Genomic DNA, 52,194 nt, shown 5'->3' with positions numbered 1-52,194 from the left:
GGTACACTCTTTTTTGCGTTAGTTCAGAAATGATTGCATGTAATCGTTCTAGAGGAATTAAAATTCAGAAACATCGATTTCGGAATACTGCGAATTAAAGCTTTTAGGCAGACGGATTTCTAATGTACCGTCTTTATATTGTGCAGCAGCACCTTTTTTCTTAACGAGAGCAGGCAATGTAATCACATGTCGATCCGATGCTTCTGGTATACCTTCAACGATTGATTGATTAGAAGTATGTTTCAGTTTCATTTGTTTGAGCCAGGCTTCATCCTCGATGGGTATTCTTATGAAGACAAATGAATGCGTTTCGAAAACTTCTGAATGTAAGGGGTGTTCTGAAGGCTTATTATCCTTTTGGAAAGGATTATTAGCTTGGTTCGTCATTCCTTGCATATTTTCTGGTATGACTTGTGTAAATACCTTTTCAATAAAGGTCTGTACATCACTTTGCTGCATATTCTTTAAGAAGTCTTTTTGATTTGAGTTTTTCTGGAAAGAAAAAAGTGAATTCCAAGGAAACATATTGAATTCCTTTCTCCTGCATTTCTGGTGACAGGGTTATTTTTGTTATTTTATGCAGGCTCAAACCCATGGGTTCATTTTTCCGGTATGTTAATTTTTAGGAAAATAACCCATGCCTATGTATAATATAAAATAAAAATCATTTGGTAAAGAGGGATGCCTGTGGATGAAAAAGTAGCTGTTATTACGGGAGGAGCAAAGGGAATCGGTAGAAGGACTGCCTATTCCCTAGCAAGTATGGGGGCGTCAATAGTCATCACCTATCGGAAAAGTCAAAAGGAAGCAAAAGCATTGGTACAAGAATTGAGGGAAATTTACTCAGTAAAAGCATTGGCAATTGAAGGCGATGCTTCAGTTGAGAAAGATTGCAAGAGCCTGGTGGAAGTGGTTATGGATACTTTTGGAAGAATCGATTTCTTCATCCATAATGCAGGACCTTATTTGCATGAACGAAAATCCATGACCGAGTATAGCAGTGAAGAATGGAATTACATGATGAACGGTAATCTAAATGGTTTTTTCTTTATGACAAAGGAAATCATCCCTCATATGCGAAAGCGAAGATGGGGTAGGATCATCACGCTCGGTTTTGACCGTTGTGAGACGGCACCCGGCTGGATTTACCGCTCGGCGTTTGCTGCTGCAAAAAGCGGGTTGACCTCTTTAACAAGAACATTGGCATTAGAAGAAGCAACCAATGGAATCACGGTCAATATGGTCTGTCCAGGGGATATCGTAGGTGCATGGAAGGAAGCCGAGATTTTTATGGCCAAGGGGGAGAAGGATGAGTTGGTCCCGGTAGGAAGACCCGGAACAGGAGAAGACGTTGCACGAGTCATCACCTTTTTGTGCGAAAATCAATCTGATTTCATTACCGGAAGCGTCATTCCAATCACAGGCGGAAGTGATATTCTAGGTAAAATCAATAAGAAGTAATAGGATAGATAAAGATAAGAAAAGGTGAAGAAAGGATAAATCCTTTTTTCACCTTTTTAAGCGGTTTTATTGAATTTTATTTGCTGAATGTATCGTAAACGAGCGGCCAGACCTATTGCTCCTAGTGCCAAACCGGAGATTAAACCGACCCAATATCCGAAAGCTCCCATTTCCGTAAACTTAGCAAATAGATAGCCTATAGGCAGTCCGAGTGCCCAATAGGAGACAAGTGACATAGCGAAAGTGACATTGACATCTTTGTATCCACGTAGTACTCCCTGAATGGGTGCCTGCAGGGCATCGGATATCTGAAAGAAGATGGCATAGATCAAAAAATGGGAAGTTAGTGCAACTACAGCGTGATCTTTTGTGTAGAGAGCAGCTACAGGTTCCCGGAAGAAAAATAGGATAGCTGAACTGACGAGGGCCATCGACAGAGCCATGATTATTCCTATCTTGCTGTATTCACGGGCGTCATTATATCGTTTAGCACCAATTTCATATCCTATGACAATGGTTAGGGCCATAGATATACTAAGCGGCATCATATAAAGCAATGACGCGAAATTCATCGCAATTTGATGTGAAGCAATAGTGATTGTATCATATTTACTCATGAACAGGGTAACGGCTGAGAAAATGCTTGTTTCGAAAAAGATGGCCAATCCGATAGGGACGCCTATCTTTAATAGGGACCGCCATTCAATCCAAGATACCCTGAAAAATTCATGGAAAACGAGATAGGAAGAGAACGGATTCATTTTCACCACGACTAAGATGGCAATGATAGCGATTAACCAATAGGTAATCGCGGTGGCATAACCAGAACCGACCCCTCCAAGTTTCGGAAAACCAAATTTTCCGTATATGAGAAGGTAATTGAACACAACATTTATCGGAAGTGCGATCAACGTAATAACCATCGAAATTCTTGTTTGACCCAGTGCATCAATGAAGGATCTTAAGGCATTGTATATGAATAATGGAACAATCCCGATTGATAGGGCAACCAGATAGTCATGCGCGACCCGGTGGACAGTTGAATCCAAATCCATGGCATTCAAAATAGGGTTTAAAACAAATGACCCGACGACTAAAACTATGACGGCTAAGGATATGGCCAAGTATATGGCCTGCATCACTGAAAAGGATACCAATTTTGTACGTCTTGATCCGATTAGCTGTGAGACGACCGGAGTCAAGGCAATCAAAATGCCACTCAATCCCGTATAGACTGGAGTCCAGAGCGAACTTCCTATCGAGACGCCGGCAACATCTTCGGTACTGTATTGGCCCGACATCATCACATCAAAAAAAGTCATGGCATAGAGACTGATTTGGGTGATGAGGATAGGTATCAAAATATAAAATAACAAACGGATCTTTTCTGACTTTTTATAAGTTTGATTCATCGATGTACCTCGGTGTATGAAATTTTTTCACAATGAAAGAATTATATCATAAAATCCCATGAACATTTTGATTTTATTTAAGGCAAGATATAAAAAGGGACTGCCGGTATTTAGGCAGTCCCTTTTGTCAGTCATGCATGGATTGAAAATCGTTCATGTCTGCTGTATGCGAATCGGTTTGTAGGATGAATGCCTGAGAAGGGATGGCAATCTGGACATCTTCTTCTTCGAGGATATCCAAAATCTTAAAGTTGATATCTTCTTTGATGGCTAAATACTCCCCATAGTTGGTTTCGTTTGAGAAGAAATACAAATAGATGTTGAAACCCGTATGGCTGAACTCATCAAATTTCACCAGTATGGTTTCGGGATGGACTTCCGGATGGTCAGTAAGCATTTTTTCAACTCTCTTAATGACATTTTCCAACTTGTCCTTTGGCGTTGTGACATTCACGCCTAAATGAAAAGCAATCTGCCTTTTGCCCATCTTGGACCAGTTGATGATTGGTTCATTCGAAAGGGTGGCATTCGGAACCGTAACGAGAGCCTGCGCAAATGTACGAACCTTCGTACTACGAAACGTAATGTCCTCGATCGTCCCTTCGACACTTGGTGTTTTAATCCAGTCGCCGATAGTAAAAGGTTTTTCGGTAACGATAACGATTCCACCGAAGAAGTTACTGACAGTATCCTTTGCAGCAAGGGCAAAGGCTAGACCTCCTAGTCCAAGACCTGCAACAAATCCATTGACGTTAAATCCCCATTCTTCCGCAATAATTGATGCTCCCAGTGCCAAGATAATCAATTTAATGATTTTCGTTAAGAACGGCATCACTATTTGATCGACTTCAAGTCCGAATTTACTAACTAACTTAGGGAACAAGATGGTTAAAATCGAGCTGATATTGAAAATCGTCCAAAAGAACAAGAAGACAAAGACCGAACGGTATATCTTCGACCTCATAATTTCTGATGGGATGTCAATTGGAAAGTAGTGCATCGAAATGATGATCCCTATCAAAACGATGAGCCATCTTACTGGTTGCTCAATGGCTAGCATTAGGTTGGCGGCAAATTCAATTTTTCTTTTTTTTGCGATTTTAAGGAAAAATTTGAAAATATAAGTAGTGAATGCTTTCCTTAACAAAAGGACCAGAAGGAAAATAATGATAGAAATTCCTAGTTGTGTCCATGCATCAATTCCTTCAAATTGATTAAGAGATTCAGAAACTTCTTGCAATGTAATGTTCCTCCAATGTATTCTGTAGAATTGTAGAATACTAAGATTATAATATATTCAGAGTGAAAATGAAAAAATAATCGCTCATTGCATTTATTACGTTATTCTATATCATTGTTTGCATTTTCGAGTAAATATACCCTTGAAATGTGGTACTATGGATGGAAAGTGATTTTTTAAGTTTGGAAGGTGGAAATTTTGACTAAGAAAGTAGTGTTTACCGGTGGAGGTTCAGCCGGTCATGTGTCAGTTAATGCAGCAATCATCCCGGAATTTTTAAAACACGAGTGGGATGTTACTTATATCGGTTCTAAAAAAGGGATTGAAAAAGATATCATTGAAAAGGAATTTCCTGAAATTCGATATGAAACGATTTCAGTTGGTAAATTCCGGCGGTACCTTTCTGTAGAAAATGCAAAAGATCCTTTCCGTGTAATAAAGGGGATTTTTGACGCAAGAAAGATTTTAAAACGAACTAAGCCTGACTTCATTTTCTCAAAAGGTGGATTTGTTTCGGTTCCGGTCGTATTGGCAGCAAGGATGTTGAAAATCCCCATAGCGATTCATGAATCTGACTATACACCAGGGCTAGCCAATAAAATTGCCATGCCGCTTGCTTCTAAAATATTCACGACATTTGAAGAGACGGAAAAGGACTTGCCAAAAGATAAGGCCATGTACCTTGGGGCGGTACTACGTGATGGGATATTCACAGGTAAACCTTCAAAAGGCAAGGCCATTTGTGATTTCACGAATAGCAGGCCCGTATTATTGGTCATGGGCGGCAGTCTTGGAGCGGTTAAAATAAATAACTTGATAACGGATAACTTGGATCAATTATTAAAGGATTATCAAATTATTCATATTTGTGGAAAAGGTAATGTCAAGTCGGAACTTAAGCAAAGAGGGTATGCCCCATTTGAATACGTACATGAAGAACTATTCGATTTGCTAGCGTGTGCTGATGTTGTTGTATCAAGAGCAGGTTCGAATTCAATTTTTGAATTCCTCGGCCTACAAAAGCCAATGCTACTTATTCCGCTTAGTGCGGCCGCATCCCGTGGGGATCAGATTTTAAATGCTGCAAGCTTTGAAAAGCAAGGCTTCTGTAAGGTGATTCAGGAAGAGGAATTATCAGATCAAGTCTTTAACCAGGCACTTCTTGATCTAGTCAATAATTCCGACGCATACCAAACGAAAATGCGTCAAAAGCGTCCGTTCAAAACTGCGGCGGAAATGTATGAATTGTTGACGAATGTAATGAAAAGTAAAAAGTAGGTTATTATTTCCCTTCCTCAAGCATATCTTTTTTCGAAAAGAGGAGGGGGAAGGATGGCTCACCAATACTCGAAAGGATGGTTCATTCAGCAGTTAAAAACTGCAGGAATCAGTTATCATCCTATTGAACGAAGAAAGTTAGAATTGTATAAAACCTATGAGTTAAGACATTTATATGAACTCACTAAAAAAGAAAAAACATAAGGGAGCCGCAACGTATTCTACGTTGCGGCTCCCTTATGTTTTTTCTTGAAGTGTCTTTTAGAAATAGACCCTATAACTTTTCTTTTTGGATATATTCCTATTACACTGCAAATGCTATTTATTATTCCAAAACAATGAATGCTTTATAGTTATGGATAAAACTTTTCCCTTATGGAGTTTAAAATATGACAAAGATTAATTTTAATTCTTCACTACCGATAGTCATCCTTTCGGTAGGATTGCTGAACCACGTTATGATCATTCCTTTGGTATTGGATGTGGCAGGAAGAGATGCTTGGATATTTGCTGTTCTCACAGGTGTTTTATCTATTGGTTGGGCGTTCCTTCTGTATTGGATTTTAAAGAAGAAAAAAACGGAGCATCTTTTTCCCTGGTTGGCAAATCGAATGGGAAAACGGTTTACAAAGGTAATATGTTTTGTGCTTTCAGTATATTTGATCACGATCATCTTGACGACGGCTAAAGATATGGTTGACTGGGTCCGTACCACGTCCTTGCCAGAAACACCTTCAATCGCCATTATTATACCTTTTGCGTGTATATGTGCCGTGCTTGCGTATTCTAACCTTAAGACCATTGCCATTAATTCAGCGATTTTATTACCCATTGTGATTGTTTTAGGTTTCTTTGTAGCTACTGGTAATATACCCGAAAAAAACTATGATTTTCTCTTTCCACTATTTGAGCAGGGTTATTTTTTTGGGATTAAATCAATGTACTACATTGCAAATGGATATCTGGAGTTGATTATCGTTATATTATTTCAGCATCATCTTTCAAATGGAGAGGCCATTAAACTGAAAACGGTATTGGGGATGATGGCCATCATCACGGTATTAATCCTTGGCCCGCTTACCGGTGCCATTATTGAGTTCGGCCCAATTCTTTCTAGCGAAATGCGATATCCGGCTTATGAACAATGGCGCTTGTTGACTATCGGGAAGTACATTGCCCATACAGACTTTTTTTCCATATATCAATGGATTGCTGGCGCCTTTATTCGGGTATCAATGGCGATGTTTTTACTTCCGGATTTATTAAGAGTAAAAACAGCGAATATGAAGAAAGGGATCCTGTTAGTCCTGGCAATAATGATGATTATTATCAATGTAATTCCCTTAAGCGATATTCATTTTTATACATTCTTAAAGAACTATTATTTTCTGGGTACTTTCTTTTTGCTCATTATTCTTATTCTTTTATTTACAGTGGCAGCCAAGATGAAACCTAAACGAAAGGTGGTTCCTGATGAAACGATTCAAAAGCGCCCATGATAAACCATACTATTATACGGAAGAAGTTTTTCGAGAACTTTTCAAGAATAGTTCGGATATTTTATTTAGGGTAATGGAAAGTGAACAGAATAAAAAAGCGAACATCCTCTTATTTTATTACCCTGGAATGGTAGATACAATTGAATTGAATAATAATGTATTGCAATACATTCACGTTATGCTGGAGCAAAAGGATGATCATGAAAAGCTCGAGCCTCCATTTCATCCTTCTTTGACTTTGACAGAGCTTTCTTGCGGTCCGATTGATAAAGAGGACATAAGTAGACGGGTATTCAGCGGGGAAATCCTTATTTTTTTCCAAGTAACACAGCAGCTTTTTGCATTACCTTTACCAGACATTCCAAACAGGAGTCCGGAGGAATCTTCATTTGAAATTTCTCTTCGGGGCCCACGGGATGGGTTTGTGGAAGATCTTGCAACGAATGTGGCTCTCATACGTAAAAGGATGCGAACAGCTTCGCTATCCTATGAAGAGTTTACCATTGGGAAGAGCACCCAAACAAAAGTCGCCCTAATGTATATAGAGAACATAATAAATCCTGAACTTGTTAAGCTGGTAAGGAAAAGACTGAATGAAATTGATATTGATGTATTGATTAGTAATCAACAGCTTGAGGAGTTGATCTCAAAGGCAAATTTCAGGCTGTTCCCACTGACTCATTATACGAGTAGACCCGATTTTTGCGTGGGATCATTAAACCAAGGCAGGTTCATTGTACTTATGAATGGTTCACCCACCGTCATCATAGCACCGACAACATTATTGCTTCAGATTAAAGCGGCCGAAGATTCAAGCCTTCCTTTCATATTCGTTTCTTTAGAAAGGCTTCTACGAGTCTTTGGATTGGTGTGTTCTATATTGCTTCCAGGTTTTTGGGTGGCATTATCGGCGTATAACATAGACCAATTGCCTTTTCCTTTACTTGCAACAGTCAGTATCTCCAGATTGGGACTACCTGTCTCTGTTGCGCTTGAAATGTTTCTCATGCTAGGGTTATTCGAGTTGTTCCGTGAATCGGGAGTACGGTTACCTCAAGCAGTTGGCCAGACTGTTGCAGTCGTTGGTGGTTTGATCGTCGGTGACGCAGCAATTCGTGCCGGATTGACATCTCCAACAATGCTTGTCATCGCTGCAGTCACGTCAGTGGCTTCCTACACCTTGGTTAATCAATCTTTGACAGGGGTCGTATCAATCATCCGTTTATTAATCTTAATACTTAGTTCTATTCTGGGTATTTATGGTTTACTTATTGGATTTATATTCGTCACTTTTTGGGTTTCCTCTCTCGAGTCGTTTGGAGTACCTTATATGAATGAACTTTCACCTCCAAGTCTTTCGAAAGTTTCAGATGCTTTTATAAAAATCCCATGGAATGTTAAGAAAAGAACTAAAGGCGCTCTAGACCAAACGGAAAAGGGGGAGTAAACAGTGACACGACGATTGTCGAAGCTTTTTCTCATCTTATCGGCCTTTACACTTTTAACGGGATGTTGGGATTATAAGGATATTCAGGATATCCATTACGTGACTACTTTAGGAGTGGATTATCTTGATGGCAAGTATGAGGTATATGTACAGTTGGTTGACTTATCTGGTGTAGCCAAGCAAGAAAACAAGAGTACAGAACCGGGAAAGGTGTATGTCGGGAAACATTCAGGGAAATCCATTGCCGAGGCAATAAACCATTTGTATCAGTCGGCACAACAACGATTATACCTTGGTCAAGTTTCGACCTTTGTGTTGACGGATAGGGCGTTAAAGCACAATATAAATGATATAATTGATGCCGCATTCAGATATAATTTGATTCGGTATTCAAGTAATATTTTTGCGACGAACAAGCCATTGGAGGAATTGTTTGCTATTAAAGGTTTTTTCAATTTAACGCCTTTATATTCAGAGCTGCATTTTCCAAAAGCGGTTTATGAAAACATTTCCTATATTAAACCGATTTCATTGAGAACCTTTATTTCCACTTACAGGGACGTTTCGATAACTACGATCCTTCCGACGATTTCTTTTAGTGAAAAGGATTGGACCGAGGACAAGAAAAAGCGCAGGACTTTCATGATTGACGGAGCTTTTGTCCTGTATTATAAAAAATCGTTAAATTGGTATTCCATTGATGATTTAAAAGGATTGCGCTGGGTAACGGAAGACACGAATAGAACACCACTTGAATTTAAAAAAGGTGACGGCACAAATTACATCTCATTATCCCACCCTAAAGTGAAAATCAAACCGTTCATTAAAGATAATGAAGCTAAATACAACCTGGATATACATATTAATGGGAGTATCTTGGAAATGTCAAATACAGAACCTTTAAAGAACTTTGAAAATGTAGTTCAAGACTATATAAGAAAAGAAATTGAAAAGACATATAAAATAGGCTTAAAACGGAATGGAGATCCACTGGGTCTGGGGAGAACTCTATACCGTAAAGAATTGAAATTTTGGCAAGCTAAAGGCTTTAAGGAACCAAATGATTATTTGAAGGGAAATTCAATTGACCAAATTAACATAACAGTTAACCTGACCAACGCTGGTACACTTGATTACCATCCGTTTAAAAGTTCAAAATTGCCTGGGAATGATGGGCAATAGGAGGTCCTCAGTCAGAATCTTTTCATAAAAAATCCACATCGGCAAATGACGATGTGGATTTTTTATCATGCTAGAGAAAATGATTAATTAGTGGAAATAAGCATGAAATGATGATGCCGGAAAGGGCCATTGCCGCACCTGCGACCGCTCCTGTAAATTCACTTTCCTGTGTTGCTTGGGCAGTCCCAAGTCCGTGTGCAATTGTGCCATAAGCAATGCCACGGGCGAAAGGCATCGTGACGTTCAGTTTATCCATCAATTTAGGTGCGATCATCGTGCCTAAAACACCGGTCAAAATGACGAAAGCTGCAGAAATATTAGGGTTTCCGCCATAAATTTTGGTGATTTCCACGGCAATAGGAACTGTAATGGACTTAACCGCCAATCCCTGAAGGATATAAAGCGGAAGTGTTAAGGCTTTGGCGATGGTTAAGGCAAGGGTTAATGTCACGGCAAGACCCAGAACCATGCCGCTGATTGCTGGTATCGCATATTTTGCGATTATGGCTCTATTTTTATAAAGAGGAACGGCCAACGCAACAGTAGCCGGTCCTAAGAAATACGTGATGATGTCTTTGCCTGGGGTATAGTCATTGAAATCCAACCCACTTATTAGCAACGCGAGAATAATAGTGACTGTTCCAAAAAAAACAGGCGTTGTAAAAGGTGAAGGATGTGTACTGTATATTTTCCTACCGATAGCATAGGCTATGATCGTAATCATTATACTATAAAGTGTGATGAATGTTGTCACGCTGTTTAACCTCTTCTCTACGGGAGAACTTTTGGACGACCAGGGATGATACGATGAACCCGATAATCAAACTGATTAGCAGTGTTAGGGCTAAGGGAAGTCCGTATTTTAGAAAGAGCCACCCCATGGTCATTAAGCTTACAGAAATCGGAATGAAGAAAAAGGCCAGATGTTTGACTAAAAAGGTTGATGTAATATCAACCCACTCCACTTTTAAAATTTTAGTTTGTAATAAAATGAATAATATAAGCATGCCAATTACGCTTCCTGGAATGGGCAAACTGAAGAAATTGGATAAATAAATCCCTAGTTCACAAATGATAACCAACAGGAAAAGCTGGATGATAAAAAGAATGATTTTTTTCATAATTAGATCCTTTCCATGACTATTTGAATGTATTTAGTAATTGGTCAATTGTATTTATTATAGAAAAAGATTGAGTAAATTAATAGGGTATATGCTTATTCGGCCCAGAAAAGTTGTACTCCATATGGCTAAAAGAGGGGGAAATGTAAATAAACATAAAAAAACGTCCCAAATCCGGGACGCTTCCGTTTTCTGTATATAAATGATAGGGTACCTTTTCTTTCGTAAGAAAGAGTTGGCATGCCTTTATTAAGATTAAGCTTCAAGTAATTGCTGGTCTTCATCATTATCCTGTCTAAGGATATGCAAGGTGTATAAATCCTTGGGAATTTCAAATAAATCATAAATGTCTTCCTCTTGATTTATTTGATTATAGAGAGCTTTTCTGGTTTCATTTGCCTTGACCGCATAAGGAAGCTTTTCGGCTGCTTTAATGGAACGGATATTTATTTTGCGAATCCTCATAAAAACCGTTTCCATGCCGAGCTCAAAAAATAATTCCTTGAAGAAGGCGTCTTTGGCAACGACATTATACCCTTTACCATGAAAAGGTTTTCCAAGCCATGTACCTAGGAACCCAGCTCCGTTTTCAATATCGTATAAAGAAATACAACCAACGGGATTTTCCCATTCATCTAAGATTGTTCGTGAAATGAGCTCACCTTTTTCTTCAGCCTCAATCGTTTGCTTAGTAATGAATACATATTCTTCATATGAATCTACTTTATGGCGCACGAAAGGGAAGACATCTGGATGAGTCATGTGTTCATAAAGAGAAAAACAATCTGCAAAATCTCTCTTTTTTAACATTTCCGTCCCTCCGTTTGAGGGCAGTCCTTATGCGTAGCCGCTGCCCACCCTCGAAATTTTTTAAGTCGTTCATCAAAAAATTTCGGGGTGGGAATCGAACCCACTAGAACCGGAAACCGGTGGCGCACCATTTGCCTTCCCTATTTTTATTTTCAGAAAGTATTTAAATCTAAAGAACCTTACGAAGGTATAATACTAAAAAATAAACGGTTTGGGAATAGGTTTTTTGCCTTTTTTTTTCGTCAATTTCCAACTTTTTTTTGAAGGTGGAAATTGGGAAGGTTTTGGTTGGTATTCAACTTGATTTTGAGCCCGATTGTCAGCATTTCACTAAGAAAAGTTGCTTTTTTATTTTGTTAAAATCGTCCAGTGAATTGCATGAATAAAATTATCGTACCGAGTGCCCAGACGTACATGGAAAACATCTTCAAAGATCGTTTCTTTAAGAAATCAATCATCCAGACTACGGCTATATATCCAAAGATTGCGGCAGCGAGGGTACCTATCAAAAGAGCCATGAAAGGGATCCTTTCAACCTCTCCCGTGAAAATGGGTTTCATCTGAAAGACGATTCCTCCGGCAATGGCAGGGATGGAAAGTAAAAAAGAAAAATAGGCGGCTGTTGCCCGGTCAAGCCTGCAAAAAAGACCAGCTGCGATGGTCAATCCGGAACGTGATAAGGCAGGCATGATTGCAGCCGCCTGAAAGGTACCGATGATAAAGGAATCTTTTATGGAGATATCATCTAGTTTCTTATTCCCTTTATTGACTCCATCGGCCCACCATAGAATCATTCCGGTTACGAGGAATTCCCAACCAATCGTCAACCCTGTTTTTGAAAGGCTGTCAAACCAGTCACTTAAAAGGAGACCGGCAATAACCGCCGGAAGCGTTCCTACTACCAGAAGAAGCGTCAATTTTGAGAATGGATTTTTCAATAAGAATATGATTTCCTCTTTGTAAACGACCAATAAAGCAAGTAAAGTTCCAATGTGTAGCATAGTATCTAGAAAGATGCCCGCTTCGTCAAGATGGAAAATATGCCTCCCCAGATATAAATGGCCTGTACTTGAAATCGGTAAAAACTCAGTTAAGCCCTGGATGATTCCAAGGATGAAGGCCTGGAATTCATTTAGCAAATATATCCCTCCATTCTTACGTGGACAATCCACTATTTAATCTGTATGCGTGGGAAGGGCCAACTTATTCGGTTTTTTATCCGTTAACGTTTTAAGATGGGGGAAAAAAGACTTACTTTTATTAAAAAAACATGTAAGAAATGAAACTAATTGCTTTTTGAATCGTATTATTTCATATAAGAAAGGAGGGACAGAACACATGCCCACTAAAGATGAAAGAGTGTTTGCTGCCCTAATATATGTAATTAGCTTTTTTACCGCCTTTGTCGGTCCTTTAGTCATATGGTTAGTTAAGAAGGATTCATCCCAATTTGTAGATTATCACGGAAGGGAATATTTGAACTTCTTTATCTCTTATACGGTATATTCCATCGTCGCTGGTCTACTTGTAATCATATTGATTGGTGCAGTACTATTACCGGTCATAGGTATAGCTTTAGTTGTATTTACAATCATAGCTGCAGTCAGAGCTTATGAAGGGGTCGACTATCGCATTCCCTTCATATTTAGGATTTTATAAGTTTTATACCGGGGATTCTGCTTAGGCGGATCCTTTTTTTTATGATGGAACAAGGGTCATTTACTAGCCGAGTATAATAAAAAGGAGGGGTTATCAATAAAGTATCGGCCATGAACCGAAGAGGCGAACTCATTGGTTATTATGAAGAAAACGGTACAAAGTCCCTCGTGAAGATCAATAGAATGATTTATAATTATGACAAGAATGAATGGATATCCATACAAACTTCAGCAGGGTTCTTATTCTTTTGAAATTATGAGTGGCACCGGAAAGAAGGTGGCTATCAAGTATGGTGCTCTCGAAGGATTGGGAAACGATATTCAAGGCCAATACACCTCTTCTTAGTTTCCCTTTGCGTATGGAGGAGGATTGCAAACTTGCGATCTGGGGATTGTGTAGCCGTACATCATCATCGTTCCTTTTAGCATCAGGTTAGCATTAGGCAATTTTTTTGGCTAATAGTCTAAAGATTTGATATAATCAAATAGTAATACATAATAGAATACATAGAAAAAGGGTGAAGGTATGAGTTTACTTAATGAAATTCTAGATTATAATGAGCAATTTGTTGAAAAAGAGGAATATGTTAAGTACAAAACAGACAAATTCCCTGAAAAGAAAATGGTTATCGTCAGTTGTATGGACACTCGCCTTGTTGAGCTGTTACCAAAATCAATGAATGTCAAAAATGGTGATGTGAAAATATTGAAAACGGCCGGAGCGATTGTTTCTCATCCGTTTGGTAGCGTCATGCGTAGTATCTTGATTGCTATATATGAATTGAAGGCGGATGAAGTGTTCGTCATCCCTCATCATGATTGCGGCATGGCTTCTGTCAATGCTGATGTTACGGTAGAAAAAATGGTAGAACGTGGCATTCAAAAGGAAACAATCGATACAATCGGAGCTTCAGGCATCGATATCAAGAGTTGGCTTCGTGGATTTGATGATGTTTATGAAAGTTTAAAAAATAGTGTAGAGGTTATTAAAAGCCATCCTCTGATTCCAAAGAATGTTCCTGTCCATGGACTTATCATTTCTCCGGATAAAGGCAAATTGGAACTGGTCGTTAACGGTTATGACCACATAGAAAAATAATAAAAACAATGTACCAAAAGCTGATGGAATCATCCCATCAGCTTTTTCATTTTTAAGAGTTTCTATTTATTTTTAAATGAATATTTGTTAAAATCACGAAGTGCAGTTTGTCACTTATACAAGCGGGTGGGCGAGGGACAACATAGTAAGGATACTACATGAAGAAAACAAATTTAGAAACGTTTTTTCATTTTTCCCAATATGGAACAAATGGAAAACGTGAAATTCTTGCCGGTGTGGTTGGTTATTTCACAATCGTATATATTCTCGTCGTGAATTCCCTGATTTTATCTGAAGCAGGTATACCTATTAATGGAGCGGTGATTGCAACCATTATCCTTTCCGCAGTGAGTTGTATCTTGATTGGGTTGTGGGCTAATGTACCAATAATCATCGTCCCCGGTATGGGCGTCAATGCCCTGTTTGCGTACACAATGGTTCAAGGAATGGGCTTATCCTTCCAATCGGCTCTGGGTGCTGTTTTTGTTTCGGGCCTTATTTTTGTAATCATCGCTTTTACAAAGTTCTCGAAAATGATTAATGATTCCATTCCAGGTTCCATAAAAGACGCCATTTCTGTTGGTCTTGGTTTATTTTTACTGTTAATCGGTTTGGAAAAGGGTGGGATTATTACAAGGGGTTCTTCATCGCTTCTTGGACTTGGTCATTTGAGCGACCCATCTGTTCTAGCAACGATTTTGACATTTTTACTTGCCATTGCTTTATTTATTAAAAATGTCCCAGGAAACTTTATGATTACGATCATCCTAGGTAGCTGTATAGCGTACTTTTTTGGCACGATTGAAATCTCGAATATCCATTTCTCTGGTTTGGATACAGCCTCTTATAGTGAACTCTTTTTTTCACTGTCATTTATCGAGGTGGGGCGAATTGAATTTTGGATAAGTGTTTTTGCGATGACCATGGTACTAACTTTTGAAAACATTGGTCTTGTACACGGACATGTGAACAGCATCGAACGTCCGGAGGCTTATAAGAAGTCTCTACAGGCAACGAGTGTCTCCGTTCTTCTTTCTGGCCCTATTGGTTCCAGTCCGACGGTAGCCACTGTTGAGACGGCTGCAGGCATCGCCTCAGGTGGAAGGACCGGTTTAACATCAGTCGTCACGGGGTTCTTGTTTCTTTTGTCACTTTTATTTATTCCGGTAATTAAGGTGATTCCGGATAGTGCCATTGCACCAATTTTAATCATTATCGGCATGCTCATGCTTGAAAATATTAAGAAAATGGACTTTAGCGATTATACAGAAAGCATCCCCGCACTTTTAATCATTACCTTCATTCCATTTACCTACAGTATTGCAGATGGAATGGCTTTCGGGTTTATTCTATACCCATTTCTGAAAGTGGTCACAGGTAAGGAGAAAGAAGTTTCAGGTCCAATGTATGTTAGCGCTATATTGTTTATTATCTATTTTATAATAGGTTAATATGAATTGAAGAGTCTGTGGAGTGGGTAGCATTACCTCCACAGGCTTTTTTTTGTATGGCAACTCGGCTTTCTTGATGGAATATTCGCTTAATTGGAATTTTCCCGATGACATGTTTGAACTTATAATGCTATGATAAAGAATATTTAAAATAAATGAACAGCATTGAGGATGTGACAGGATGTTAATTGAAGGTTTTAAAATTCATGGATCGGGTAATGATTTTTTAATTATTGATGAATTAACAACAACTCTGACCTTTACAGAGGCAGAACGCGAAAAATTAGCGAAGGTCCTTTGCAATAGAGAAAAGCTTGGAGCGGATGGCATTCTGTTTGTCATGAAAAGTGAGCATGCAGATGCCAGAATGCGGGTATTTAATGCAGATGGATCAGAAGCTTCCATGTGTGGTAATGGACTTCGGTGTGTGGCCAGGTATACGAATGATGTTTTAGGGCTTGATAAAATGACTGTTGAGACGATGAAAGTGAATTTACTCGTCGAAAAAACGGATGATATTTATGAAGGAATCCCAACCTTCAAAGTGGAAATTTCTCCGGTCAGCTTTCGGGTGAAGGATCTTCCACTTGTAATAGAAAGAGATCAATTGCTAAATCAGTTGCTTCCTGAATTGCATGATTCACTTCTATTTTCGGCATTGGCGGTCCCCAATCCACACTTGATCACTTTGGTAGATAGCAGTGTATTACAAAGTGATTTGCAGGAAGATCTAGCCACGAAAGTGAACCAACCGAATGACCTGTTCCCAGATGGAGTCAATGTCAGTTTTGTAAAAGAACTGACACCTGGGAGCATTTATGTTCGTACCTTCGAAAGAGGTGTAGGCTTCACGAATGCTTGTGGAACCGCGATGTCGGCTTCAAGTCTGGTTACTTGCTCGATTGGACTTAATTCGCTTGAACAGGAAATTTCCGTTTATAACAACGGTGGAAAAGTGAAATGTATCGTTCACCATGATGAAGAGAGTAATGCGTATTCCATTGACCTGATTGGAAATGCAACCTATGAGTTCAAAGCGTTGCTTGAAATAGACATCGATCAGCCAGAGGTTTTCACAGTGCTTGAAAAACATGAATATGAAGAGGAAACAAAATTATATGCAAAGATGCGGGATGAAGTACAAAGCTTTTTGAAAACGAAATGGTAAGGGACAAAAGGCTGTCAAATCAGTAAATTATTATAAAAAAAGAAAAACAGGTGAAGAAAAACGATTCGTTTTTCTTCACCTGTTTTATTTTTTGGACTTATAAGGCCCCTTTTGTTGTTTAAGGAAGGATAAAACCTCTAGAAATGCTGGGCCGTTATCAATCTGCCTGTAATTCTTGAAGGGGCAGCCCAACCTTTTGATCCTGTTAGGTACAGTTTCCACTGTATAATCTTCCAGTCTAAGGTTTTCATTCACTTCTTCCCATGATAAGGGGGTGGCTACCCCGGCGAAATGATTTCCACGAGGGGAATAAGGGACGATAATGGTTTTCCCTTCACTATGTTGGACAAAATCGAGATAAAGTCGATTTTTTCGATTTTTCTTCATTCTCTCTAAGGTAAAGTCATTTGGAAAGGAGCTTATTAAGTATTGACCAAGAAAATCAGTGAAAATATGTGTCTCTTTATAAGTAAAAGTATCTTCCGGTAGTGGAATATGAATCTGTAATCCCTTATTTCCTGAAGTTTTTACGAATGCTTCTATATGTAATGGAAGCAAGACTTTCTTTATTTCAAGAGCGGCATGAATCGCCAAGTTAAAATACTCAATCGAGGGAGGGTCAAGATCCAATACAATTTCATCTGGTTTAGTAGAGCCAGCTTTCTGAAATGGTGCATGGAACTCCAAGGCAAGTTGGTTGCCAAACCAAAGCAATGTTTCCAGTTCATTACATAGCATATACTCGATGTCTTCATTCAGGAACGTTTGAATCGATGGGGGCGCATACTCTGGCTTATTTTTTTGAAAAAAACGTTCAGGGTTCATTGCGCCATGAGGGTAACGAATCGTTGTCAGAAGTTTGTCGGCTAGAAAAGGCAAGAAATGAGATGACACCTCCCGTAAATATTGGAGGTATTCAACTTTTATCACCTTTCTATCCTTAAATGCCCAAATCGGTTTATCTGGTGATGTTATATGGACCGACTCCGGAAAAGTAAATTGACTGATAAGGAACCTCTCCCAAGTACATTCACTTGGTATCGTTTGCAACAGCCACTGGGAAAACTGAGGCTCCCGTAATTCATTTTCTTCATGAACATGCAGAAATTGCACTTCGATACAAATGGAAGGATGGAGGTAAAAGAACTTAGCATTCTCTTCTACGGCATTTTTTTTTATCAATTCGTGTAAAATGGTTTTATCCTGGGCACTCATGCCATTTTTGACGCTCCCAATCGGGGTGATTACACCGTCTTTATAAACGGAAATTGAAATATATCCGTTTTCTTTATGAAGAGCGGTGATAAAGCATGGGACTACCCTCCAATTTTTCACCTTGATCCAGGAGGTTGAACGTTTTTCGTGCCATATGCTGTTGATGTTCTTGGCTACAATCCCTTCCCCGTCCATGAGAATGACCTTATTCATCGCTTCATTTGCAGTATCATAGTTTCCAATCAGTTGGATCGGGCTTTCTTCATGGGGGCTAGGATTTTCTGGGAAATGAAGTTTTTCTCCTAAGCCCTTCAACATAGCTTTCCGTTCCGACAAGTTTTGTTTGGTAATGTCTTTTCCATTTAAGGTTAGTAAGTCAAACACTATGAATCGGCATGGGGAGAGAGTGGAAGCTTCGGATATCAATGTTTGGTTTCTCAAACGTCCACGCCACTGTATCTCGGAAAAGTCTGCCTTGGCTTCATTGGTTAGCCAAACTAGTTCTCCATCTAGTTGAAGGGGAAGTATACCTTCGAGGTTCAAGGTTTCTAGGAATTCACCGATTTCCGGAAAAAGAGGCAGCAACTCTTTTCCGTTCCGGCTCGTCAGCTTTGCCACTTTACTTTCTTCAATCGTTAAAATGGCCCGAAAGCCATCATATTTGACTTCATATATCCATTCCTTAGAACAAGGAGCTTCTGGATGATAGGTGGGCAACATTGGTTTTACCACATTTTTCCCTCCGTTCAATGCGTTTATTAGTATTTTCCCCATAAAATCTTAATTTTAAGAGTTGAGATATAATTTTTTTGAAAGAAATGGGAATGATAATAATAGTGAATCAATTAATCAACGATGAGGTGAGGAATTTGCATACAATATGGAAAGGCAGCATTTCTTTTGGTTTGGTGAATATCCCGATAAAGCTTCATGCGGCAACGGAAGATAAGGATATATCCTTACGAACTTTGCATAAGGAATGCCATTCACCGATAAAATATGAAAAGGTTTGTCCAGTTTGCCAGAAAGAAGTAGGCAAGGATGATATTGTTCGTGCGTTTGAGTATACAAAAGGAAAGTTTGTTGTCCTAGAAGACAATGAACTTGAGCAATTAAAAAAACAAAATGAAGATAAGGCAGTGGAAATCATTGATTTTGTTAAAATAGAGGAAATTGATCCAATCTATTTCAACCGAAGCTATTATATGTCTCCAAACGATGGCGGTACAAAAGCCTATTCTCTTTTGAGGGAAGCACTCTTGGAGTCAGGCAAGGTTGGTCTCGCTAAAATCATCATTCGTTCCAAAGAACAAATGGCTATCCTTCGGGTCGTGGATAACACATTGTTGATGGAAACCATTCATTACCCTGATGAGGTTCGTTCTGCAACCGACGTTCCTAATATTCCTGCTAATGATGCCATTGCAAAAAAAGAAATCGATACGGCCATATTATTAATTGATCAGTTGACATCGACGTTTGATCCGACTAAATACAAAGATGATTATCGAACAGCTTTGCTTGAATTGATTGAATCAAAGAAAACTGGCGAGAAAACCATTACAGCAAAATCTAAAGAACCCGTGGCCAATAATGTGACGGATTTAATGGCAGCTTTACAAGCGTCCATTGACAGGACGAAGCCGGAGAAAATGGTTGTAAAGAAAAAGACGACACGCAAAAGAGCGGAGCCTAAAAAGAAACAAGCGTAAAAAAAGCCTGAGCGAAGTCATATCGCTTAGGCTTTTTTTGTTTTATCCTAGAGGTAGTGTGGTAAATGAGGGAAAAGGTGGTGTCCGAGAATGCATAACTTTTTTAGCATACATATTTCAAAAAAACTTCTTTATATTGCCATGATGGCTGGTTTAATCCTAGTTTATTTTTTCATTTTTATTGAAATTGTGGAAGAACTGAAGGAAGGGGAGTTAATCGAATTTGATAAAATCCTTATCAATTTCATCCAAGTGCCCTTTAGTGAACAATTTATCAGCTTTGTGACTACGCTCACATTTTTTGGGTCGGTGACATGGATAGTCGTACTAATTGGTATATTTGCCTTGATTTTGGCCTTATACAGAAGAAAACAGCTTGCTTTATACTTAATAATCACTTCAGCAATGGGTGGGGTATTTAATTGGGGGCTAAAATATCTTTTTCAAAGGGAAAGACCCGATATCGCTCCATTATTATCCGTTTCCGGATATAGTTTTCCTAGTGGTCACTCTATGGCTTCGGTTATCGTTTACGGAAGCATTGCAGTTGTATGTTTACGAATCGTCAAAAGTAAATATATGAACGGCATTATATGGTTTTTGGCTTTTTTGGCTTCATTGGTCATTGGATGGAGCCGCATTTATCTAGGGGTGCATTACCCGAGCGATGTTGTGGCAGGTTTTGTTGCCGGAGCTGCTTGGCTAACGATATCGGCATGGCTGTTACGATACCTGGAATATAAGGGGCGAAAAAATAGAAGCTAAGGGGAAAATGAAGGCATAAGAAAATCACCAAAATTATCAAAAAAGTGGTGTACTGTGAGGAAAGTAATGATCGCACCTATAAATTTTCATTAAAAGAAGATCTCCTGTTCAATTTGGTAGTTACTTGTTAGGTATAAATAATTAGTAAGGATCTACAGTTTTCCACCCTTTTTAAAAGGAGACAAAAAAATTCGCCCCCTAAAGAGCGACAATGAGGAAATTAATCGTGAATCAACATATAGGCGACGGATTGTCTTTTTCGACTATATATTGTGTTCATATTCTATCATAATTAATTTGGAAATAGCAACTAAATTACTAAAACAAAGGGATTATTTTTATATCATTCTCTTTTCACATCGAATTTTATACCTAGTAAAGAGGTTATTGCTTTTTTTTTGGTATAATCAAATAATTGAATAGATTGAATATAAAGAATGTTTCTTTATTGCAATCTGGAAATTTAAAAGAAATGGAAGATGTCCAATGGAAAATCGTAAAATCATGTCTCTTCAAATTGGGATGCCAAAAGAGGAGGAGCTTTCGGGGGTAAAGATCAAAACGGCAATGGATAAGAAGGCCATCGACTATATCACCGTAACAAAATCAGGGATTGATAGGGATGGAGTGGGTAACAGAAAGTTCCATGGAGGGCCTGACCGTGCACTATGTTTTTATCCCTTTGAGCATTATGATTTATGGAATCGAACATTCAATAAGCAGCTTTCCATCCCTGCATTTGGGGAGAATTTGACGATTGCTGGAATGACTGAACGTCAAACGTTTATAGGCGATATCTATAGCATTGGCGGGACCGTTATTCAGATTACACAGGGGCGTATTCCTTGCTCGACCATCTCCCACTTTAACAAAGAGCCAGAGTTTTTGAAATTGGTGATGGACACTAATCTAACTGGCTATTTTGCTAGGGTTATACAAGAAGGGGTAATTGGCCAACAAGATGATATCGTGTTATTGGATCGGCTTCAAGATAAGGTTACGGTACTTTATGCAACGGATGTCATCCTTCATAAGCGTGATGGGGAGGAGGGGGCAATGTCCTTGCTTTCCATTGAATCCTTGTCGGAAGAATGGGGAGCCTTGCTTTCTAAAAGGATGTATCGTTAAAAAGTCTGAAGAAAATGAAAAAATGATAAATATACTCTTGAAATTATCAGATGATTCATGTAAATTAAATATAAATAAATTTTGAAATGTTTAGAAAATTAAACTTAATAAATCTTATCGAGAGAGGTGAAGGGACTGGCCCGATGAAACCTCAGCAACCAGCCTAGGCAAAGGTGCTAAATCCAGCAAGCAGAGCTTGATAGATGAGGAGAATGTTTCGAAAAAAGCCTTCTTCTTTGAGAAGGTTTTTTTTCTTTACTCTCACACTCATAGAAACTGACAAAAACCATAGTGTTTTTAAGAGAGGGTGTACTAATTGGATTTTCGTAGTGAATTGAAGGAAAGAATGCTAGTTGGAGACGGCGCGATGGGTACGTTGTTGTACTCCTATGGAATCGATCAATGTTATGAGGAAATAAATTGCACCAATACTGATAAAATTGAGTCTATACATAGGGCCTATTTAGAAGCGGGTGCAGATATTCTGCAAACCAATACATATGGTGCCAATTTCAATAAATTGAAACGGTATGGGCTGGAGGAAGAAGTCAGTCGGATCAATCGCCAAGGAGTCAGCATTGCTAAACAAGTAGCGAAAGGGAAGGCTTATGTTTTTGGTACAATTGGGGCCCAGCGTAGTATACGTAAATCGGATTTAAGTATAGAAGAAATAAAACGGGGTTTTCGAGAACAATTATACAGTTTGCTTCTGGAAGATCCCGATGGAATTCTTCTTGAAACATTCTATGATTTTGAAGAGCTTGAAACGGTACTTCAAATTGCTAAAAAGGAAACGGACCTGCCGATTATTGCAAATGTATCGATGCATGAACTTGGAAATCTTCAAAATGGATTTCATTTGAATGAAGCTTTTCAAAAGCTAGAGTACCTAGGTGCAGATGTGGTTGGGGTGAATTGTCGTCTGGGCCCCCATCATATGATAAGGGCACTGGAAGAAGTGAAATTGCCTATGCAGGCGTCGATTGCCATCTATCCTAATGCAAGTCTTCCAGATTATGTGGATGGGAGACTGGTCTATAAAGCGGAACCAGAATATTTCGGTTCAAGTGCACTCGAATTACGAAAACAAGGAGCAACCATTATAGGGGGTTGCTGTGGTACGACACCACTACATATACAAGCTGTGAACGAAATGATTGGCACTTTAGCGCCAGTCAAGGAAAAAATTACGAAAGCTCGACATATAGAAATTATTGAAGTGAATAACCAAAAACAAGAATTAGCTCTTCATGAAAAGGCAAAAACGGATAGAACGATCCTAGTTGAGCTTGATCCACCGAAAAAGTTAGGAATCGAAACGTTTATGGCAGGAGCTGAAGCCTTGAAAAAAGCTGGGGTGGATTCCATTACTTTAGCTGATAATTCACTTGCTTCACCAAGGATATCGAATTCGACCTTAGCCAATTTATTAAAGGCTGAATTAGGGGTGAATCCGATGGTCCATATTACGTGCAGGGACCGAAATCTTATTGGATTGCAATCCCATTTAATGGGGTTGCATACAGTCGGGCTGGATGAAGTTTTAGTTATCACTGGTGATCCTTCTAAGATTGGTGATTTCCCGGGGGCAACGTCTGTCTATGATTTATCTTCATTCGATTTGATAAGTCTGGTTAAGCAATTCAATGAGGGCTACTCCTATTCCGGACAAAGTCTAGGGAAACGGGCTAATTTCAAGATTTCCGCAGCTTTTAATCCAAATGTGAAATATCTCGATAAGGCTGTTCAGAGAATGGAAAAGAAAATCGCTTGCGGTGCTCATTCGTTTTTGACACAGCCAGTTTATTCAGTAGAACAAATAGAAGAAGTCTATCAGGCGACAAAACATTTGGAAACACCGATTTTCATGGGGATAATGCCCCTTACCAGTACGAGGAATGCCGAATTCATCCATAATGAAATACCGGGGATTAAATTACCTGACAGTGTACGGAAAGCAATGGCCTCAGCGGGAGCTGATCCAGTAAAATCAAGGATTGAAGCTATAAATATAGCAAGGGAATTGGTAGACGCAGCCCAAGAGAGGTTCAAGGGAATTTACTTAATAACGCCTTTCTTACGCTATGAAATGACAGCGGAACTTACTACATATATTAAGGATCATGATCGTAAACAAACATCTGAGGTGGCAGGACATGAGTAAAAGGGAAATTAACGTGCAATTACAATCAAAGATTCTTCTTCTTGATGGAGCAATGGGCACCATGATTCAAGCTGAAGATTTAACGGCCGAGGATTTCGGTGGAGAACAATACGAAGGGTGTAATGAGTATTTATCGTTAACCCGTCCTGAAATCATTCAAACCATCCATGAAAAATATTTAGCGGCAGGTGCCGATATTATAGAGACTAATACCTTTGGTGCCACAAGCTTAGTGCTGGAAGAATATCAATTAAGCACGCTTGCATATGAACTTAATAAAGTATCGGCAGAGCTTGCCGTAAAAGCATGTGAAAAATATTCAAGTGATAATTGGCCCAGGTATGTAGCGGGTTCCATGGGACCAACGACAAAAACTTTATCTGTTACAGGTGGAACGACTTTCGATATATTGACCGATTCATATGAGGAACAGGCACTTGGCCTTATAGACGGTGGGGTAGACTTATTACTCGTGGAAACCTGTCAAGATATGCTCAATGTAAAGGCGGCCTTTTCTGGAATTAGATCGGCCATCGCTAAAACTGGCAAGGAAGTACCGATAATGATTTCAGGAACAATCGAGCCGATGGGAACGACGTTAGCCGGTCAGTCCATAGAGGCATTTTATTTATCGGTAGAGCATATGAACCCTCTGGCTGTCGGTTTGAACTGTGCGACAGGCCCAGAGTTTATGATTGACCATATCCGTACTCTAGCAGATCTATCCGACAATGCGATTAGCTGTTATCCAAATGCAGGATTGCCTGATGAGGAGGGGCATTACCATGAATCTCCCACTTCCCTAGCCGAGAAAATGAAACAATTTGCAGAAAAAGGCTGGGTCAATATCATTGGTGGCTGTTGTGGTACCACTCCTGAACACATTAAAGAGCTCTCAAGAGTACTTAAAGATATTCAACCACGGAAATTACCTGAGGCTGCACATGGTCATGCCGTATCTGGCATCGAGCCGCTTATTTATGACGACTCAATGCGACCCCTGTTTGTCGGAGAGCGAACGAATGTCATTGGATCTCGTAAATTCAAGGAATTGATTCGTGCTAAGAAATACGAACCAGCAGCGGAGATTGCCCGGGCACAAGTTAAGAAAGGTGCGCATGTCATTGATATCTGTCTGGCAGACCCTGATGGAGATGAGTTCGGTGACATGAAAGAATTCATTGAAGAGGTCGTCAAAAAGGTTAAGGTCCCTTTAGTCATCGATACAACTGATGAAGACGTTCTTGAACAAGCCTTGAAACATTCCCAAGGGAAGTCCATCATAAACTCAATCAATCTCGAAGATGGTGAAGAAAGGTTTGAAAAAATCGTTCCACTTATTCATCAATACGGTGCGGCTGTCGTAGTAGGAACGATTGATGAAATTGGTATGGCGGTAGACGCCGAACGAAAAATAGAAGTAGCTACTCGCTCAGTGGATTTACTTGTAAACAAATACGGCCTAAAGAAAAGTGACTTGATTTTTGATCCGCTTGTATTTCCAGTCGGTACAGGAGATGAACAATATATTGGCTCCGCATTGGAAACAGTAAAAGGAATTAAAGCAATCAAGGAAAAATTCCCTGAATGTTTGACGATTCTTGGGATTTCAAATGTTTCGTTTGGCTTGCCTTCACGTGGAAGGGAAATATTGAATGCCGTTTTTCTTTATCATTGTACGAAAGCTGGACTAGATTACGCGATTGTGAATACGGAAAAACTCGAACGGTTTGCTTTAATACCAGAAGTGGAAGTGAAGCTTGCTGAAGCACTTTTATTTGATACCTCAACAGAAACACTGGCGACCTTCACTGAATTTTATCGTGGTAAAAAAGCTGAAAAGAAAGATGATGGAATTATTCTTCCATTAGATGAAAGGTTAGGTAACTACATAATCGAGGGTACAAAAGAAGGATTGATCGAGGACTTGAATGAAGCCATAGAGCGTGGTGATGCTCCACTGGAAATCATTAATGGACCATTGATGGATGGAATGAGCGAAGTGGGGCGGTTATTTAATGATAACCAACTTATTGTGGCAGAAGTGCTTCAAAGTGCCGAGGCAATGAAAGGCGCTGTTTCACATCTTGAACCGCTTATGGAAAATTCAGAGGATCATGCTAAAAAAGGCAAAATTCTTTTGGCCACTGTCAAAGGGGATGTCCATGATATCGGTAAAAACCTTGTCGATATCATTCTTTCCAATAATGGTTATGAAGTAGTGGACCTTGGAATTAAGGTTGCACCACAGCAAATCATTGAGGAAGTACGGAAGCATGAACCTACCATTATCGGTTTATCGGGCCTGCTTGTAAAGTCAGCTCAGCAAATGATCTTAACAGCACAGGATTTGAAACAGGCTGGGATTGACACCCCAATTTTGGTGGGTGGTGCCGCATTATCCCGTAAGTTCACCGATTTTAAAATCTCACCCGAATACGATGGACCTGTTCTATATTCTAAGGATGCGATGGATGGTTTGGCCGTTACGAATATCCTACATGATACGAACAGAAAAATGGTTTACCTAGAGGAACTGAAAAATAAACGTGAAAAGGCAAAAGCCAATGCTGCCATCGCCGCATTAATTGAAAAACCGGAACGTAAGCCAGTAAGTGCGGTTCCACTAAGGAATGTACCGGTTCAAAAACCTCATGATGTCAAAAGGCATATACTAAAAAAATATCCACTCGAAGTCATTCAGCCCTATATCAATAGACAGATGTTGATTGGGCATCATCTGGGTCTAAAAGGGAAGGTGGCTGAATTACTGAAGGAGGGTAACGATAAAGCTATACAATTGAATGATTTGGTTGACGATCTGATTGAATTCCTGAAATCCGAACCTGAATATGGATTAAATGCAGTTTATCAATTTTTCCCCGCCCAAAGTGATGGTGACAAATTAGTGGTATACAATCCCGAGGATCGTCAGGAAGTATTGGAAACTTTTGATTTTCCAAGGCAAGATACAAGTCCAAACCTTTGTCTGGCTGATTTTGCGAAGCCTATTTCTTCTGGCGAAATGGACTATGTTGGTTTCTTCCTGGTTACAGCAGGAAGAGGCATTAGAAAGTGGGCTGAAGAGTTCAAGAAAGAGGGAGATTTCTTGAAAAATCATGCCCTACAATCCCTTGCTCTCGAAACCGCTGAAGGATTTGCTGAAAGAATCCATCAAATGATGCGTGACGATTTGGGAATTAGCGATTCTATCGAAATGACCATGAAAGAGAGATTTGCTGCCAAGTATATTGGTCAAAGATTTTCTTTCGGGTATCCAGCCTGCCCGAATCTGGAAGACCAGGAAAAACTCTTCCGCTTATTACAGCCTCAGGATATTGGGGTAGAATTGACTGAAGGTTTCATGATGGAACCGGAGGCATCTGTCTCCGCCATAGTGTTTGCACACCCTGAAGCTAGATATTTTAATGTCGATAGATAAGTAAGACAGCGGTTAAATCCGCTGTCTTATTGATTATGGCGAGTTAATTTCGAGAGCACATTAAGAATAGTATGGTGATAAATTCCTGATACAGAAAGTGAAGTTGTTAAAGACCATAATTCCATGCCTATATTCTAAAAAAAATTGATGCATGAAACCCCTGGTATAGTACACCTTAATGGTAAAAAGCAAGGGGGAGATATAATTATGAAGAAATTATTGCACTTATATACGATAGTATTCTGTTTTTCAATGATCCTAAGTGAAACACTTGCCGGACCCGTACATGCAATAATTCCGGAAGAAATAACTCCGCTCGTCAAAAGTAAAGAAAACCAAAAGACAGTTTATTTAACTTTTGACGACGGGCCTTCTACGAATACAATGGATATCCTGGACATCTTAGACCGGTATCAAGTAAAGGCAACATTTTTTGTTAAAGGTAATGAAGAGCCATATGCAAAAAAATGCTATGAAGAAATAATAGGAAGAGGCCACAAAATTGCCTTACATTCCTATACACATGACTATTCAATCGTGTATCGTTCCACGAATAGTTTTTTTGAGGATTTAAATCGTCTTGAAACGATGTTAGAAAAAGATTATGGAATAAAAAGCCGAATCGTTCGTCTTCCCGGTGGATCACGAAATCGTCTGAGACAACAAGCAAGCACAAAACCAATCATTAATGGAATACTTCAACAGCTAACGGATAAAGGGTATATATATACAGATTGGAATATAGATTCAACGGATGGAATCAGTCCTACTATAAGCGAACATCAAATCATCACATCCGTGCAAAGAGGCTTGAAAAATCAAAAACAGGCTAATATCCTGCTGCATGATATCAACAGTATGAAAAATACCGTTAAAGCGCTGCCGAAGATAATAGAAATCCTAAAAAAAGAAGGCTATATCTTTGATACGATAGATGAGACAACCCCAAAGGTTCAATTTAATTAGTGAAAGCGAAGCTCAACTATAGTAAATTAAAGGTAATTGGATTTTAATTTAAAGATCATAGTTTGGAAAGGATTTAAAGTTTTTATGATGCCATCGTTGTTTTTATCACATGGAACGCCATTATTAGCCTTGGAAGAGAATAGCTACACCGAGTTTTTAAAAGCTTATACAAAAGAAATTGAGAAGCCAACTGCAATAGTCATTCTGTCAGCCCATTGGGAAAGTGATGAACAGTTGGTTTCAGCTGTCAAGAAGCATGAAATCCTTTATGATTATATCGATTTTCCGGAAGAAATTTACCAGGTATCCTATCCCGCTTCAGGAAATTTGGAGCTTTCCGATAAGATTTTAACCCTGTTGTCACGAGTGGGCATATGGGGGGAGCTTGATGAAAGGCGTCCTCTCGATCATGGGGCATGGGGGCTGTTGCATCTCATGTATCCTAAAGTTGATATACCGATCGTTTCATTATCGATCAGTTCCGATCTACCGTTTGAAAAACAGTATGAAATCGGGAAAATGCTGGGGGCTCTCAAACGGAATAACGTCCTTATAATTGGTAGCGGTGGGATTGTGCATAATTTTAACCAGATTCAGCCAGACCTGCATGTTGCGGAGGGGTGGGCAATCCGTTTTGAAAACTGGGTGGAAGAACAGGTAGAGAAGTGGGATTTGGAATCCTTGTTTGATTATGAAAGAATAGGACCATATAGTTCCGAAGCGGTGCCATTTAAAGGTCACTTCATTCCCTTGATCATTGCGATGGGAGCAGGAGATTCCAATAAAAAGGCAAAAATGTTGCATCGTAGTTTTCAGTATGGAAACTTAAGTTTGACAGCTTGGGAGTTTGCTTGAGTTGAAAGGGTTTTCAATCGTGCGAAATCTAGCTTGTTTGAATTAATATACGAAAATAGAAAAATCTTTTTTTAGAAGAAATAGACTTAAAAAAGATAAAAGGTCTATTTAAGACGAAATAAGACGAATTAAACAGAATAATAGTTTGAAAAAGGGTGTATAAAGAGGTGAAACCCTTGGATATTTCGACAAAAACATGTTAATATAGCATCTGAAAACGTTTTATCCTTTAAAATTTTATTATTCAATGACCAAGTTATTTATTATAAATTATCTATTTGGGGAAATGTTAGAAGAAGGAATTTGGGGATGGATAAAACGAAATTATGAGAAAAATTTGGGGGTTTACAAAAATGACCATCAAGGATGCTAAGGCTTACGACCCATGGAAATCTTTTTCTGGTCCAAACCTTGGGTATGTCATGGAGCAATACGATTTATTTCAAGTTAATCCGGAAGAAGTAGATCCGGAACTGAAAAACTTTTTTGAGGTTGCTGGTCCTCCTTCATTTGAAGTAGAGGCAGGCACTGTAATGGAAAGTGCACCACAGACTGGTGAAGTCCTTTCAATGAAGAAAATTATGTCTGCAGTAAAATTGGCAGAAAATATTCGTGCATATGGACATCTTGCTTCAAGCATTTATCCATTGATTGAAGACAAGCCAGACACAGAGCAAATCCACTTTGAAAAATACGATTTGACGGTTGAGGATTTACGGAAAATACCGGCTGATCTTATTTGTGCGCAATCACCTGAAAACGTAAAAGACGGATACGAAGCTTTCCAATATCTTAAACAACTTTATACAAAAACAATAGCCTTTGGATTTCACCATGTAAATGACTTGGATGAAAAGCAATGGCTTACTGATATGGTCGAATCTGGTAAAATGTTCCCTGAAGTTTCAAAAGAGAAAAAAGCATTAATGCTAAAACGTCTGAATGAAGTTGAAGGATTTGAAAAGTTCCTACATCGTACATTTGTAGGGCAAAAGCGTTTCTCTATTGAGGGTCTAGATGCATTGGTTCCAGTGTTAGACGAGATGATTTCACAGACTGTCCAAAATGGAACGAGCAATGTGAATATTGCCATGGCTCACCGCGGACGTCTTAATGTCCTGGCACATGTCCTTGGAAAACCATATGAAGTGATTTTCTCTGAATTCCAACACTCACCTAATAAGGATTTAGTCCCATCAGAAGGCTCAACCGGCATTAATTATGGTTGGACTGGCGATGTTAAATACCACCTAGGTTTGGATAAACAAATTACAAAAGAAAGCGTACAGAAAGCAAGAATTACGCTTGCCAATAACCCAAGTCACTTGGAAGTAGTTGGCCCAATCGTTGAAGGTTACTCTCGTGCGGCTCAAGAAGACAGGACAGCAAAAGGCTTCCCAGTGCAAGATATTGATAAGTCGCTAGCAATCCTTATTCATGGTGATGCTGCGTTCCCAGGTGAAGGTATCGTACCTGAAACGTTTAACTTAAGCCGTCTACGCGGTTACCAAGTTGGTGGGGCAATCCACATCATCGCTAATAACACGATTGGTTTCACTACCGAAAGTGAAGATTCACGTTCAACTAGATATGCGAGTGATCTTGCAAAAGGTTTTGAAGTACCTATCGTCCACGTTAATGCTGATGATCCCGAAGCATGTATGGCTGCAGTTAATCTTGCCATCCAATATCGTGAAAAATACAAAAAAGATTTCTTGATTGACTTAATCGGTTACAGACGTTTCGGCCATAATGAAATGGATGAGCCATTGGTCACACAACCTGAAATGTATGCTTTGATTCATAAGCATCCAACAGTTAAAGAAATTTACGGTAAACAACTGATTGAATCTGGAGAGTTTACAGAAAATGAAGTGAAAGAAATGGCAAAACAAGTGGATACTAAACTTGCAGAAGCCTATGCCAAAATTTCTGGAAACAAACCGGAAGCTTCCAAAGAAGTAAATCCTCCGGGAATAATTGAAAAAGGCATTCCTACGATTGATACAGCTGTATCTAAGGAAGAACTTATTTCAATCAATGAACAACTTGTGAAATGGCCAGAAGGATTTACGCCTAATAAAAAATTAGGTAAAATCTTGTCCCGTCGTCTGGATTCGTTTGGTGAAAACGGTAAAATTGACTGGGCACATGCTGAAACGCTTGCATTTGCAACGATTTTAAATGATGCCACACCAATCCGTTTAACTGGTCAAGATTCAGAACGTGGAACATTCGCACAACGTAACATCATGCTGCATGATAGCGTGAACGGCAAAACATATTCACCGCTTCATACTCTTGAATCTGCCAAAGCATCTTTCGCTGTCCATAACAGTCCGCTTACTGAAACGGCAGTACTTGCTTATGAATATGGATATAATGTTTTTGCTCCAGAAACACTTGTACTTTGGGAAGGCCAATTCGGTGATTTCGCCAATACGGCACAAGTAATCTTTGACCAATTCATTGCGGCAGGCCGTGCAAAATGGGGTCAAAAATCTGGACTTGTTATGCTACTTCCACACGGATACGAAGGACAAGGACCAGAACATTCAAGTGCTCGCCTGGAACGTTTCCTTCAATTAGCAGCTGAAAATAACTGGACAGTTGCTAACTTAAGTTCTGCAGCTCAGTATTTCCATGTCCTTAGAAGACAAGCTAAAATACTTGATCAGGAACAAGTGCGTCCGCTTGTTATCATGACACCGAAGAGTATGCTTCGTAACCAAGTGATGGCATCTACACCAGAAGAGTTCAGCACAGGAAGTTTTGAATCATTCATTGAAACGAAAACGCTAGGCAAAAAACCTAAAGCTGTTGAGCGCATTGTATTTGCAAGCGGTAAATTAGCTGTAGAACTACGTGATAAAGTAGCTACTGAACAAAATACCGATTGGTTGCAAATCATCAGTATCGAGGAGATTTATCCATTCCCGTTCACTGGCGTTCAAGAAGCATTGAAAAAATATACGAACCTTAAAGAAATCTACTGGGCTCAAGAAGAACCGAAAAACATGGGAGCTTGGACATTTGTTGAACCTCGCTTAAATGCGGCTGCTCCTGGAAATCTTTCTGTAACGTATATCGGTAGAAAACGTAGATCAAGCCCGGCTGAGGGAGATCCACTTGTCCATAAAAATGAACAACAACGGATTATGAGTCAAGCAATTACACGCAATAATGAGGGGGATAAATAAAATGGCTGAAGTAAAAGTGCCTGAATTAGCAGAATCAATTTCTGAAGGATCTATTGCGCAATGGTTAAAGCAACCTGGTGACCATGTTGAAAAGGGAGATTATGTCCTTGAACTGGAAACAGATAAAGTAAACGTGGAAATCATCTCTGATTACACTGGGACCCTTACTGAACTTTTAGCTGAAGAAGGCGACACTGTTCAAGTTGGACAAGCTATTGCCATCGTGGATGAAAATGGATCGGCAGCAGCACCTGCTAAGGAAGCTCCAAAAGCTGAAGAAGTGAAACAAGAACCAGCTAAAGTGGAACAAGCAGCCCCTGCCAAAGAAGCTCCAAAGGCTGAAACGAAAGAAGCATCTTCCACTCAACAAGTTATTGCATCACCAGCTGCTAGAAAATTAGCTCGTGAAAAAGGAATTGACTTAACTCAAGTACCTGTTGTTGATCCACTAGGCCGTGTACGTGTACAAGACGTGGAAGCAGCAAGTAAAGCACCTGCAGCAGCTCCAAAAGCACCTGCAGCTACTAAACAAGCGGCAGCTCCTATTGAAGCCAACGATGACCGTATAGAAGTAGTGAAAATGACACGCCGTCGTCAAACCATTGCTAAACGTTTAGTTCAAGTCCAATCTGAAGCGGCAATGCTTACAACTTTCAACGAAGTCGATCTTTCTGCAGTTATGGAATTACGTAGCCGTCATAAAGAATCATTCGTTAAAGCTAATGACGTTAAACTTGGTTTCATGTCATTCTTTACAAAAGCAGTCATTGGGGCATTGAAAAAGTATCCTTTATTGAATGCTGAAATCAAAGGAGATCATATCCTTAAAAAGAACTTCTATGATATCGGTGTAGCCGTATCGACTGAAGAAGGCTTAGTTGTTCCAGTTGTAAGAGATGCTGATCGTAAAAGTTTCGCTGAAATCGAGCAAAACATTGCGGACCTAGCTGTTAAAGCACGTAACAACAAATTAGCGCTATCAGATTTATCTGGTGGTACCTTTACCATCACAAATGGTGGTACATTCGGTTCCCTATTATCGACACCTATCTTGAATGCACCACAAGTTGGTATTCTAGGTATGCATACTATCAAGACTCGTCCTGTTGCTGTTGGCGATCAAATCGAAAACAGACCAATGATGTACCTTGCATTATCTTATGATCACCGTATCGTTGATGGAAAAGAAGCAGTTGGTTTCCTAGTGGCAATCAAAGAAATGCTTGAAGATCCTGAACAACTTTTATTACAAAATTAATAAATCCTATATAATGAAAAAGCCCCTGTCATGGTGATGGGGGCTTTTTCTTGTAGAAAAGTTCATAGATAAAGAGATAATCATATCATCACTTGCAGGAATATGATTGGTTTTTTAATATAAATGAATGTTTTTGAATAAAAGTGAACGATAATGATTGATTAATCTGAAAAATGAAGTTATTATGGAAATATATTGGGGGGTGAGGTAATTGTTGACAACCGAGAGGCATGACGTAATCCTTACGTTGATTAAGAAAAAAGGCATTATAAAGATGCAAGAACTTGTCGATCATTTGCAAGCTTCAGAATCTACCATACGGCGTGATTTAGTCCAACTTGAGGAACTTAAGCTTTTAAAACGTGTTCATGGTGGAGCTGCCTTGCTTCAAAGAAAAGGCATGGAACCGACAACATTGGAGAAGCAAAACAAAGCGTTATCCGAAAAAAAGCTCCTAGCAGAGCTGGGGTCAACTTTTATCGAGAATGATGACTGTATTTATCTTGATGCAGGTACGACCATCTCTGAACTGATCCCTTATTTAAAAGATAAAAATGTAACCGTTTTAACCAACGGTCTCATGCATATACAAAAGTTGATGGAATTGGAAATAAAAACGGTTATCGTTGGTGGAACCATCAAGGCTTCCACCAATGCGGTTGTAGGTAGTACAGCTGTCGATTTTTTAAGTGATTACCGATTCGATAAATGTTTTCTAGGGATCAATGGCATTCATCCTGAATTAGGTTTGACCACACCAGATCCTGAAGAAGCGCTATTGAAAAAGACGGCAATAAGGCTTTCCAATCAAAGTTATGTGCTTGCAGATAGTTCAAAATTAAATGAAGTCACCTTCGCAAAAGTGGCAGATGTAAGTGAAGTCATTTTGCTGACGGATAACAATAATGAAGCTGCCGTCGAACAGCTCTTGAAAAATCCCAAGATAAAGGTCGTGACGATTTAATGATTTATACCGTAACGCTTAACCCCTCAATAGATTACCTGGTCGAGGTTGAAAACTTCCAAATGGGCTTGGTGAACAGATCATGCATGGATAAGAAATATCCGGGGGGCAAAGGAATTAACGTATCACGTGTATTGAAAAGGCTAGGAAACGATACGACTGCTTTAGGCTTTTTAGGTGGCCAAACTGGGGAATTTGTAAAAGCCTGTTTAGAAAAAGATCATATTAGGACTAATTTTACGGAAATAACAGGTGATACGAGAATCAATATTAAATTAAAAACAGGAGTGGAGACTGAAATTAATAGTCATGGTCCTGAAGTATCCATGGAGAATTATCATCATTTACTTAGTTTAATTGGTGAACTCAAGCCAAATGATTGGCTCGTTTTATCTGGTAGTATTCCAACAAGCCTCCCACGTGATGTGTACGAAACGATGATGAAAATATGTTCGGAGAGGAAAGTTAAGGTGGTGGTTGATACTAGTGGGAAAGAATTATTGGATGTCGTTCATTATGAGCCTTTTCTCCTGAAGCCTAATCATCACGAATTAGCGAGTCTTTACTCGACTGAAATCAGAAATGTGAAGGATGCAAATAAGTATGGGCAGAAATTGTTGGAAGCAGGTGCTCAAAACGTAATCGTTTCGATGGCAGGAGAGGGGGCTGTATTTATCACAAGAGATAAATCTTATGCTGCAAATATACCGAAAGGAAAGGTCATCAACTCAGTGGGGGCCGGAGATTCCATGGTGGCCGGATTTATCGGGATGTATGAAAAAACGGAAGATGTTATAACCGCTTTTCGATATAGTGTCGCCGCGGGAAGTGCGACAGCTTTTTCATCGGACCTTTGTACGTGGGAATTAATAGAAAAAGTATTGCCGCAGGTTAGTGTCAGTGAGATAAAAGGGGGGTAACTCTATGAAAATTACAGACTTGTTAAAATTGGATACCATTCTTATAGATTTGCAAAGCGAGACAAAGCTTGGGGTGATAGAAGAGTTATCCGCCAAGTTAGCACAAGCTGGACGTTTACATGATGAAGGTGGATTCAAGGCCGCCATTTTGAAACGTGAAGAGCAAAGTACGACAGGGATAGGTGAGGGAATCGCCATCCCACATGCAAAAACGAGTGCTGTGAAAACGCCGGCCATTTGCTTTGGAAAATCAGTTTCAGGTATTCAATATGAATCGCTTGATGGGCAGCCAGCTCATTTATTTTTCATGATTGCGGCAAGTGAAGCAGCTAATCAGGTTCACTTAGAGACCCTATCTCGATTGTCTTCATTATTAATGGTCGCTCAATTCAGGTCTCAATTGGTTTCTGCCACATCAGCTGAAGAAGTGTTGGAGATTATCAATCAAAAAGAACAAGAAGCAGATCAAGACGAAAACGAAAATGAAGAACAGGAAACAAGTACGATTAGGGATGCTGCAAAAATCTTGGCCGTTACGGCCTGCCCGACAGGAATAGCCCACACTTATATGGCAGCGGATGCTTTAAAGGCTAAGGCGAAAGAAATGGGTCTTGATTTCAAAGTTGAAACCAATGGATCGACAGGTGTAAAAAATAGGTTGAATCCAGCGGAAATTGCCAATGCGGATGTCATTATTGTTGCAGCGGATAAACAAGTGGAGATGGACCGTTTTGACGGTAAGCGGGTTATCATCGTTCCCGTTGCTCATGGGCTCAGGAAGCCGGAGGAGTTACTTAAACGGGCTGTTAACCGGGACGCACCCATTTACAAAGGATCTAAAGAGGAAAGTCGAGAAGGTGAAACTTCAACAAAAGGGAAAATCGATATTTATAAGCATCTGATGAATGGCGTAAGTAATATGCTTCCATTTGTTGTAGGTGGAGGGATCTTAATTGCACTATCCTTCTTTTTTGGATTAGATGCATCCGATCCGACGAAACCGGAATATAATCCGATAGCCAAAGCATTAAGTGATATTGGGGGAGGTACAAGCGGGGCCTTTTTCTTTCTAGTCCCAGTCCTGGCAGGCTTCATTGCCTCAAGTATCGCCGATCGTCCAGGATTTGCCCCAGGTATGGTGGGAGGATTGTTGGCAGCCCAGGCCAATGCTGGCTTCATAGGTGGCCTGATTGCAGGTTTTCTTGCCGGGTATGTTGTTTTAGGATTGAAGAAATTATTCTCTAATTTTCCACAGGCTTTCGAAGGGATTAAACCGGTATTGCTTTATCCGGTGTTCGGAATGTTAATAACAGGCTTGATCATGCTATTCGTTATTAATGAACCGGTGACTGCTCTCAACCAAGGTTTGTCGAATTGGCTTCAGGGCCTATCAGGGACAAACGCCGTTCTTTTAGGAATGATTCTTGCAGGCATGATGGCTGTAGATATGGGGGGCCCTATCAATAAAGCTGCCTTTACCTTTGGGATTGCGGCTATTGAAGCACAAAGCTTCGGCCCTCATGCAGCAGTTATGGCGGGTGGTATGGTACCTCCGCTTGCCATTGCCTTTGCGACTACATTTTTCAAAAGTAAATTTAACGATACAGAAAGGAAATCTGGATTGACAAATTACTTTATGGGAGCCTTTTTCATTACAGAGGGAGCGATTCCATTTGCGGCAGCCGATCCGTTTAGGGTAATTATCAGTAGTGTGATTGGAGCAGCAACGGCGGGTGCTCTAACGATGGCATTCAATGTCACATTGCCGGCACCTCATGGGGGCGTGTTTGTAATACCATTAGTTAACCATCCATTTCTATATTTGTTGGCCATTTTAATAGGCTCACTCATCTCTGGACTTATCTTGGGATTCTGGAAAAGAAAACAGAACTGAAGATTGGCGGATTCAAGAATCTTGAATCCGTCTTTTCAATTTTCCAGACTTTTTAATCGTACAAAGATTCCATATGATTCACTTTTGGGGAATGTTGTTCCTCGGGCATATTATAGATTGGTTAAAAAGTCTTTATATGACGAATAATAAGCCATTGATAGAGACATAAAAAAGCATGTTTCCCCTAGTTTTTGGGTAGAGAATATAAATAACATAAAAAGGAGAAGGATGACCTTGTTGAAGAAAAACACACTAAAAACCATCAAAAGAGATGATATGATAGATGTTACGACAGAAGTGCAGGCATTTGTAACGGAAAGGGGAATACAAGAAGGTATAGCGCTTGTATATTGTCCACATACTACTGCAGGCATTACAATTAATGAGAATGCGGATCCAGATGTTAAAAAAGATATGCTTAGGAGATGGGATGAGCTTTATCCATGGAATCATACGTTGGATTTACATATGGAAGGGAACACTGCTGCTCATTTAAAGTCCAGCACTGTAGGGTCGTCACAACAAGTTATTATCCATAAAGGTAGTTTGGTCCTTGGTAGATGGCAGGGTATATATTTCTGTGAATTTGATGGTCCTAGAGATCGTCATTACTTCATCAAACTGATTGAGTAAGATAAGGATATGCAGGGGGAAGCAATTTTGATAGATGTTTTGATTACAGGAAAAAAAGTACGGTTGAGGAATGTCCAACAGGACGATTTGAAAACCTTATGGAGTTTAAGGTATGGAGAAGAAAATCCTTTGTGGAAAAAATGGGATACACCATACTCAGCTAATGAAATTATGGATTATCCTACGTACATTAACAATGAGATGAAACTACGGAGATACGATCAAAAATTAGGTGTTTTCTCTGAATTATTAATAGAAAGGGAACACCAAATAATCGGGTCGGTTGTTTATTATTGGGAGAATGAACCAGCAAGATGGCTAGAAATCGGAATTACCATATATGAACCAAGATATTGGAATGGCGGTTATGGAACGGAAGCCATTAGCCTATTCATTCCTTATTTATTTCAAAATTTAACCATTGAAAGGATAGGATTGACGACGTGGTCTGGAAATGAACGAATGATGACGGTCGCTGAAAAAGTAGGAATGCAACTTGAGGGTAGAATAAGGAAATGCATTTATCACGATGGGATTTACTACGATTCCATCAAGATGGGGATGTTACGTGAAGAATGGCAAGCGAGAAATGAATGAACGATAATCACTTTTTTTAAAAATGTAAAAAAACACCTGGATTACCTTGGGAATAATTTGACGCTGTTTTCTCTTTTTTATTCTGTTATTCTAGGGAGGTGCTTAACGAGGAGGTTAAAGGATGAAATTATCAGTTGTATTACCGATGATCATAACTCTTAGTGTCATCATACTTGGACTAGCATTCCCTTGGGAAACCACAAGCAAGGCTTCGAATGGTGCTAAAAAACATGTTATTAAACAAGGTGAATCGATATGGGATATCGCTAAGCAGCATGGAGTTCCAATTCAAACGTTAAAAGAAGTCAATAATAACAAGAATAATGTTGCTGAACCAGGCAAAACATTGATTATTCCGCATTTCATGAATGAAACCGATAAAGAATTATTAGCTAGATTGGTTCATGCTGAGGCAAAAGGTGAGCCATATAGAGGCAAGGTAGAAGTAGCAGGAGTCGTGTTAAATCGTCTTGATAGTGGCGAATTCCCTGAAACAGTAAGAGAAGTGATTTATCAAAAAAATCAATTCTCTCCTGTTGATGATGGTAGCATTAACAAACCTGCTGGAGAAGATGCAGTACGGGCAGTAAATGAAGCAATAGCCATTCACGGCTATACGAATGATGCATTATATTTTTGGAATCCAAGTATATCCGACAGTGTGTGGATGGAAAAATTAGAAGTGGTTAAAATTATCGGTGGCCACCATTTTGCCATTTGATCATGAAGCCTGACCGTCTACGGTCAGGCCTTTTTCAATAAAAGAGTATTTCCTCAAAAACGTTATAGTCGAAAAGGGCTGATGAATGGAATTACTTACTTTAATGCATTCTGGAAGTAGGATATAATTGAAAAGGAAATTGAAAAGTGGTTCAATGAATAAGGAGTTGTAAGATGGCTAATACGCACGTTTATACAAAAAAAGAGGAAGTATTCAATGCAATCACCCATGGAATTGGTGTCTTATTAAGCATTGCCGCTCTTGTTTTATTAATAATTTTCTCTGCTCAACAAGGATCGGCTTCACTCATTGTGATTTCGATCATTTATGGAGTTTCTATGCTCCTTTTATATGTAGCTTCTACTTTAGTGCATAGCTTTCCTGAGGGGAAATTGAAAGACCTTTTTGAGATTTTTGATCACTCGGCCATTTATATATTCATTGCGGGCACGTATACACCAATCATGCTGCTCGTCATTCAAGGGGCTTTAGGATGGACGCTACTGGGAGTTGTATGGGGTGTGGCAGTGGTAGGAGTCATCTTCAAGGCTTTCTTTGTTAAGAAGTTTCTTTATCTATCCACGATTTTATATATCGCAATGGGGTGGATGATTGTACTGGCATGGGGCCCGCTAACCAACACCATGCCAGCAGCAGGCATACAATTACTTATAGCAGGAGGATTACTTTATACTTTCGGTGCCATCTTTTATGTATGGCGTGGTTTTCCTTTTCACCATGCTGTATGGCATCTCTTCGTGCTAGCAGGATCTGTGGCACACTTCTTTGTAGTTTTACTTTATATTATCCCTCTATAACTAGAGGGATTTTCCTTATATAAATAAATTCGTGTTTTAAATTCTACCATTTAGGTAATAGATAAGAAAAGAGATTTAGGAGGAAACCATATGAAGAAATCTTTAAAAGTACTTTCGGTCCCATTTGCTGCTATGCTTGTATTAGCAGGATGTGGAGAAGATGACGAGGTAAAGAATCCGCCGGTACAAGAAAATGAAAACCAAGCGGAAACAAATCCTGAAAAGGGAACAGAAACCAATGAAAAGCTTCCATTTACTTTCAAAGCCTTTAACCTAGAAGTAGATTATAAAGGGAATAACAATGACTATGAAGCGGAATATGATACCATGGGTGCTCAAACGGAAGCTTCTATCGATGATGAATCCAATAAACATGAAGTACATGGTGATGAAGCGATGGAAGAATTGACGCCAATTTTAGAAAAGTTGACGTTCACCCAAGACTCTACGGATGATGAGGTCGTACAAGAAGTGACTAAAGCCTTTAACTTAAAAGAGGATTACCAAGAGTTCGAATTGGAAGTTACGTATAGCGATGGAAAAACAAAGGTATATAAAGTCGTTAATAAATAAAAACAATCGTGATAGAATATATTCAAGAGTTGTCAAATCTTAATTGTTATAGTAAAATGGTGTAGGTAAACAAAGGGGTTTATCATACTTTTACTATGCTATTTAATTCGGGCTTATGGGGATAGGACCGTAGTAAATACATATAAAAAAAGAGTCTTTTTTCTAAAAAGAGTCTTTTTTTATTTTCTGGAAAATAAAGCCCGACTTTAAATATATATAATTAAACGATATAGACAGGGGGTACCAAATCCATGGTATCTACCTGTCTTTATTTTGTCTATTAGGAAATAGAGATATTTTTTTTCGGAAGCATTTTAGCTGAAGCAAGTCTAGCTCGAATGGAAACACCTAACCAGGATGCTAGGAGGGCTTTCAGGATACCTACGATTAAGAATGGTGCGAATCCACTAGCAATGGCAGCTGTCCAAGTTAATGAAGCTGCATATTTTAACCATATTGTTCCAATGGTTAATGTTATCATCATGCCAATGATATTAGCTATGAAAGCAATCGGAAATGTAAAACGGGTTTTTTCCAAAATCCAGCCGGTAATGAAAACAGTAGGGATATAAGACAATAAATAGCCACCGGTAGGACCGAAAATCTTTGCCAGTCCTCCAGACATTTCTGCAAAGACAGGAACACCAGCTGCACCAATGAATAAGTACAAAACTACTGAATAAGTACCATAACGAGCACCCAGGATCGTAGCGGCAAGTCCAACGGCCAGAGTTTGTCCTGTAATAGGCACGAGCGGGAGTGGAATGGTTAGTTGGGAAAGGATTCCGATAATAGCTGCAAATAAGGCTGTGATTATCATCATTCTTAATTTTTCATGACTCGTATTCATAGCGTTTCCCCCTAATGTAAACTAATTTTTTATTTGGTTAACAAATAAAATTTTATTATAGGATGTAAATACTGTCAATATCTTTTGTTTATTAGTTTGAGGGTTAAAGATCGGATTACAAGTAGGTTGGAATTAGGGGGGAGTGTAAATTATATAGGGTTTTATAAGCCTGATATTTAGCTTAACTTGAACAATTATCAATAATACAGGTATAGCTGTATGGTCACCACTTTGTAAATGAGGATGGAATCTTGAAAGAGCAGAAAAATGGATTTCATCATTTGACTGCCTTCACATAGGAATAATCAGAGCCCATGTGAAGATAGTCAATCATTTAAACCAGACTAGATTTATTTTATATCTAGCTTTTTTACAGTTTCCCCTTCAACTAAGACTGGTTGGTAATAGTTTTCATTGGGTAAGTCCTTCTTTCCTTGTAATTTCTTGATCAACCAATCAGCTGCATCATGACCCATTTGTTCTTGTGGGTGTGTTAAAGTCGTTAATTTGATATTAGCATTTTTCGCAATATAAGAATTGTCCTGGCCAATAATTGATAATTGTTCCGGAATGGAAATATCAAGTTGTCTGCATACATTTACTACTTCTAACCCTACCTCGTCGTTATAGCAAACAATGGCAGTCAACATGTCTCTATTTTCGTTTAAGAACCGCTTCAAGTTCTTGTGCAAGTCTAGCTTCGTTTCTGTAGTATATGAAAGCAATTGTTCGGGTTGAAAGCGTAATTTTGCTTCTCCAAGTGCTTTTATATATCCCTTCATTCGATATTTTCCTTGTAAATCATCCATTTTTGATATGAACCCAATTTGGGTGTGTCCATTGGAAATTAATTCTTTTGTCGCGAGATAGCTCGACTGCACATCATCTAGGCAAAAGAAAGGAACTTCTAATTCTTCATAATAAGCGTTAATCATGATGAATGGTACCTCTTGTTCCTTAAATGTTAGGTAGTAAGCAATGTTGGGATTGTATAGATTGCTTTTTGTAGGTTCAACAATCAAACCATCTACGCCAAAAGATAACATCATTTCCAAGGCTTTTTTTTCTTGTTCGACGTCATTATTTGTACTGGCCAATAGTAAGGAATAATTATTTTCATTTAATCTTTTTTCAATTCCGCGGATAATAGAAGGGAAAATGTAATCCGATATGTAGGTCGTGATGACACCAATCGTTTTATATTTGAAATTCCCACCAGACTTTAGTTGATATTGATTACTAACATATGTCCCAGAACCTTTTTCACTTCTTAAGAATCCCTCGTTTGCTAATTCTAAAATGGACTTTCTTACAGTGTGTCGGCTAACGTTGTACATATCTTGCATAACGGACTCAGTAGGAATTTGTTCTCCTATACTATACTCACCTGTAAGGATTTTATTTTTTAAATGATCGACGATTACCTGATACTTTGGTTTCATTAAACCTCACCTCGTTTCGGTTGTTTGCATTCTTATTTATTTTCCTTTTATATTTGTACGTACACATTTTAACATAAGCCTGAGTGGATTAAAACAAATTACCTCAGTTTGTGTATATGTTTTGGATAAAGCTATTAATACCTGATTTTTTACCATATCCTTTACTCCCTATCCCTATTCACTTAATATCCTAGATTCACTGCCTTTGAAGTGAGGATGACGGTTCAACTTAAAAGCTGTGAGTATAATTAATATTGTTTATTGACAAATGTACGTACAAAAAATATAATATATTCATAAATGAATTCAAGCGCCTCCTGTATATTGAAAGCGCTATCGAAAGGGGGATTAACGTGCAATCGAATCGATTAGAAATTATACAAGCGATTAACGAGGGTGATACTTCACTTGGAATCGAATTTGGCTCAACACGTATAAAAGCGGTGTTGATAGATAAACGTTATGAAACAATCGCATCTGGAAGTTATGAGTGGGAAAACCTTCTGGAAGATGGATTTTGGACATACAATTTAGTGGATATAATCACCGGTCTGCAAACAGCTTATAGTGAAATGAAGCAAGAAGTTGAACGAAATTACGGCATAACAATTCGGAAAATTGGATCTATTGGATTCTCTGCAATGATGCATGGTTATATGGCTTTTGACCATACAGGGGAGCTACTTGTTCCGTTTCGAACTTGGCGTAACTCAACAACTGGTGTGGCAGCAAAAGAATTAACTGATCAATTACAATTCAATATCCCTGAACGATGGAGTATTGCCCATCTTTATCAAGCAATATTAAATGAAGAGAAGCATTTGCCGCGTATTGATTGTATTACGACTTTGGCTGGATACATTCACTGGTTATTGACTGGTAATAAAGCAATTGGCATTGGGGATGCTTCAGGGATGTTCCCAATTGATGAATCAACGCATGATTACAATGAGATAATGATCAAGCGTTTTGATGAATTGATTGCTACGAAAGGTTATCCTTGGATGCTTAAAGAGATCCTTCCTAAAGTTTACGTTTCAGGTGAGCAAGCGGGAGAATTAACCGAAGTGGGAGCGAAAATCCTGGATAGGTCCGGGAATTTACAACCAGGCATTCCGATTTGCCCACCAGAAGGCGATGCTGGAACGGGAATGGTTGCTACGAATAGTGTGCAAAAACGTACCGGCAACGTCTCAGTAGGAACTTCCGTTTTTGCCATGATTGTACTAGAGAAAGAGCTTTCAAAAGTATATCCAGAAATTGATATGGTAACTACACCAAACGGAAGTCCAGTTGGGATGGTCCACGCGAATAACTGTTCAAGTGACCTCAATGCATGGTTGGGATTGTTCCGTGAATTTTCTGAGGCAATGGGACAAAAGGTTGAGACAAATAAATTATTTGAAGTAATGTTGAACAAAGCTCTGGAAGCGGATCCAGATGGTGGTGGTTTGCTTAGCTACGGTTATTTCTCAGGTGAAAATATTACAGGATTTGAAAAAGGACGACCACTATTTGTACGCTCGCCTGAGAGTCGTTTCAATTTAGCGAACTTCATGCGGACTCACCTTTTTACTGCTTTCGGTGCTTTAAATATCGGAATGGGTATTTTGACAAAGGAAGAAAATGTTGCGATTGATCGTATTTTAGCTCACGGTGGTTTATTTAAAACCCCACTTGTTGTACAAAAAATCGTTGCCGCTGCAATGAATACGCCAGTATCGGTAATGTCGACAGCAGGTGAAGGTGGACCGTGGGGAATGGCGATTCTTGCCTCTTACATGTTGAATAAAAATCAAAAAGAAAGTTTAGAAGACTTCCTCGACCAAAAAGTATTCAAAGATATGGATGGGCAAGAAATTTATCCTGACCAAGTAGATATTGAAGGATATGAAACATTTATTGAAAGATACAGGAAGGGCTTAGTAATTGAGCAGGCAGCTGTTGACAATTTGATGTTATGAGTTGGAAAACTGGAGGGGTTGGCGTGTTAGAACAACTGAAAGAAGAGGTATATCAAGCAAATTTAGACTTGCCTAAATATGGTCTCGTGAAATATACATGGGGAAATGCAAGTGCCATTGACCGTGAAAGTGGTTTATTTGTTATCAAACCTAGTGGTGTTGATTACGAAACAATGAAAGCCAGCGATATGGTAGTTGTCGATTTAGATGGCAATGTTGTTGAGGGAGAGCTGAGGCCTTCATCAGATACAGCGACTCACGCAGTACTTTATAAATATTACCAAGAAATTGGCGGCATTGTTCATACTCATTCAACTTGGGCGACAATCTGGGCTCAAGCAGGCCTTGATGTTCCAGCGATGGGGACTACTCATGCAGATACATTTTACGGATCGGTCCCTTGTGCGCGCTATCTAACACAAGAGGAAATTGATCGTGGGTACGAAGTGGAGACTGGGAAGGTAATCATCGAAACATTCGAAGAGCGTGGGTTGGACATTTTAGCCGTTCCTGGCGTATTACTTCATGGTCATGGACCGTTTACATGGGGTAAAGATGCAAAATCCGCTGTCATGAACAGTGTGGTCTTGGATGAAGTTTCGAAAATGAATTTATTCACAAGGGAATTAAATCATTTTGCGAAAGAATTACCACAAAATATTTTGGATAAACATTATTTACGAAAACATGGAAAAAATGCTTATTATGGTCAAAAGTAAGATTTAACTCTACCAAGTTATCAAACCAGTAGATTAAGAAAAGAGGGTTATTATGTTAACAACAGAAACAAAGGAATTTTGGTTTGTCGTTGGATCACAACATCTATATGGAGAAGATGCGTTAGCGCAAGTCAAGGCGCATGCACAAACGATAACCGATGCATTAAATGAATGCGGCATTCTGCCTTACCCAATTGTTTTGCAAGATCTAGCTGTTAGTGCAGATAGAATAACAAACATCATGAAAGAAGCCAACTATCGTGATGAAGTTGCCGGAGTCATTACTTGGATGCATACTTTTTCACCTGCGAAAATGTGGATTCGTGGAACAAAATTATTACAAAAACCATTACTTCATTTAGCCACTCAATTCAACGAAAGCATTCCATGGGCTACGATAGATATGGACTTTATGAACTTAAACCAATCCGCTCATGGTGACCGTGAATATGGTTTTATCAATGCCCGTCTGAACAAACAAAACAAAGTGGTTGTAGGTTATTGGGAGCGTCCTGAAGTGCGACAACAAATTGCACAATGGATGGACGTAGCGGTTGCTTATAACGAGAGCTTCAACATTAAGGTCGCTCGTTTTGGAGATAACATGCGAAACGTTGGCGTAACTGAAGGGGATAAAATTGAAGCACAAATCCAATTTGGCTGGACAGTTGACTATTTTGGAATAGGGGATCTTGTTCAATATGTAAATGCAGTTACGGATGAAGAAATTGATGCATTATTTGCAGAATATGAAGGACTTTATGAATTTGAATATGGTACATACAGTAGGGAAGATTGGGAAAAGAGCGTAAAGGTACAGGCAAGCTATGAAATTGCAATTAAACGTTTCCTTGATGACGGTGGTTATACGGCATTCACAACGAATTTCGAAGACTTATATGGAATGAAACAGCTTCCTGGTCTTGCCGTCCAACGTTTGATGGCGCAGGGATATGGCTTTGCGGGTGAAGGAGATTGGAAGACGGCAGCACTTGATCGCTTACTGAAAGTGATGAGCCATAACCAATCAACTGGCTTTATGGAGGATTACACATATGAATTAGCTGCCGGACAAGAATCAATCCTACAGTCACATATGCTTGAAGTCGATCCAACTTTAGCAAGCAATAAACCGAAAATGGTCGTATCTCCATTAGGTATAGGCGATCGTGAAGATCCGGCACGTTTAGTATTCGATGGTAAAGCGGGAGACGGTGTCGTTGTTTCCATGGCTGACTTTGGTACAAATTATAAACTTTTAATTAATGAAGTTTCTGCTTTTGAACCTTCTGTTCCAGCACCAAACCTTCCAGTTGCCCGTGTACTTTGGGAAGTGAAGCCAAACTTCCAAGATGGAGTGAAAGCTTGGATCGAGAATGGTGGGGGCCACCATACAGTTGTGTCATTGAATTTAACAACAGACCAAATCATAACCTATGCAAAATTAGTTGGTTTGGATTACGTAATTATTAAGTAATGTTTTTCCCTCCTCGGGAGATTGGCTTCCGAGGAGGGGAAAATTAGATTCGTAAATCCTGAAATTATTTTGTAGGCGTGCTTTATTTTTTAGGGTAAGATGAAAGCGTTTTATTGACTGAATAATGACACAGAATTCATCCTTATAAGCAATAGTTGTAAACTATTAGGGTTTCTTAAAAAGAAATTAATACTTTTATAGTATAGGGATTTTTTGAATGTAATTTTATAACCTTTGGGAGGAAACATTAATGGTTAATGAAAAGAAAATCTCAAGTGGATTCATTTATTTTTTTGGGGCATTTGGAGGCATTCTCTTCGGTTATGATATCGGCGTTATGACGGGTGCTTTGCCTTTTTTGCAACATGATTGGAATCTTCAAAACAACCCTAGTGCTATAGGTTGGATCACCTCTTCCTTGATGTTTGGAGCTATTTTTGGTGGTGCCCTGGCTGGACAACTTTCAGATCGTTTAGGACGGCGCAAAATGATTTTAATATCTTCTATCATTTTTGCTTTTGGGTCTATTTTAGCAGGTGTATCCCCTCATAAAGGGATTCTATTTATGATTGTTGCTCGTATTTTATTAGGGATAGCTGTTGGTGCTGCCTCTGCCTTAGTCCCAGCCTATATGTCTGAAATGGCACCTGCCCGTTTACGTGGACGGTTGTCCGGAATTAATCAAACAATGATTGTTTCCGGAATGTTACTTTCGTACATTATTGCTTATCTATTGAAAGACTTACCAGGTACCATGGCATGGCGTTTGATGCTAAGTTTGGCTGCGGTACCTGCTTTAATTTTGTTTATCGGGGTGTTAAGGTTACCGGAATCACCACGCTTTTTGATTAAGAATAATAAGATTAATGAAGCACGTAAAGTGTTGAGCTATATTCGCTCTAACAAAGAACAAATTGATTCTGAAATAAAACAAATTCAAGACACTGCAAAAGAGGAAACGAAAGTAAATCAAAAAGCGTCATGGGGAACCCTTTTAAGCAGTAAATACCGTTATCTAGTAATTGCTGGGGTCGGGGTAGCTGCGTTTCAACAATTCCAGGGAGCAAACGCAATTTTTTATTATATTCCTATGATTGTAGAAAAAGCAACAGGGCATGAAGCCAGCTCAGTATTGATGTGGCCAATTATTCAAGGGGTTATACTCGTATTAGGTTCATTATTATTCTTAATGATTGCTGATAAATTCAATCGCCGTACTTTATTAACGATAGGCGGAACTATTATGGGGCTATCCTTTATTTTGCCCGCAATATTGAATGTATTAATTCCTGATGCAAATCCGATGATGATGGTTGTTTTTTTAAGTATTTATGTTGCGCTATATTCATTCACGTGGGCGCCTTTAACATGGGTTATCGTTGGAGAAATTTTCCCACTGGCGATTCGCGGGCGTGCATCCGGGTTAGCTTCATCATTTAACTGGATTGGATCTTTCTTGGTTGGATTACTATTCCCTATCATGACAGCAACGATTTCTCAAGAAGCTGTTTTTGCAATATTCGGTGTTATATGTTTGCTTGGTGTTCTATTTATCCGGACATGTGTTCCTGAAACTCGAGGTCATTCTTTAGAGGAAATTGAAAAAAACGGATCAATAAAACCAGCCAAGGGAGAAAGCGCTTAAATTTCAACTATGATTTTTGGAGCCAGTTAAATCAGGAATTCATATGGTACTCTGGTCATTATAATCTATAGGTACATCATGAACTTTTATGATTCCTAACAAAAGGCCGAAGTGAATACTTCGGGCTTTTGTCTTTTCACTTTAAAAAAATTAACTTATCATTATAAAAAAGAATTTAATAGGGTAGGAGCCGATATTATGAAAGTATCACATAGCTCATTTGGAAATAATATTTTGCTGTTTACTATGGAAAATGATCATGGTATAAGAATGGAAGTTACAAACTTTGGAGCAAGAATCGTCAATCTTTTCGTTCTTACGGAATCAGGTCCCACTAATATCGTATTGGGATTTGACACGATAGAGGATTATCAAAAAGAAACATATTATGGAGCTACAATAGGTAGAGTGGCTGGGAGAATTAAAAATGGTGAGTTTTCCATTGGTGAATCCCGTTATAAAACATCCGTCAATCAATTAGGGAATACATTACACGGTGGCAATCCCGGATTCGATGAAAAAATATGGGATTATGAAGTGAAGGAGAATGATGAAAGTGCGTCAATCACTTTTTCAACTCACTCACCTGATGGAGAAAATGGCTTTCCGGGGAATTTGAAAGTAAGTGTGACGTATACATTGGATAACTTAAATACTTGGTCAGTGAACTATCAAGCAAAAAGTGATAAAGACACAATTTTTAATCCGACCAATCACGTCTATTTTAACTTAACAGGGCACCCTAGCAATCCAATCGATAATCATTTCTTACAAATCTTTTCTGAAGAGTTTGCGCCAGTAAATGAAGATACCACGGTTACTGGGGAAAAGCGAAGCACGATTGGCACGCCTTATGACTTTCGTACGCCAAAGGAATTACGTTCAACCTTTGAAGCTATTGACGCAGAGGTTGAAAAGGTTCAAGGGATCGATCATCCATTTTTCCTTACCTCTTCAGGAATTCAGCAAATTGCAGCCAAATTAATTAGTCCTGACGGGAAAATAACAGTCGAGGTATACACAGATGAACCTGCAGTTGTCATTTACACGGCAAACTTTGTGAAAGGTGTTCCACTGATGCATGGAGAAAAATTAAGTCAACATGGTGGAATAACGTTTGAAACCCAAGCTGCTCCAGGAGCGGAGGAATTTGAAGGTTTTGGAGATATTCTGCTTTTGGCAGGCGAAAGTTATACGTCCCAAACAAAGTTTAAAATCGAGGTTAGCCCCCGTTAAGTTGAAGTTTCTAACATACGTGAGGAAGTTCACAAGAGAATATTAAACACGTAGCACCTCCTGAGGACAATTAATCATAGGAGGTGCTTTATTTATGCCACGATAAAATAAAACAATTTCCCCGTACATTATTTCTATAGTATCCTCAAAATGAATATTGAAAAAAATGACGAACACTTTATATTCCTATCGAAATTGAGCAATTGTAGTAGGTCCGAATTAAGGGGTATTTATTATAAATGTGAAACCTTTCCTGCTTTCATTCGTATTAATGGTAATTAAAGTATAATATGGGTTTAAACCCTAATATATAAATGGTATCAAATGAAAAGAAAGAGGAGGTAGCGGCTAAATTAAATGATGCTCATTTTTTGTGGGGAAGAAAACCTTATGTAAGGGATGAAAATATGGAGTTGTATGGAGTACCACTAGAAACCGTCTATCTATATGGATTAATTTTATCTGGAGGACTGACATTTTTAATCATTTTGTTTAATGATGTATTTTCTGGATTAGAACTTCCGGATATTTTTAATCCTACTTTGATTTTTAGTTTTTTGACGATTTTTTTTGCAAGTGGCTTTCTGTTTGAATCAGTTACAGATCTCCATGCCGGTGTGATTGTAAGCCTTTCTTTTTTACTGGCATTAACAACCGTCACATTATTGAATGTGTTTGTTTTGATTCCCGTTTCAAGGGCGGAGTCAAGCTTAACCTTTCATGATCATGATTTGAGGGGAAGGGTGGGACTTGTCTTAACGACAGTTCCGGTAGACGGGTTTGGCGAAGTGTTAATACAGAGTAATAGCGGCAGTATTTCTAAGACTGCGGCAAGTTTCAAAAATGAACAAATCGCTTCAGAAACTAAAGTCTTGATCATTGAGGTGAAAAATGGGGTTGTCTATGTCATGCCCCATTATAATTAAAGAGGGTTGAGGAGGGAATGTTTATGACAAGTTTAATATGGATCGTTATTGCTATTGTTGCTTTTTTACTTATTGCACTTATTGCTGTCTTTGTTACGAAGTACCGTACGGCTGGTCCTGATGAAGCATTAATTATTACTGGAAGTTATTTGGGGAATAAAAACGTACATGCCGATGAATCAGGAAATAAAATAAAAATTGTCCGGGGTGGAGGAGCCTTTGTCCTTCCGGTTTTCCAGCAAGCAGAACCGTTAAGCCTGCTATCGAGTAAACTGGAGGTTTCTACGCCTGAAGTATATACGGAACAAGGTGTACCAGTTATGGCAGATGGTGTATCCATCATTAAAATCGGTAGTTCCATAACGGATATAGCGACAGCTGCTGAACAATTTCTAGGAAAGACCAAGGACGATCGTGAACAGGAAGCCCGTGAAGTGCTAGAAGGACATTTAAGATCTATTCTTGGCTCCATGACCGTTGAAGAAATTTATAAAAATCGTGAAAAATTTTCACAGGAAGTTCAGCGGGTCGCTTCTCAAGATTTAGCAAAAATGGGGCTGATCATTGTGTCTTTTACAATAAAAGATGTGCGTGATAAAAACGGTTATCTTGATTCACTAGGGAAGCCAAGAATTGCCCAAGTAAAAAGGGATGCGGATATTGCAACGGCTGATGCTGAAAAAGAAACCAGGATTAAACGGGCGGAAGCTTCAAAAGAGGCCCAACGTGCTGAACTCGAGCGGGCAACGGAAATAGCGGAAGCCGAAAAAATCAATAAGTTAAAGGTTGCAGAATTTCGCCGGGAGCAGGACATTGCTAAAGCACGTGCAGACCAAGCATATGATCTTGAAACAGCCCGTTCAAAGCAAGATGTAATGGAACACGAAATGCAAATCAGGATTATTGAACGGCAAAAGCAAATTGAGCTTGAAGAAAAAGAAATTCTTCGCCGAGAAAAGCAATATGATTCCGAAGTGAAGAAAAAAGCGGATGCTGACCGTTATTCGGTGGAGCAAGCGGCTTCGGCAAATAAGATGAAACAAATAACTGAAGCTGATGCAGATAAGTATAAAATTGAAGCAATGGCAAAAGCGGAAGCGGAACGTATCCGGTTGGATGGACTTGCCAAAGCCGATGCACAAAGGGCCCAGGGGACAACAGATGCCGATATCATCCGTTTAAAAGGGGTGGCAGAGGCCGAAGCAAAACAGAAGATTGCTGAAGCATTTGAACAGTTTGGTCAAGCGGCCGTGATGGATATGATCCTGAAAATGCTCCCGGAGT

At 39.1% G+C, this 52,194-nt stretch carries 44 protein-coding genes and 1 riboswitch (1 of these 45 cut by a window edge); of the genes, 34 read left to right on the top strand and 10 right to left on the bottom strand.

Annotation, left to right across the window (positions count from 1 at the left end; translation table 11 throughout):
- Positions 1 to 57: 57 nt before the first annotated feature.
- Positions 58 to 525 (bottom strand): Hsp20/alpha crystallin family protein, encoded by a 468-nt coding sequence (locus tag ACQKL0_RS17390; protein WP_402956879.1) that lies wholly within the window; start codon positions 523 to 525, stop codon positions 58 to 60.
- Between the two features lie 162 nt (positions 526 to 687).
- On the opposite strand from ACQKL0_RS17390, the gene ACQKL0_RS17385 reads away from it, so the two are divergent.
- The gene (locus ACQKL0_RS17385; protein WP_427688856.1) at positions 688 to 1,461 is read left to right on the top strand and encodes an SDR family oxidoreductase; all 774 of its coding nucleotides are present in this window, start codon (positions 688 to 690) and stop codon (positions 1,459 to 1,461) included.
- A 56-nt stretch (positions 1,462 to 1,517) separates the two neighbouring features.
- Here ACQKL0_RS17385 and ACQKL0_RS17380 read toward each other — a convergent pair whose 3' ends face one another.
- Together ACQKL0_RS17380 and ACQKL0_RS17375 are read right to left on the bottom strand one after the other, a co-directional pair.
- Positions 1,518 to 2,873 (bottom strand): MATE family efflux transporter, encoded by a 1,356-nt coding sequence (locus tag ACQKL0_RS17380; RefSeq protein WP_427688854.1) that lies wholly within the window; start codon positions 2,871 to 2,873, stop codon positions 1,518 to 1,520.
- 127 nt (positions 2,874 to 3,000) lie between these two features.
- Complete coding sequence (locus tag ACQKL0_RS17375) at positions 3,001 to 4,113, bottom strand: mechanosensitive ion channel family protein (RefSeq protein WP_402868914.1); 1,113 nt, start codon at positions 4,111 to 4,113, stop codon at positions 3,001 to 3,003.
- A 189-nt stretch (positions 4,114 to 4,302) separates the two neighbouring features.
- Here ACQKL0_RS17375 and ACQKL0_RS17370 point away from each other — a divergent pair, with 189 nt between their 5' ends.
- The 5 genes from ACQKL0_RS17370 to ACQKL0_RS17350 all read left to right on the top strand — a co-directional run bounded on the left by ACQKL0_RS17370 (position 4,303) and on the right by ACQKL0_RS17350 (position 9,519).
- Complete coding sequence (locus ACQKL0_RS17370) at positions 4,303 to 5,391, top strand: undecaprenyldiphospho-muramoylpentapeptide beta-N-acetylglucosaminyltransferase (RefSeq protein ID WP_427688851.1); 1,089 nt, start codon at positions 4,303 to 4,305, stop codon at positions 5,389 to 5,391.
- A gap of 54 nt (positions 5,392 to 5,445) precedes the next feature.
- Positions 5,446 to 5,595: a YflJ family protein gene (locus tag ACQKL0_RS17365; protein WP_402956889.1), complete on the top strand. Its 150-nt coding sequence runs from the start codon at positions 5,446 to 5,448 to the stop codon at positions 5,593 to 5,595.
- Between the two features lie 185 nt (positions 5,596 to 5,780).
- Entirely contained in the window at positions 5,781 to 6,890 is a 1,110-nt protein-coding gene (locus ACQKL0_RS17360; RefSeq protein ID WP_427688849.1) for an endospore germination permease, read from the top strand.
- Positions 6,865 to 8,337: a spore germination protein gene (locus tag ACQKL0_RS17355; protein WP_427688847.1), complete on the top strand. Its 1,473-nt coding sequence runs from the start codon at positions 6,865 to 6,867 to the stop codon at positions 8,335 to 8,337. Before ACQKL0_RS17360 ends, ACQKL0_RS17355 begins: the two co-directional genes overlap by 26 nt.
- A gap of 3 nt (positions 8,338 to 8,340) precedes the next feature.
- Complete coding sequence (locus ACQKL0_RS17350; protein ID WP_427688845.1) at positions 8,341 to 9,519, top strand: Ger(x)C family spore germination protein; 1,179 nt, start codon at positions 8,341 to 8,343, stop codon at positions 9,517 to 9,519.
- 70 nt (positions 9,520 to 9,589) lie between these two features.
- On the opposite strand, the gene ACQKL0_RS17345 is transcribed toward ACQKL0_RS17350, so the two are convergent.
- The 4 genes from ACQKL0_RS17345 to ACQKL0_RS17330 form a co-directional block, all read right to left on the bottom strand.
- Entirely contained in the window at positions 9,590 to 10,273 is a 684-nt protein-coding gene (locus tag ACQKL0_RS17345) for an LrgB family protein (RefSeq protein WP_402868905.1), read from the bottom strand.
- Complete coding sequence (locus ACQKL0_RS17340) at positions 10,248 to 10,640, bottom strand: CidA/LrgA family protein (RefSeq protein WP_402868903.1); 393 nt, start codon at positions 10,638 to 10,640, stop codon at positions 10,248 to 10,250. The genes ACQKL0_RS17345 and ACQKL0_RS17340 overlap by 26 nt, the downstream gene beginning before the upstream one ends.
- Positions 10,641 to 10,895: 255 nt before the next feature.
- On the bottom strand, positions 10,896 to 11,450 hold the full coding sequence (locus tag ACQKL0_RS17335; protein WP_427688843.1) for a GNAT family N-acetyltransferase: 555 nt from the start codon (positions 11,448 to 11,450) through the stop codon (positions 10,896 to 10,898).
- Positions 11,451 to 11,806: 356 nt separating this feature from the next.
- Positions 11,807 to 12,589 carry an undecaprenyl-diphosphate phosphatase gene (locus ACQKL0_RS17330; protein WP_427688841.1) on the bottom strand — a complete coding sequence of 261 codons (783 nt, stop codon included), beginning with the start codon at positions 12,587 to 12,589 and terminating at the stop codon, positions 11,807 to 11,809.
- Positions 12,590 to 12,788: 199 nt separating this feature from the next.
- Between ACQKL0_RS17330 and ACQKL0_RS17325 the strand changes: the two genes are divergently transcribed.
- The 4 genes from ACQKL0_RS17325 to dapF all read left to right on the top strand — a co-directional run bounded on the left by ACQKL0_RS17325 (position 12,789) and on the right by dapF (position 16,826).
- Complete coding sequence (locus tag ACQKL0_RS17325) at positions 12,789 to 13,109, top strand: DUF4870 domain-containing protein (RefSeq protein WP_402868896.1); 321 nt, start codon at positions 12,789 to 12,791, stop codon at positions 13,107 to 13,109.
- A gap of 525 nt (positions 13,110 to 13,634) precedes the next feature.
- Positions 13,635 to 14,207, top strand: a complete 573-nt coding sequence (locus ACQKL0_RS17320) for a beta-class carbonic anhydrase (protein WP_402868892.1) — start codon at positions 13,635 to 13,637, stop codon at positions 14,205 to 14,207.
- Between the two features lie 158 nt (positions 14,208 to 14,365).
- Positions 14,366 to 15,658 carry an NCS2 family permease gene (locus ACQKL0_RS17315; RefSeq protein WP_427688839.1) on the top strand — a complete coding sequence of 431 codons (1,293 nt, stop codon included), beginning with the start codon at positions 14,366 to 14,368 and terminating at the stop codon, positions 15,656 to 15,658.
- A gap of 181 nt (positions 15,659 to 15,839) precedes the next feature.
- On the top strand, positions 15,840 to 16,826 hold the full coding sequence (dapF, locus tag ACQKL0_RS17310; RefSeq protein ID WP_427688837.1) for a diaminopimelate epimerase: 987 nt from the start codon (positions 15,840 to 15,842) through the stop codon (positions 16,824 to 16,826).
- 84 nt (positions 16,827 to 16,910) lie between these two features.
- Here the strand turns inward: dapF and ligD are convergent, their stop codons facing one another.
- Positions 16,911 to 18,773, bottom strand: a complete 1,863-nt coding sequence (ligD, locus tag ACQKL0_RS17305; protein ID WP_427688835.1) for a DNA ligase D — start codon at positions 18,771 to 18,773, stop codon at positions 16,911 to 16,913.
- A gap of 137 nt (positions 18,774 to 18,910) precedes the next feature.
- On the opposite strand from ligD, the gene ACQKL0_RS17300 reads away from it, so the two are divergent.
- From ACQKL0_RS17300 to ACQKL0_RS17220, 17 genes are all read left to right on the top strand, one after another.
- Positions 18,911 to 19,753, top strand: a complete 843-nt coding sequence (locus tag ACQKL0_RS17300) for a Ku protein (RefSeq protein WP_402868883.1) — start codon at positions 18,911 to 18,913, stop codon at positions 19,751 to 19,753.
- 90 nt (positions 19,754 to 19,843) lie between these two features.
- Positions 19,844 to 20,518: a phosphatase PAP2 family protein gene (locus ACQKL0_RS17295; protein ID WP_427688833.1), complete on the top strand. Its 675-nt coding sequence runs from the start codon at positions 19,844 to 19,846 to the stop codon at positions 20,516 to 20,518.
- A gap of 486 nt (positions 20,519 to 21,004) precedes the next feature.
- Positions 21,005 to 21,646 carry an MOSC domain-containing protein gene (locus tag ACQKL0_RS17290; protein WP_427688831.1) on the top strand — a complete coding sequence of 214 codons (642 nt, stop codon included), beginning with the start codon at positions 21,005 to 21,007 and terminating at the stop codon, positions 21,644 to 21,646.
- 111 nt (positions 21,647 to 21,757) lie between these two features.
- Positions 21,758 to 21,856, top strand: a riboswitch (SAM riboswitch).
- Positions 21,857 to 21,962: 106 nt separating this feature from the next.
- Positions 21,963 to 23,810, top strand: a complete 1,848-nt coding sequence (locus ACQKL0_RS17285) for a bifunctional homocysteine S-methyltransferase/methylenetetrahydrofolate reductase (protein WP_427688829.1) — start codon at positions 21,963 to 21,965, stop codon at positions 23,808 to 23,810.
- On the top strand, positions 23,803 to 27,252 hold the full coding sequence (gene metH, locus ACQKL0_RS17280; RefSeq protein ID WP_427688827.1) for a methionine synthase: 3,450 nt from the start codon (positions 23,803 to 23,805) through the stop codon (positions 27,250 to 27,252). The genes ACQKL0_RS17285 and metH overlap by 8 nt, the downstream gene beginning before the upstream one ends.
- A 207-nt stretch (positions 27,253 to 27,459) precedes the next feature.
- Positions 27,460 to 28,218 (top strand): polysaccharide deacetylase family protein, encoded by a 759-nt coding sequence (locus ACQKL0_RS17275; protein ID WP_427688825.1) that lies wholly within the window; start codon positions 27,460 to 27,462, stop codon positions 28,216 to 28,218.
- Positions 28,219 to 28,302: 84 nt separating this feature from the next.
- The gene (locus ACQKL0_RS17270; RefSeq protein ID WP_402956915.1) at positions 28,303 to 29,073 is read left to right on the top strand and encodes a dioxygenase family protein; all 771 of its coding nucleotides are present in this window, start codon (positions 28,303 to 28,305) and stop codon (positions 29,071 to 29,073) included.
- Positions 29,074 to 29,426: 353 nt separating this feature from the next.
- Positions 29,427 to 32,273: a 2-oxoglutarate dehydrogenase E1 component gene (locus ACQKL0_RS17265; RefSeq protein WP_407407720.1), complete on the top strand. Its 2,847-nt coding sequence runs from the start codon at positions 29,427 to 29,429 to the stop codon at positions 32,271 to 32,273.
- A 1-nt stretch (position 32,274) separates the two neighbouring features.
- Positions 32,275 to 33,531 (top strand): 2-oxoglutarate dehydrogenase complex dihydrolipoyllysine-residue succinyltransferase, encoded by a 1,257-nt coding sequence (gene odhB / locus ACQKL0_RS17260; protein ID WP_402988282.1) that lies wholly within the window; start codon positions 32,275 to 32,277, stop codon positions 33,529 to 33,531.
- A gap of 211 nt (positions 33,532 to 33,742) precedes the next feature.
- The gene (locus tag ACQKL0_RS17255; protein ID WP_402868866.1) at positions 33,743 to 34,495 is read left to right on the top strand and encodes a DeoR/GlpR family DNA-binding transcription regulator; all 753 of its coding nucleotides are present in this window, start codon (positions 33,743 to 33,745) and stop codon (positions 34,493 to 34,495) included.
- Positions 34,495 to 35,415, top strand: coding sequence for a 1-phosphofructokinase (gene pfkB, locus ACQKL0_RS17250; protein WP_427688823.1), 921 nt, complete (start codon positions 34,495 to 34,497; stop codon positions 35,413 to 35,415). The genes ACQKL0_RS17255 and pfkB overlap by 1 nt, the downstream gene beginning before the upstream one ends.
- Before the next feature lie 4 nt (positions 35,416 to 35,419).
- Positions 35,420 to 37,309 carry a PTS fructose transporter subunit IIABC gene (locus ACQKL0_RS17245; protein ID WP_427688821.1) on the top strand — a complete coding sequence of 630 codons (1,890 nt, stop codon included), beginning with the start codon at positions 35,420 to 35,422 and terminating at the stop codon, positions 37,307 to 37,309.
- Between the two features lie 228 nt (positions 37,310 to 37,537).
- Positions 37,538 to 37,942, top strand: coding sequence for a secondary thiamine-phosphate synthase enzyme YjbQ (locus tag ACQKL0_RS17240; RefSeq protein WP_402868860.1), 405 nt, complete (start codon positions 37,538 to 37,540; stop codon positions 37,940 to 37,942).
- Between the two features lie 27 nt (positions 37,943 to 37,969).
- Positions 37,970 to 38,539 (top strand): GNAT family N-acetyltransferase, encoded by a 570-nt coding sequence (locus ACQKL0_RS17235; RefSeq protein WP_403079447.1) that lies wholly within the window; start codon positions 37,970 to 37,972, stop codon positions 38,537 to 38,539.
- Positions 38,540 to 38,660: 121 nt separating this feature from the next.
- On the top strand, positions 38,661 to 39,260 hold the full coding sequence (locus ACQKL0_RS17230; RefSeq protein WP_402868856.1) for a cell wall hydrolase: 600 nt from the start codon (positions 38,661 to 38,663) through the stop codon (positions 39,258 to 39,260).
- Between the two features lie 173 nt (positions 39,261 to 39,433).
- Entirely contained in the window at positions 39,434 to 40,078 is a 645-nt protein-coding gene (gene trhA, locus ACQKL0_RS17225) for a PAQR family membrane homeostasis protein TrhA (RefSeq protein ID WP_427688819.1), read from the top strand.
- A gap of 90 nt (positions 40,079 to 40,168) precedes the next feature.
- Positions 40,169 to 40,651 (top strand): YusW family protein, encoded by a 483-nt coding sequence (locus tag ACQKL0_RS17220; protein ID WP_407408357.1) that lies wholly within the window; start codon positions 40,169 to 40,171, stop codon positions 40,649 to 40,651.
- Between the two features lie 280 nt (positions 40,652 to 40,931).
- Here the strand turns inward: ACQKL0_RS17220 and ACQKL0_RS17215 are convergent, their stop codons facing one another.
- Both ACQKL0_RS17215 and ACQKL0_RS17210 read right to left on the bottom strand, forming a co-directional pair.
- On the bottom strand, positions 40,932 to 41,501 hold the full coding sequence (locus tag ACQKL0_RS17215; RefSeq protein WP_427688817.1) for a biotin transporter BioY: 570 nt from the start codon (positions 41,499 to 41,501) through the stop codon (positions 40,932 to 40,934).
- 350 nt (positions 41,502 to 41,851) lie between these two features.
- Positions 41,852 to 42,943 (bottom strand): GntR family transcriptional regulator, encoded by a 1,092-nt coding sequence (locus tag ACQKL0_RS17210; protein ID WP_427688815.1) that lies wholly within the window; start codon positions 42,941 to 42,943, stop codon positions 41,852 to 41,854.
- 353 nt (positions 42,944 to 43,296) lie between these two features.
- On the opposite strand from ACQKL0_RS17210, the gene ACQKL0_RS17205 reads away from it, so the two are divergent.
- The 7 genes from ACQKL0_RS17205 to ACQKL0_RS17175 form a co-directional block, all read left to right on the top strand.
- Positions 43,297 to 44,907, top strand: a complete 1,611-nt coding sequence (locus tag ACQKL0_RS17205) for a xylulokinase (RefSeq protein ID WP_427688813.1) — start codon at positions 43,297 to 43,299, stop codon at positions 44,905 to 44,907.
- A 23-nt stretch (positions 44,908 to 44,930) separates the two neighbouring features.
- Positions 44,931 to 45,626, top strand: a complete 696-nt coding sequence (locus ACQKL0_RS17200) for an L-ribulose-5-phosphate 4-epimerase (protein ID WP_402956933.1) — start codon at positions 44,931 to 44,933, stop codon at positions 45,624 to 45,626.
- 52 nt (positions 45,627 to 45,678) lie between these two features.
- Positions 45,679 to 47,103: an L-arabinose isomerase gene (gene araA / locus ACQKL0_RS17195; RefSeq protein WP_427688811.1), complete on the top strand. Its 1,425-nt coding sequence runs from the start codon at positions 45,679 to 45,681 to the stop codon at positions 47,101 to 47,103.
- A gap of 250 nt (positions 47,104 to 47,353) precedes the next feature.
- A complete protein-coding gene (locus ACQKL0_RS17190) occupies positions 47,354 to 48,748 on the top strand; it encodes a sugar porter family MFS transporter (protein WP_427688809.1) in 1,395 nt (464 codons plus the stop codon).
- 198 nt (positions 48,749 to 48,946) lie between these two features.
- Complete coding sequence (locus ACQKL0_RS17185) at positions 48,947 to 49,984, top strand: aldose epimerase family protein (RefSeq protein WP_427688807.1); 1,038 nt, start codon at positions 48,947 to 48,949, stop codon at positions 49,982 to 49,984.
- A gap of 407 nt (positions 49,985 to 50,391) precedes the next feature.
- The gene (locus ACQKL0_RS17180) at positions 50,392 to 50,910 is read left to right on the top strand and encodes a hypothetical protein (protein ID WP_402988312.1); all 519 of its coding nucleotides are present in this window, start codon (positions 50,392 to 50,394) and stop codon (positions 50,908 to 50,910) included.
- A gap of 23 nt (positions 50,911 to 50,933) precedes the next feature.
- Positions 50,934 to 52,194: the 5' portion of a flotillin family protein gene (locus ACQKL0_RS17175; protein WP_427688805.1), read on the top strand. 290 nt of this gene lie beyond the right edge of the window; 1,261 of the gene's 1,551 nt are visible here — the first part of the coding sequence; it begins with the start codon at positions 50,934 to 50,936; its stop codon lies beyond the right edge, outside the window.

The sequence above is a fragment of the Peribacillus sp. NPDC097264 genome, assembly GCF_050277925.1.
Classification (GTDB): Bacteria; Bacillota; Bacilli; order Bacillales; family DSM-1321; genus Peribacillus.
Note: the sequence above shows the minus strand (reverse complement) of the source record. Positions and strands in the feature narration are given on the sequence as shown.

Bases quoted from the DNA above. Each gene is read 5' to 3' on its own strand.
- pfkB (WP_427688823.1), top strand. From the start codon at position 34,495: ATGATTTATACCGTAACGCTTAACCCCTCAATAGATTACCTGGTCGAG.
- ACQKL0_RS17240 (WP_402868860.1), top strand. From the start codon at position 37,538: ATGACCTTGTTGAAGAAAAACACACTAAAAACCATCAAAAGAGATGAT.
- ACQKL0_RS17190 (WP_427688809.1), top strand. From the start codon at position 47,354: ATGGTTAATGAAAAGAAAATCTCAAGTGGATTCATTTATTTTTTTGGG.
- dapF (WP_427688837.1), top strand. From the start codon at position 15,840: ATGTTAATTGAAGGTTTTAAAATTCATGGATCGGGTAATGATTTTTTA.
- ACQKL0_RS17180 (WP_402988312.1), top strand. From the start codon at position 50,392: ATGGAGTTGTATGGAGTACCACTAGAAACCGTCTATCTATATGGATTA.
- ACQKL0_RS17380 (WP_427688854.1), bottom strand. From the start codon at position 2,873: ATGAATCAAACTTATAAAAAGTCAGAAAAGATCCGTTTGTTATTTTAT.
- ACQKL0_RS17315 (WP_427688839.1), top strand. From the start codon at position 14,366: ATGAAGAAAACAAATTTAGAAACGTTTTTTCATTTTTCCCAATATGGA.
- ACQKL0_RS17360 (WP_427688849.1), top strand. From the start codon at position 5,781: ATGACAAAGATTAATTTTAATTCTTCACTACCGATAGTCATCCTTTCG.
- ACQKL0_RS17270 (WP_402956915.1), top strand. From the start codon at position 28,303: ATGATGCCATCGTTGTTTTTATCACATGGAACGCCATTATTAGCCTTG.
- ACQKL0_RS17365 (WP_402956889.1), top strand. From the start codon at position 5,446: ATGGCTCACCAATACTCGAAAGGATGGTTCATTCAGCAGTTAAAAACT.
- ACQKL0_RS17245 (WP_427688821.1), top strand. From the start codon at position 35,420: ATGAAAATTACAGACTTGTTAAAATTGGATACCATTCTTATAGATTTG.
- ACQKL0_RS17390 (WP_402956879.1), bottom strand. From the start codon at position 525: ATGTTTCCTTGGAATTCACTTTTTTCTTTCCAGAAAAACTCAAATCAA.
- ACQKL0_RS17355 (WP_427688847.1), top strand. From the start codon at position 6,865: ATGAAACGATTCAAAAGCGCCCATGATAAACCATACTATTATACGGAA.
- ACQKL0_RS17185 (WP_427688807.1), top strand. From the start codon at position 48,947: ATGAAAGTATCACATAGCTCATTTGGAAATAATATTTTGCTGTTTACT.
- trhA (WP_427688819.1), top strand. From the start codon at position 39,434: ATGGCTAATACGCACGTTTATACAAAAAAAGAGGAAGTATTCAATGCA.
- odhB (WP_402988282.1), top strand. From the start codon at position 32,275: ATGGCTGAAGTAAAAGTGCCTGAATTAGCAGAATCAATTTCTGAAGGA.
- ACQKL0_RS17275 (WP_427688825.1), top strand. From the start codon at position 27,460: ATGAAGAAATTATTGCACTTATATACGATAGTATTCTGTTTTTCAATG.
- ACQKL0_RS17320 (WP_402868892.1), top strand. From the start codon at position 13,635: ATGAGTTTACTTAATGAAATTCTAGATTATAATGAGCAATTTGTTGAA.
- ACQKL0_RS17335 (WP_427688843.1), bottom strand. From the start codon at position 11,450: ATGTTAAAAAAGAGAGATTTTGCAGATTGTTTTTCTCTTTATGAACAC.
- ACQKL0_RS17340 (WP_402868903.1), bottom strand. From the start codon at position 10,640: ATGAAAAAAATCATTCTTTTTATCATCCAGCTTTTCCTGTTGGTTATC.
- ACQKL0_RS17230 (WP_402868856.1), top strand. From the start codon at position 38,661: ATGAAATTATCAGTTGTATTACCGATGATCATAACTCTTAGTGTCATC.
- ACQKL0_RS17210 (WP_427688815.1), bottom strand. From the start codon at position 42,943: ATGAAACCAAAGTATCAGGTAATCGTCGATCATTTAAAAAATAAAATC.
- ACQKL0_RS17290 (WP_427688831.1), top strand. From the start codon at position 21,005: ATGGAAAATCGTAAAATCATGTCTCTTCAAATTGGGATGCCAAAAGAG.
- ACQKL0_RS17295 (WP_427688833.1), top strand. From the start codon at position 19,844: ATGCATAACTTTTTTAGCATACATATTTCAAAAAAACTTCTTTATATT.
- ACQKL0_RS17265 (WP_407407720.1), top strand. From the start codon at position 29,427: ATGACCATCAAGGATGCTAAGGCTTACGACCCATGGAAATCTTTTTCT.
- ACQKL0_RS17220 (WP_407408357.1), top strand. From the start codon at position 40,169: ATGAAGAAATCTTTAAAAGTACTTTCGGTCCCATTTGCTGCTATGCTT.
- ACQKL0_RS17215 (WP_427688817.1), bottom strand. From the start codon at position 41,501: ATGAATACGAGTCATGAAAAATTAAGAATGATGATAATCACAGCCTTA.
- ACQKL0_RS17325 (WP_402868896.1), top strand. From the start codon at position 12,789: ATGCCCACTAAAGATGAAAGAGTGTTTGCTGCCCTAATATATGTAATT.
- araA (WP_427688811.1), top strand. From the start codon at position 45,679: ATGTTAACAACAGAAACAAAGGAATTTTGGTTTGTCGTTGGATCACAA.
- metH (WP_427688827.1), top strand. From the start codon at position 23,803: ATGAGTAAAAGGGAAATTAACGTGCAATTACAATCAAAGATTCTTCTT.